The 55,110-nt window shown below is 70.3% G+C and carries 58 protein-coding genes and 3 pseudogenes (1 of these 61 running past the window's edge); 37 read left to right on the top strand and 24 right to left on the bottom strand.

Features of this window, described 5'->3' with window-relative positions; genetic code table 11:
* From ACFYX3_RS11485 to ACFYX3_RS11475, 3 genes are all read left to right on the top strand, one after another.
* Positions 1-372: the 3' end of an MFS transporter gene (locus tag ACFYX3_RS11485; RefSeq protein ID WP_389011190.1), read on the top strand. Its footprint begins 906 nt before the window's first position; only the last 372 of its 1,278 coding nucleotides appear in the window; its start codon lies beyond the left edge, outside the window; its stop codon occupies positions 370-372.
* Positions 373-740: 368 nt separating this feature from the next.
* Positions 741-1,529 carry an SGNH/GDSL hydrolase family protein gene (locus ACFYX3_RS11480; protein ID WP_389011187.1) on the top strand — a complete coding sequence of 263 codons (789 nt, stop codon included), beginning with the start codon at positions 741-743 and terminating at the stop codon, positions 1,527-1,529.
* 177 nt (positions 1,530-1,706) lie between these two features.
* The gene (locus ACFYX3_RS11475) at positions 1,707-2,747 is read left to right on the top strand and encodes an NlpC/P60 family protein (protein ID WP_389011184.1); all 1,041 of its coding nucleotides are present in this window, start codon (positions 1,707-1,709) and stop codon (positions 2,745-2,747) included.
* Positions 2,748-2,786: 39 nt separating this feature from the next.
* On the opposite strand, the gene ACFYX3_RS11470 is transcribed toward ACFYX3_RS11475, so the two are convergent.
* Complete coding sequence (locus tag ACFYX3_RS11470; RefSeq protein ID WP_389011181.1) at positions 2,787-3,200, bottom strand: hypothetical protein; 414 nt, start codon at positions 3,198-3,200, stop codon at positions 2,787-2,789.
* 178 nt (positions 3,201-3,378) lie between these two features.
* On the opposite strand from ACFYX3_RS11470, the gene ACFYX3_RS11465 reads away from it, so the two are divergent.
* The 3 genes from ACFYX3_RS11465 to ACFYX3_RS11455 all read left to right on the top strand — a co-directional run bounded on the left by ACFYX3_RS11465 (position 3,379) and on the right by ACFYX3_RS11455 (position 5,120).
* Positions 3,379-3,747, top strand: a complete 369-nt coding sequence (locus ACFYX3_RS11465; RefSeq protein ID WP_376583828.1) for a BlaI/MecI/CopY family transcriptional regulator — start codon at positions 3,379-3,381, stop codon at positions 3,745-3,747.
* Positions 3,744-4,652, top strand: coding sequence for a M56 family metallopeptidase (locus ACFYX3_RS11460; protein ID WP_389011177.1), 909 nt, complete (start codon positions 3,744-3,746; stop codon positions 4,650-4,652). The genes ACFYX3_RS11465 and ACFYX3_RS11460 overlap by 4 nt, the downstream gene beginning before the upstream one ends.
* Before the next feature lie 111 nt (positions 4,653-4,763).
* On the top strand, positions 4,764-5,120 hold the full coding sequence (locus ACFYX3_RS11455; protein WP_382661488.1) for an NADH-quinone oxidoreductase subunit A: 357 nt from the start codon (positions 4,764-4,766) through the stop codon (positions 5,118-5,120).
* 359 nt (positions 5,121-5,479) lie between these two features.
* Here ACFYX3_RS11455 and ACFYX3_RS11450 read toward each other — a convergent pair whose 3' ends face one another.
* Positions 5,480-5,611 carry a hypothetical protein gene (locus ACFYX3_RS11450; protein WP_389011174.1) on the bottom strand — a complete coding sequence of 44 codons (132 nt, stop codon included), beginning with the start codon at positions 5,609-5,611 and terminating at the stop codon, positions 5,480-5,482.
* A gap of 45 nt (positions 5,612-5,656) precedes the next feature.
* Between ACFYX3_RS11450 and ACFYX3_RS11445 the strand changes: the two genes are divergently transcribed.
* Genes ACFYX3_RS11445 through ACFYX3_RS11415 form a run of 7 tightly spaced genes read left to right on the top strand, consistent with a single transcriptional unit; the run spans position 5,657 to position 13,009 of the window.
* A complete protein-coding gene (locus ACFYX3_RS11445) occupies positions 5,657-6,463 on the top strand; it encodes a hypothetical protein (protein WP_389011171.1) in 807 nt (268 codons plus the stop codon).
* Positions 6,456-7,343, top strand: a complete 888-nt coding sequence (locus ACFYX3_RS11440) for an NADH-quinone oxidoreductase subunit H (RefSeq protein WP_389011168.1) — start codon at positions 6,456-6,458, stop codon at positions 7,341-7,343. Before ACFYX3_RS11445 ends, ACFYX3_RS11440 begins: the two co-directional genes overlap by 8 nt.
* Positions 7,340-7,900, top strand: a complete 561-nt coding sequence (locus tag ACFYX3_RS11435; RefSeq protein ID WP_389011165.1) for an NADH-quinone oxidoreductase subunit J — start codon at positions 7,340-7,342, stop codon at positions 7,898-7,900. The genes ACFYX3_RS11440 and ACFYX3_RS11435 overlap by 4 nt, the downstream gene beginning before the upstream one ends.
* A complete protein-coding gene (gene nuoK, locus ACFYX3_RS11430; protein ID WP_116163653.1) occupies positions 7,897-8,202 on the top strand; it encodes an NADH-quinone oxidoreductase subunit NuoK in 306 nt (101 codons plus the stop codon). The genes ACFYX3_RS11435 and nuoK overlap by 4 nt, the downstream gene beginning before the upstream one ends.
* Positions 8,199-10,085 carry an NADH-quinone oxidoreductase subunit L gene (locus ACFYX3_RS11425; protein ID WP_389011161.1) on the top strand — a complete coding sequence of 629 codons (1,887 nt, stop codon included), beginning with the start codon at positions 8,199-8,201 and terminating at the stop codon, positions 10,083-10,085. Before nuoK ends, ACFYX3_RS11425 begins: the two co-directional genes overlap by 4 nt.
* Positions 10,086-10,088: 3 nt before the next feature.
* Positions 10,089-11,594: a NuoM family protein gene (locus ACFYX3_RS11420; RefSeq protein WP_389011158.1), complete on the top strand. Its 1,506-nt coding sequence runs from the start codon at positions 10,089-10,091 to the stop codon at positions 11,592-11,594.
* Positions 11,591-13,009 carry an NADH-quinone oxidoreductase subunit N gene (locus ACFYX3_RS11415; protein ID WP_389011155.1) on the top strand — a complete coding sequence of 473 codons (1,419 nt, stop codon included), beginning with the start codon at positions 11,591-11,593 and terminating at the stop codon, positions 13,007-13,009. Before ACFYX3_RS11420 ends, ACFYX3_RS11415 begins: the two co-directional genes overlap by 4 nt.
* A 697-nt stretch (positions 13,010-13,706) precedes the next feature.
* Here the strand turns inward: ACFYX3_RS11415 and ACFYX3_RS11410 are convergent.
* From ACFYX3_RS11410 to ACFYX3_RS11395, 4 genes and pseudogenes are all read right to left on the bottom strand, one after another.
* Complete coding sequence (locus ACFYX3_RS11410; RefSeq protein WP_389011152.1) at positions 13,707-14,963, bottom strand: MFS transporter; 1,257 nt, start codon at positions 14,961-14,963, stop codon at positions 13,707-13,709.
* A gap of 162 nt (positions 14,964-15,125) precedes the next feature.
* A pseudogene (locus ACFYX3_RS11405) lies at positions 15,126-15,264 on the bottom strand (dehydrogenase); the annotation flags it as partial.
* Positions 15,265-15,292: 28 nt separating this feature from the next.
* Positions 15,293-15,703 (bottom strand): cupin domain-containing protein, encoded by a 411-nt coding sequence (locus ACFYX3_RS11400; RefSeq protein WP_389011149.1) that lies wholly within the window; start codon positions 15,701-15,703, stop codon positions 15,293-15,295.
* A gap of 25 nt (positions 15,704-15,728) precedes the next feature.
* Positions 15,729-16,745, bottom strand: a complete 1,017-nt coding sequence (locus ACFYX3_RS11395; protein ID WP_389011146.1) for a zinc-dependent alcohol dehydrogenase family protein — start codon at positions 16,743-16,745, stop codon at positions 15,729-15,731.
* A 196-nt stretch (positions 16,746-16,941) separates the two neighbouring features.
* On the opposite strand from ACFYX3_RS11395, the gene ACFYX3_RS11390 reads away from it, so the two are divergent.
* Positions 16,942-17,835 (top strand): helix-turn-helix transcriptional regulator, encoded by an 894-nt coding sequence (locus ACFYX3_RS11390; RefSeq protein WP_389011143.1) that lies wholly within the window; start codon positions 16,942-16,944, stop codon positions 17,833-17,835.
* 82 nt (positions 17,836-17,917) lie between these two features.
* Here the strand turns inward: ACFYX3_RS11390 and ACFYX3_RS11385 are convergent, their stop codons facing one another.
* From ACFYX3_RS11385 to ACFYX3_RS11375, 3 genes are all read right to left on the bottom strand, one after another.
* Positions 17,918-19,000, bottom strand: a complete 1,083-nt coding sequence (locus tag ACFYX3_RS11385; RefSeq protein ID WP_389011140.1) for a zinc-binding dehydrogenase — start codon at positions 18,998-19,000, stop codon at positions 17,918-17,920.
* 67 nt (positions 19,001-19,067) lie between these two features.
* Positions 19,068-19,634, bottom strand: a complete 567-nt coding sequence (locus ACFYX3_RS11380) for an antibiotic biosynthesis monooxygenase (protein WP_389011138.1) — start codon at positions 19,632-19,634, stop codon at positions 19,068-19,070.
* A 239-nt stretch (positions 19,635-19,873) separates the two neighbouring features.
* Positions 19,874-20,767, bottom strand: coding sequence for an AraC family transcriptional regulator (locus ACFYX3_RS11375; RefSeq protein WP_389011545.1), 894 nt, complete (start codon positions 20,765-20,767; stop codon positions 19,874-19,876).
* 143 nt (positions 20,768-20,910) lie between these two features.
* Between ACFYX3_RS11375 and ACFYX3_RS11370 the strand changes: the two genes are divergently transcribed.
* The gene (locus ACFYX3_RS11370; RefSeq protein ID WP_389011135.1) at positions 20,911-21,495 is read left to right on the top strand and encodes a TetR/AcrR family transcriptional regulator; all 585 of its coding nucleotides are present in this window, start codon (positions 20,911-20,913) and stop codon (positions 21,493-21,495) included.
* Positions 21,496-21,543: 48 nt separating this feature from the next.
* On the opposite strand, the gene ACFYX3_RS11365 is transcribed toward ACFYX3_RS11370, so the two are convergent.
* A complete protein-coding gene (locus tag ACFYX3_RS11365; RefSeq protein ID WP_389011132.1) occupies positions 21,544-22,020 on the bottom strand; it encodes a tautomerase enzyme in 477 nt (158 codons plus the stop codon).
* Positions 22,021-22,320: 300 nt separating this feature from the next.
* On the opposite strand from ACFYX3_RS11365, the gene ACFYX3_RS11360 reads away from it, so the two are divergent.
* Entirely contained in the window at positions 22,321-23,244 is a 924-nt protein-coding gene (locus ACFYX3_RS11360; RefSeq protein WP_389011129.1) for a serine hydrolase, read from the top strand.
* A 313-nt stretch (positions 23,245-23,557) separates the two neighbouring features.
* Here ACFYX3_RS11360 and ACFYX3_RS11355 read toward each other — a convergent pair whose 3' ends face one another.
* Entirely contained in the window at positions 23,558-24,136 is a 579-nt protein-coding gene (locus ACFYX3_RS11355) for a winged helix-turn-helix domain-containing protein (RefSeq protein ID WP_389011126.1), read from the bottom strand.
* A gap of 108 nt (positions 24,137-24,244) precedes the next feature.
* Between ACFYX3_RS11355 and def the strand changes: the two genes are divergently transcribed.
* Complete coding sequence (gene def / locus ACFYX3_RS11350) at positions 24,245-24,907, top strand: peptide deformylase (RefSeq protein WP_389011542.1); 663 nt, start codon at positions 24,245-24,247, stop codon at positions 24,905-24,907.
* 190 nt (positions 24,908-25,097) lie between these two features.
* Positions 25,098-26,549 carry a hypothetical protein gene (locus tag ACFYX3_RS11345; RefSeq protein WP_389011123.1) on the top strand — a complete coding sequence of 484 codons (1,452 nt, stop codon included), beginning with the start codon at positions 25,098-25,100 and terminating at the stop codon, positions 26,547-26,549.
* A 286-nt stretch (positions 26,550-26,835) separates the two neighbouring features.
* Here ACFYX3_RS11345 and ACFYX3_RS11340 read toward each other — a convergent pair whose 3' ends face one another.
* The gene (locus ACFYX3_RS11340) at positions 26,836-28,062 is read right to left on the bottom strand and encodes an MFS transporter (RefSeq protein WP_389011120.1); all 1,227 of its coding nucleotides are present in this window, start codon (positions 28,060-28,062) and stop codon (positions 26,836-26,838) included.
* Positions 28,059-29,009: a MerR family transcriptional regulator gene (locus tag ACFYX3_RS11335; protein ID WP_389011117.1), complete on the bottom strand. Its 951-nt coding sequence runs from the start codon at positions 29,007-29,009 to the stop codon at positions 28,059-28,061. The genes ACFYX3_RS11340 and ACFYX3_RS11335 overlap by 4 nt, the downstream gene beginning before the upstream one ends.
* A 744-nt stretch (positions 29,010-29,753) precedes the next feature.
* Between ACFYX3_RS11335 and ACFYX3_RS11330 the strand changes: the two genes are divergently transcribed.
* A complete protein-coding gene (locus tag ACFYX3_RS11330) occupies positions 29,754-30,407 on the top strand; it encodes a class I SAM-dependent methyltransferase (RefSeq protein WP_389011114.1) in 654 nt (217 codons plus the stop codon).
* 282 nt (positions 30,408-30,689) lie between these two features.
* Here the strand turns inward: ACFYX3_RS11330 and ACFYX3_RS11325 are convergent, their stop codons facing one another.
* On the bottom strand, positions 30,690-31,151 hold the full coding sequence (locus ACFYX3_RS11325; RefSeq protein WP_389011111.1) for an Lrp/AsnC family transcriptional regulator: 462 nt from the start codon (positions 31,149-31,151) through the stop codon (positions 30,690-30,692).
* A 62-nt stretch (positions 31,152-31,213) separates the two neighbouring features.
* Between ACFYX3_RS11325 and ACFYX3_RS11320 the strand changes: the two genes are divergently transcribed.
* The 6 genes and pseudogenes from ACFYX3_RS11320 to ACFYX3_RS11295 all read left to right on the top strand — a co-directional run bounded on the left by ACFYX3_RS11320 (position 31,214) and on the right by ACFYX3_RS11295 (position 35,194).
* Positions 31,214-31,963 carry an AzlC family ABC transporter permease gene (locus tag ACFYX3_RS11320; protein ID WP_389011108.1) on the top strand — a complete coding sequence of 250 codons (750 nt, stop codon included), beginning with the start codon at positions 31,214-31,216 and terminating at the stop codon, positions 31,961-31,963.
* Entirely contained in the window at positions 31,956-32,285 is a 330-nt protein-coding gene (locus tag ACFYX3_RS11315) for a branched-chain amino acid transporter permease (protein ID WP_389011105.1), read from the top strand. The genes ACFYX3_RS11320 and ACFYX3_RS11315 overlap by 8 nt, the downstream gene beginning before the upstream one ends.
* Before the next feature lie 119 nt (positions 32,286-32,404).
* Positions 32,405-32,578 (top strand): annotated as a pseudogene (locus ACFYX3_RS11310) (acyl-CoA thioesterase domain-containing protein); the annotation flags it as partial.
* A 224-nt stretch (positions 32,579-32,802) separates the two neighbouring features.
* The gene (locus tag ACFYX3_RS11305) at positions 32,803-33,105 is read left to right on the top strand and encodes a hypothetical protein (protein ID WP_389011102.1); all 303 of its coding nucleotides are present in this window, start codon (positions 32,803-32,805) and stop codon (positions 33,103-33,105) included.
* A gap of 112 nt (positions 33,106-33,217) precedes the next feature.
* A complete protein-coding gene (locus tag ACFYX3_RS11300) occupies positions 33,218-33,430 on the top strand; it encodes a hypothetical protein (RefSeq protein WP_376583877.1) in 213 nt (70 codons plus the stop codon).
* 1,137 nt (positions 33,431-34,567) lie between these two features.
* A complete protein-coding gene (locus tag ACFYX3_RS11295; RefSeq protein ID WP_389011098.1) occupies positions 34,568-35,194 on the top strand; it encodes a hypothetical protein in 627 nt (208 codons plus the stop codon).
* Between the two features lie 51 nt (positions 35,195-35,245).
* Here the strand turns inward: ACFYX3_RS11295 and ACFYX3_RS11290 are convergent, their stop codons facing one another.
* The 7 genes from ACFYX3_RS11290 to ACFYX3_RS11260 all read right to left on the bottom strand — a co-directional run bounded on the left by ACFYX3_RS11290 (position 35,246) and on the right by ACFYX3_RS11260 (position 40,936).
* Positions 35,246-36,241, bottom strand: coding sequence for a GNAT family N-acetyltransferase (locus tag ACFYX3_RS11290; RefSeq protein ID WP_389011539.1), 996 nt, complete (start codon positions 36,239-36,241; stop codon positions 35,246-35,248).
* Positions 36,242-36,753: 512 nt separating this feature from the next.
* Entirely contained in the window at positions 36,754-37,452 is a 699-nt protein-coding gene (locus ACFYX3_RS11285) for a restriction endonuclease (protein WP_389011095.1), read from the bottom strand.
* Between the two features lie 22 nt (positions 37,453-37,474).
* On the bottom strand, positions 37,475-37,720 hold the full coding sequence (locus ACFYX3_RS11280; RefSeq protein ID WP_389011092.1) for a hypothetical protein: 246 nt from the start codon (positions 37,718-37,720) through the stop codon (positions 37,475-37,477).
* Positions 37,721-38,175: 455 nt separating this feature from the next.
* The gene (locus tag ACFYX3_RS11275; protein ID WP_389011089.1) at positions 38,176-38,397 is read right to left on the bottom strand and encodes a hypothetical protein; all 222 of its coding nucleotides are present in this window, start codon (positions 38,395-38,397) and stop codon (positions 38,176-38,178) included.
* Complete coding sequence (locus ACFYX3_RS11270; RefSeq protein ID WP_389011085.1) at positions 38,394-39,272, bottom strand: hypothetical protein; 879 nt, start codon at positions 39,270-39,272, stop codon at positions 38,394-38,396. The genes ACFYX3_RS11275 and ACFYX3_RS11270 overlap by 4 nt, the downstream gene beginning before the upstream one ends.
* 289 nt (positions 39,273-39,561) lie before the next feature.
* Positions 39,562-40,473, bottom strand: coding sequence for an FAD-dependent oxidoreductase (locus ACFYX3_RS11265; protein ID WP_389011082.1), 912 nt, complete (start codon positions 40,471-40,473; stop codon positions 39,562-39,564).
* 331 nt (positions 40,474-40,804) lie between these two features.
* Positions 40,805-40,936, bottom strand: a complete 132-nt coding sequence (locus tag ACFYX3_RS11260) for a hypothetical protein (RefSeq protein ID WP_389011079.1) — start codon at positions 40,934-40,936, stop codon at positions 40,805-40,807.
* A gap of 386 nt (positions 40,937-41,322) precedes the next feature.
* Here ACFYX3_RS11260 and ACFYX3_RS11255 point away from each other — a divergent pair, with 386 nt between their 5' ends.
* From ACFYX3_RS11255 to ACFYX3_RS11225, 7 genes are all read left to right on the top strand, one after another.
* Entirely contained in the window at positions 41,323-41,715 is a 393-nt protein-coding gene (locus ACFYX3_RS11255; RefSeq protein ID WP_389011076.1) for a hypothetical protein, read from the top strand.
* A gap of 679 nt (positions 41,716-42,394) precedes the next feature.
* A complete protein-coding gene (locus ACFYX3_RS11250; protein ID WP_389011536.1) occupies positions 42,395-44,164 on the top strand; it encodes an ATP-binding cassette domain-containing protein in 1,770 nt (589 codons plus the stop codon).
* Between the two features lie 33 nt (positions 44,165-44,197).
* Positions 44,198-45,250, top strand: coding sequence for a phosphotransferase (locus ACFYX3_RS11245; protein ID WP_389011073.1), 1,053 nt, complete (start codon positions 44,198-44,200; stop codon positions 45,248-45,250).
* 296 nt (positions 45,251-45,546) lie between these two features.
* Positions 45,547-46,335 carry a class I SAM-dependent methyltransferase gene (locus ACFYX3_RS11240; protein WP_389011070.1) on the top strand — a complete coding sequence of 263 codons (789 nt, stop codon included), beginning with the start codon at positions 45,547-45,549 and terminating at the stop codon, positions 46,333-46,335.
* 174 nt (positions 46,336-46,509) lie between these two features.
* On the top strand, positions 46,510-47,724 hold the full coding sequence (locus ACFYX3_RS11235; protein ID WP_389011067.1) for a methyltransferase: 1,215 nt from the start codon (positions 46,510-46,512) through the stop codon (positions 47,722-47,724).
* A gap of 127 nt (positions 47,725-47,851) precedes the next feature.
* Positions 47,852-48,358 (top strand): NUDIX domain-containing protein, encoded by a 507-nt coding sequence (locus ACFYX3_RS11230; RefSeq protein ID WP_389011064.1) that lies wholly within the window; start codon positions 47,852-47,854, stop codon positions 48,356-48,358.
* Positions 48,359-49,046: 688 nt separating this feature from the next.
* Entirely contained in the window at positions 49,047-49,415 is a 369-nt protein-coding gene (locus ACFYX3_RS11225; RefSeq protein ID WP_389011061.1) for a hypothetical protein, read from the top strand.
* A 158-nt stretch (positions 49,416-49,573) separates the two neighbouring features.
* On the opposite strand, the gene ACFYX3_RS11220 is transcribed toward ACFYX3_RS11225, so the two are convergent.
* Positions 49,574-50,083, bottom strand: a complete 510-nt coding sequence (locus ACFYX3_RS11220; protein ID WP_389011058.1) for a hypothetical protein — start codon at positions 50,081-50,083, stop codon at positions 49,574-49,576.
* A gap of 250 nt (positions 50,084-50,333) precedes the next feature.
* On the opposite strand from ACFYX3_RS11220, the gene ACFYX3_RS11215 reads away from it, so the two are divergent.
* The 4 genes and pseudogenes from ACFYX3_RS11215 to ACFYX3_RS11200 all read left to right on the top strand — a co-directional run bounded on the left by ACFYX3_RS11215 (position 50,334) and on the right by ACFYX3_RS11200 (position 52,959).
* Positions 50,334-50,717, top strand: coding sequence for a hypothetical protein (locus tag ACFYX3_RS11215; protein ID WP_389011055.1), 384 nt, complete (start codon positions 50,334-50,336; stop codon positions 50,715-50,717).
* Between the two features lie 133 nt (positions 50,718-50,850).
* Entirely contained in the window at positions 50,851-51,240 is a 390-nt protein-coding gene (locus ACFYX3_RS11210; protein ID WP_389011052.1) for a hypothetical protein, read from the top strand.
* Positions 51,241-51,927: 687 nt separating this feature from the next.
* Positions 51,928-52,522 (top strand): annotated as a pseudogene (locus ACFYX3_RS11205) (IS5 family transposase); the annotation flags it as partial.
* 53 nt (positions 52,523-52,575) lie between these two features.
* Positions 52,576-52,959 (top strand): ribosomal protein L7/L12, encoded by a 384-nt coding sequence (locus tag ACFYX3_RS11200; RefSeq protein WP_389011049.1) that lies wholly within the window; start codon positions 52,576-52,578, stop codon positions 52,957-52,959.
* Between the two features lie 54 nt (positions 52,960-53,013).
* Here the strand turns inward: ACFYX3_RS11200 and ACFYX3_RS11195 are convergent, their stop codons facing one another.
* Positions 53,014-53,985: an NADP-dependent oxidoreductase gene (locus ACFYX3_RS11195; protein ID WP_389011046.1), complete on the bottom strand. Its 972-nt coding sequence runs from the start codon at positions 53,983-53,985 to the stop codon at positions 53,014-53,016.
* A 107-nt stretch (positions 53,986-54,092) separates the two neighbouring features.
* Between ACFYX3_RS11195 and ACFYX3_RS11190 the strand changes: the two genes are divergently transcribed.
* Positions 54,093-54,689: a TetR/AcrR family transcriptional regulator gene (locus tag ACFYX3_RS11190; protein ID WP_389011043.1), complete on the top strand. Its 597-nt coding sequence runs from the start codon at positions 54,093-54,095 to the stop codon at positions 54,687-54,689.
* Between the two features lie 47 nt (positions 54,690-54,736).
* Here the strand turns inward: ACFYX3_RS11190 and ACFYX3_RS11185 are convergent, their stop codons facing one another.
* Positions 54,737-55,066 carry a hypothetical protein gene (locus ACFYX3_RS11185; protein WP_389011041.1) on the bottom strand — a complete coding sequence of 110 codons (330 nt, stop codon included), beginning with the start codon at positions 55,064-55,066 and terminating at the stop codon, positions 54,737-54,739.
* Between the last annotated feature and the right edge of the window lie 44 nt (positions 55,067-55,110).

The raw sequence follows: 55,110 nt of genomic DNA, 5'->3' as shown, positions 1-55,110 counted from the left end.
CTCATCACGTGGGCCGGTACGGCGATCGTCTGGGCGGTGATCGGCGTCGGCATGGCCCTGGTCATCACGCCGACCGGCAAGGTCATCCGCGCCTCCGTCGGGCGGAACGAGATCCCCGAGGCGTTCGCGGCCCAGTTCTCCCTGTCGCACCTGGCCTGGCTGGTCACCTATCCGGTGGCGGGGTGGCTCGGCACGAACGCCGGCTTCACCCTCACCTGGTCCGTCCTCACGGCCCTCGCCGGGACGGGAGCGACCGGCGCCCTCCTCCTCTGGCCGCGCCACGAGGGGCAAGGTGCCACGACCGGACTCGCCACACCTACCCGGCACGCACCCGGCATCACGGACCGCTCCATCCTGACCAAGGCGGCTTGAGGCACCGCGTACAACACGACCTCTACGAGCCCCCGGACGCCGGCAAGAACTTCACCGAGCGCCCGGGCATGGTGAGTGGCGACCACCACTGACGTACGACCCGGCCCTCCGCGGGACTTGGGGGCGTGGCGTCATCGCGCCATCGCGTGTAGACGCAACCCGATTCGCTTGGCCGGTAGTCCCTGCCCGGGCCAGGATTCTTCTCGGCTCGGCGTCCGGCGGCACGGGAATCGAGCTCCAACGGCTAGGACCGGGCAGGCCTGACGCAGGCACGAACGGGCGGGTAATCCCCCGGCCCCCCGACGGTGCCACAGCGCCTGCCCGGTCCTATCGGATCCTCGAGACACTCGGCGGAACGGGAGGCGGGCATGGTGGTCGACGATCGGACCGAGCTCGGCCGAGCCGCGATCGGCTCATACGTCGCTCTCGGGGACAGCTTCACCGAGGGCCTGGGCGACGAGACCCCGGACGGCGCGCTCGTAGGATGGGCCGATCGCCTGGCCGACGCGATGGCCCGCCGCTCGCCCGTACCGTTCCGCTACGCCAATCTCGCCGTCCGGGGCCGCCTCATCGACGAGATCGTCACGGAGCAGGTACCGCGGGTGGCCGACCTGAAGCCGGACCTGGTGAGCTTCTGCGCCGGCGGCAACGACATCCTGCGGTTCGGGAGCTCCGTGGACCGCATCACCGAACGGTTCGAGGAGGCCGTCGCCGAGCTCGGCGCCCACGCGGACACGGTGCTGGTCTTCACCGGCTTCGACCCTCGGAACACTCCCGTCCTGCGCCGGTTACGCGGAAAGATCGCCACCTACACGGCGCACGTCCACGCCATCGCCCACCGGCACGGATGCCCGATCGTCGACCTGTGGTCGATGAAGGCCCTCCAGCAACCTTCCGCCTGGAGCGAGGACCGGCTGCACCTGTCGTCCGAGGGCCACCAACGCGTGGCGCGGCGGGCCGCCGAGGTCCTCGGTCTCGCTCCGGTACATGGCTCAGCCACGCCGACCGCCCAGCAGTTCCCCGTGCAGCAGCCGGAGCGTCTCCAGGACCTGCGATGGGCCAAGGAGCACTTCCTGCCCTGGCTCGGGCACCACCTGCTCGGCAAGAACTCGACCGAAGCGCTGGAACCGAAGCGTCCTGAGCTTCTGCCGCTCTGAAACTCCCTGTCCGAGGCTCGAGAAGCGGACAGGACGCTCGTTGCTTCTAATCATCTAAGAAGCTTAGTATTCGTGGAGCCTTCGCACGGCCGACCGCCCATCCGGGGCGGCGGCGGAGGCGCCGCCGTGCCCGCTGCGCGCAGCCCTTTCGGCGGTCGAGCAAGAAGGAGCTCCCCCGTGGCTTCCCACCGCCGCCCGAAGCAGACCAGTCCTCGCTATACCGGGGTCCTCACGGCGACTGCCGCGGCGGCTGTGGCGCTCTCCACCCAGACGGCCTCCGCCGACCCCCTTCCCGATCCGAACAAGAAGGGTGTGAAGGCCCAGGTCGATCGCCTCTACGAGCAGGCGACACAGGCGACCGAGAAGTACAACGGGGCCAAGGAGAAGGCGGACGCGCTCACTCAGCAGGTGGAGGCCCTCCAGGACGCCGCCGCCCGCAGGCAGGGCGAGCTCAATGAACTCCGCGACCGGATCGGCACGGTGGCCACCGGGCAGTACCGCTCGGGCGGCCTGGATCCCGCCCTCCAGCTCTTCCTCTCCGAGGACCCCGACACCTACCTGGAGAGGGCGTCCGCTCTCGACCGGGCCGGCGAGCGGCAGTCCGCCGTCCTGCAGCAGTTCCTCTCGGAGCAGCGCAGGCTCCAGCAGCAGCGCGGGGAAGCGTCGGAGAAACTGCGCGACCTCGATGGAGCACAGAAGGAGTTGGGCAGGCGGAAGGGCGAGATCCAGGGCAAGCTTCGCGAGGCCCAGAGGCTCCTCAACACCCTCACGGCGAAGGAGCGGGCACGGATCGCCGAGGAGGAGGACCGGGCCGACCGGGCGAGCGCCCGGGTGGAGCTGGGCAACGAGGCGAGCGCCTCCGGACGTGCGGCCGCCGCCTTCGCCGCCGCCAAGAGCCGGGTCGGCATGCCGTACGTCTGGGGGGCGAGCGGGCCGACGTCCTTCGACTGCTCCGGGCTCACGTCGTGGGCGTTCCGCCAGGCCGGAATGGCGATACCCCGTACGTCGCAGGCGCAGGCGAACGTCGGCACACGCATCGACTCCCTGAGCGACCTCAAGCCCGGCGACCTGATCATCATGCGCACCGACCTGAGCCATGTCGGCTTCTACGCCGGCAACGGGCAGATCCTCCACTCCCCCAAGCCCGGCGCGCAGGTGCGCTACGAGTCCATCGCCCGCAGCGGCATGCCCTTCATGTGGGGCGTCCGCATCGGCTGACGCCGGCGCGCCCCGGACCACCGCCCGTGAGGCTGGGGGTCAGGCTCCGTCCGGGACGGTGCCGATGGCTCCGGCCGAGCGAAGCGAAAGCCCGAGGTCTCCAGTGAGGATGCGGGGGTGTCGCCGCCACCACCACAGGTCGGGGCCGGGGAGCTTATGGAACTGGTCGAGTGCCATGCCGTCGTCGACGACGGTCGCGGCCTTGTACCGGTCGTCCAGGGCTTTGATCCGCGGGGTCCAGAGCTGGACGATGTGGTCGTCCAGCAGGAGCCACGCCTCGTGCAGCCAGTTCCGGCAGTAGAGGTCGTTGGTGTACTCGTCGATGTCGTCGCCGTAGCCGCGCTCGATGGCGCTTACCAGGTCGGCCCACTTGTTCACCCTTTCAGCGACCGTGAACGCCGTCCGCCAGCCGCGCCGGTGCAACAGCTCTCCGACCTCTGATTCCGTAGCCACGGGTGTGAGGTTCTCATGCCGAATCCGTCCGGCGGACCGAATCCTCGACCACCTCGGGTCGCCGAGGCTCCGGCATGCCCCCGCCGCCAGCGGGCCTCGGCCAGGAGGCCGGAGAGCGCCGTGAGCTGCGCGTCTAGGATGAACCGGATACGGAAGCAGCGCGGAGAGGACACGGCCCATGCGGCGGCTGGGGGAGCTTGAGGCGGAGATCATGGACCGCTTCTGGACGTGGGGCCGCCCGGCGACCGTCCGCGAGGTCGTCGACGACATCAATCAGCACCGGGACCTCGCCTACACCACGGTGACCACGGTCACGAGCATCCTCTTCCAGAAGGGCCACCTCACCCGCGTCCGGCACGGGCGGGTCTGGCACTACGAGGCCGCGGCCTCGCGAGAGGCGTACGCGGCGGCGCTGATGGAGGACGGTCTGGGAGCCAGCACCGATCGTCCGGCGGCGCTGGCCCAGTTCGTGGAGAACCTCGACGACGACGAGCTCGCGGCCCTTCGCGAGGCCCTCCGCAACGTCGGACGACGGGCGTCGCGGTGAACGCCGCCCCGGCACTGCTGGGATATGCGGCCCTCGTGGGCGCGGCCGTACCCCGCTTGATGACGCGCAGCGCCTGGCCGCACCGGGCGCCGGGGCTGGGCGCCGCGGTGTGGCTCGCCCTGTCCCTGTCGTTCACGGTCGCGGTCGCGCTCGCCGCCTCCCAGCTGGCGGCGCCGACCGAGCACCTGCACCTCGGTCTCCTCGGCCTCCTCCACGCCTGCGGATTGGGTACGGCGGCGCCGGAGCCCGACCCGACCACGGTGGATCTGCTCGCCCTGGCCATGCCCCTCGCCGTCGTCACCGCCTTCGTAGCCGCGTCTCTCTTCCACCTCGCTCGCACGGGCCTCATCCGCGCACGTCATCGTGACCGGCTGGACAAGGTGGGGGCGCGCTGCGACCGCCTCCGCGCCACGGTGCTCCCGCACTCCACACCGGCGGCATACTGCCTGCCGGGCTTCCGCTCCCGCATCGTCGTCAGCGACGCCGCCGTCCGCCTGCTCACGGAGGAGCAGCTGAGCGCCGTCCTCGAACACGAGCGCGCGCACGTCGCCGGCCGCCACCATCTCCTGCTGGCCGCCACGCACGGGTTCGCCACCGTCTTCCCCTGGCTGCCACTGGCGCGCCACGCCCGCGAGCAGATGGCCGTCCTGCTGGAAATGATCGCGGACGACCGCGCGCTGCGGCGCCACGACCGCGAGGTCCTCGCGACGGCGATGTACGAGATGGCCGCCGGCCGCGCGCCCAAGGGCGCCTTCGCAGCGGGCGGATCGACGGCGCTGCTCCGCATGAAGCGCATCCTGGGCCCGCGCCGGACTCCGCACCCCGCCTTCCGGGGGTCGGTGGCCTCGGCGGTCGTCGCCGTCCCGCTCCTCCCCCTTCTGGTGGCCTGCCCTCCCGGCCTCTGAGGACGGCGCGACGCGACATTCCCCGCGTTGCTCCTTTTGTCCCGACTTCTCCGCTGACATGCTGCCTGCCGAGGGCGGTCTGCGACGGGCTGGGCGCCGGGAAGGGGCCACGTGCGATCCACCGCCTGGGAGCCGGTCGCCGTACTGCTCGCGGTCGTCGTCGGCGGCGTACTTCTGCTGCACGGCGCCGGCGTCGCCGTGCGCGCGGTCCGTGAGCCGCTGACCACCGGGCCCTTCAGCGGAGGGTTCGAGCCCCGGGAGCACCCGGTCTCGCGCTTCCACGTGCGCTGGTATCCCGTGACGATGATCTTCCTGGCCTTCGACATGGAGATGCTCTTCATGTACCCGTGGACAAAAGTCGTCCCGGCGGTCGGCACCTCGGCCGTCGTCGAGATGTTCCTCTTCCTCGGAATCCTGCTCGCCGGCGTCGGTTACGCCTGGCGCGAGGGAGCGTTCCGGTGGACCTGAGGGATCGCCTCGGCAGAGTGGCCCTGGATCGCCCCGCCGTTCTGCTCGTGACCGCCACCGGCGCGACGCGCGAGCGCCTCGCTGTCGAGGCCGAACTCGCGCGCCGGCGCTGGCCGCGGGCATCCGGCCCGGCAGCGGCCGATCTGGTGGCCTTCGCGGGCGACCCGGCACCGGCCGGGGATGACGACTGGGCGGAGCTCTTGTGGAACGGCGTACCGGCACCGAAGGCGCGTGTGCGTGTGACGGATCCCGAACACGCGGCACATGCCCTGGAGCACGGACGCATGGCGCTCCTTGTCGGGGCGGGTACACAGAGCCGCCAGGGGCAGCGCGAGCCCGCGGGGCACGAGCGGCACGATTCAGACGGGGAGCACCGTCCACACCACGGCCACACCGCCTCCGGACCCGGCGAGCACGACGGCCACGGTCGCGACGCGCACCCGGACCACGGCGCCTCCCACGCCGGTACGGATCACGATCACCACGGCCACGACAGCTCCCGCTCCAGTACGGATCACGATCACCACGGCCACCACATGGGCGGCGTGATCCTCGGTCTTCCGATGGCCGAACGGGCCGACGACCGGGACGGGTTGCGCCTCGACCGGCTGCACGTGCCCCTGGGGCCGGTGTTGCCGGACTGGCCCGCCGGGCTCGTCGTGCACACCGAGCTCCAGGGGGATGTCGTGCAGCGCGCCTCCGTCGAACCCCTGGTCCCTCCGAGCTCGTCCCGGCCGGCCTTCTGGAGTGAGCCGTGGCTCAGGTCTGCGGCCGGCGCACCGGTGACGGTCGGCGAAGCCGCCCGCCGCCGGTGCGCGGCGCACCTGGACAGTGTCGGCAGGTTCCTCGCCGTGGCGGGCTGGCGCGATCCGGCGGCCGCGGCCCACCGGGTGCGCGACCAGGTGCTCGGCGATGCGCCGGTCGCCGACATCCGGTCCCGGCTACGCCCGTTGACCCGTCGGGTGCGCACGTCGTGGACGCTGCGCCGGCTCACCTCGGGGGTGGGCACGCTGTCCTCCGAGCAGGCGCAGCGGTACGGAGTGACCGGGCCCGCGCTGCTCGCCGACGGTGACGCGTACGGCCGACTGCTCGTCTGGCTGGAGGAGATCGACCGCGCCGCCGACGCCTGCGACGACACCTCCCCTCTCGACGCCCACGCGCTGAACGGCCCCCGAGGGCGCATCGCCCCGGAGGCTCCGGCCTCGCGGGCGCTCCTCGACGTGCTGCCCGCGCTCCTGGAAGGCACCGAATTCGCCTGCGCGCGGCTCGTCGTGGCGAGCTTGGATCCCGATCTCGACGAGCTGGCACCGCAGCACGCGTACAGCGGGCACGCGCATGGCTGAGGCGGCACCGCTCTGGGCGGCCGCCGCTTTGCCCGTCGCCCTGGTCCTCGTGGCGTGGGCCGTGGCGAGCGTCGATGCCCGGTCCGCGGGCCTGGGCCGCGTGGTGCTGCGGTTGCTGGTGCAGCAGCGCCGGGTGACGCGGGCGACCGACGTCCTGCTCGTACGGGTGGGGACGACGCTCCTTCCGGTCGCGGCCGTACTCGCCGCGGTCGTCCTTCCCCTCGGCTTCCGCTCCGTGTCCGATCTCCCCGACGGCATCGTCTGGTTCAACGCCATGGAGGCCCTGGCCTGGGCGGCGGTGTGGCTGACGGGCTGGGGGCCGAACTCCACGCTGTCGCTGATCGGCGGCTATCGCTTCCTCGCTCAGGGCCTCGCGTACGAGCTGCCGCACATGCTGGCCATCACCACGGCGGCGCTCGGCGCGGAGTCGCTGCGCGTGGGCTCGGTCGTCGAGGCGCAGGCGGGGCTGTGGTTCGCGGTCTGGATGCCGGTCGCCTTCGGGGTCTACCTCCTGAGCGCGCTGGCCATGGCGTTCTGGGGGCCGTTCGACCAGCCCGTCGGGACCGACGTGGCCGGCGGGGCGGCGAGCGAGCTGGCCGGTGTGGACCGGTTGCTGTTCCTCGGCGGGCGCCTGCTGCTGCTCGTGGTGGCCGCGGCCTTCTCCGTACCCCTGTTCCTCGGCGGCGGGCAGGGACCCTTCCTTCCGTCCTGGGCATGGACGGTGCTCAAGACCGTCGCGGTTCTGGGGCTGCTGATGTGGGCCCGGCGGAGGGTTCCGACCATTCGGATGGAGCGTTACGTGGAGCTGGCGTGGGTGGTGCTGACGCCGCTCGCGGTGGCGCAGGCCCTGGTGGTGGCCGTGGTGGTGCTCGGGCGATGACGGCCGCGGCGTTCTGGATCCTGGCCGTGCTCGCGGTGGCGGGCGGCGTGATGGTGTTCCGCTTCGACTCCATGGCGCGTGCGACGTTCTCGCTGCTCACCGCGCTGCTGTGTGTGGGCGGGGAGCTGATCGTGCTGGGCCTGGAGTACCTGGGGATCGTGACGGTCCTCATGATGACGATCGAGATGGCCATCATGGCCGTCTTCATGATCATGTTCATGATGAACCCGGCCGGCCTGATGCCCATGACGATGGTGCACAACAAGCGAGGAGCCGCCGCCATCTGCGCCACGGCGTTCGCCCTCCTCGTCGTCGGCATTCTGCTGGCGCCGTGGCCGCGGCGTCGTGGCCGGCCTCCGGCAGATCCCACCACGGACCTCGGGATGGCCCTGATGGGGCCTCAGATGCTCACCATGACGACGCTGGGCATGGCCCTGTTCGCGACGATCGTCGCCACCGTCGTCCTCGCGACCCGCCGCGGCCGGTACGAGCGCTACGGCGACGACCTCCGGGCCACGCGGCCCGACGACCCGGTACGGGGCGGGGTGGGCCGGTGAACCTGGAGGTGTTCCTGATCGTCGCCGCCGCCCTGTTCTGCGTCGGCCTGTTCGGCGCGCTGACGCAGCAGTCGATCGTGATGCTGATGATGGGCCTGGAGCTGATGCTGGGCGGGGTGATCCTCGCCGCCGGCGCGGCCTGGCACTACATCGCCCCGGCGACGGCCGACGGACAGGTCCTGGTCGTCGTCGCCATCACGGCCATGGCGGTGGAGATGGCGATCGGATTCGCCGTGGTCACCGCGCTCTTCCGGTCCCGCGAGGTGGACATGACCGACATGGCGGCGGAGCTGAGGGAATGAGCCCGGTGCTGTGGGCGCTGGTCGCTCTGCCCGTGACATGCGGGGCGCTGCTGCTCACGGCCGGGCGGACGCTGGACCGGTGGGCGCCCGCGGCAGCCGTCACGGTGGCGATCGCGTCTATCGGCCTCGCCGTCACGGCCGCCGTGCAGCACCCGGCCGTCGAAGCGCCGCTCCTCGACGGGCTTCCCGTCCGGCTCGGCGTGGACGGTCTCTCCGGGGTGCTCGTCGTGACCGTCACGGCCGTCACGCTCGCCGTCCTGCTGTTCAGCACGGCGGAGTTCGCCGCCGACGAGGCGCGGGCCCGGTTCTTCGGGCTGATGCTGCTGTTCGCCGGCAGCATGCTCGTCACCGTGACCGCGACGACCCTGCCCACCCTCCTCATGGGCTGGGAGGTCATGGGCGCCACCTCGTGGGCCCTGATCGGCTACTGGTGGCGCGAGCCAGTCCGTACGGCTGCGGCCCGGACCGCCTTCCTCGTCACCCGTACCGCGGACCTCGGCCTCTACCTCGCCGCCGGCGCCGCTCTCGCCGCCGCACCCGGCCCCCTGTCCCTCGACACGCTCGACGACACGGGCGAGCCGTGGCTGTCGTTCGTCACGGCGGGGATCCTCCTGGCGGCGTTCGGCAAGTCCGCGCAACTCCCCTTCAGCTTCTGGCTGTCGCGGGCGATGCAGGGTCCGAGCCCGGTGTCCGCGCTGCTGCACTCGGCGGCCATGGTCGTCGCCGGCGCGTACCTGCTGCTCCGTACCGGCACGCTGCTCGACGCCTCGGGCTGGGGCGCGGACACGGCCGCGTGGGTGGGAGCGGTGACCGCGGTGGCCCTCGGGCTCGTCGCCGTGGCGCAGACCGATCTCAAGCAGCTGCTCGCCGCGTCGACCTGCGCGCAGATCGGCTTCATGGTGCTCGCCGCCGGTGTGGGCGCGAGCACCGGCGGGGGACTGCAGCTGATGGCCCATGCCGCAGCGAAGAGCCTGCTGTTCATGGTCGCGGGTGCGTGGCTGACGTCCTGGGGGACACAGCAGCTGACGGAGCTGCGCGGGGTGGCTCGCTCCCAGCGGTCGGTCGGTGTGATCTGCACGGTGGGCGCCCTGTCACTCGCCGGACTTCCGCCGCTCTCCCTGTGGGCGGCGAAGGACGTCCTTCTGGCCGGGGCGTTGGAGGACGGTGGCGGGCTGTACGCGGTGGGGCTCGGCGCGGCCGTGCTGTCGGCCGTCTACAGCGTCAAGATCCTCTGGTACGTGTGGCGCCCGATGCCCGCGGCGGGGGTGGAACGGCGGCCCCCGGTGCCCAAGTCGACCGTCGAGGAGCGGCGCCCCATCCCCTCCGGCGCCGTTCCGCCGCTCGCACTGCTCGCCCTCGCCTGCGCCGCGCTCACGCCTCTGGCGTTTCCGCCGGTACGAGACGCGCTCACCGACTACCTCGGCCTGGGACCACAACCCGATCCTCATGCCTGGGAGTTCGCCGTCTCGGGGCTGATCGCGCTCATCGCGGCCACCCTGGCCTGGGCCTGGCCCTGGGACGGACGGACTCTCGCGCCGCCTTGGACGCGGCGACTGTGCCGTGAGTGGCTGCGGCTGGAACGAGCCGCCCACGTCCTCCTCGTCTCCCCCACGCTCGGTCTGGCCCGCGCCGCCGCGGCTTTCGACGACCGGGTCCTGGACCGCGCCGTGAACGCTTCGGGCTCCGGCGCCCTGGTGCTGGCCCGGTGGACGAACCGGTTCGTCGAAGGGGCGGTCGACGGGGCGGTCGACGGTCTCGCCGCGGCGACGCGACGCCTGGGCCGGTGGGCCCGCCGACCACAGACCGGGCAGCTGCACCAGTACCTCGCCCAGGCCGTAGCCACCTTCTCCCTCATCGCCGTCGTGCTCGTCCTCGTGAGGTAACCGTTGCTCACCGCCCTCGTCTTCGCCCCGACCGCGGTCGCCGTCCTGCTCCTGGCCCTGCCCCGCCGTACCCCGGTCCGGGCCATGCGCGCGCTGTGGGTCGCCACGGCGGGCGCCGAGCTCGGGCTCGTCATCGCCGTGTGGGCCGGCTACGAGACGGACGGCGGCATCCAGTACGAGGTGCGGGCCCGCTGGATCCCCAACGCGGGGGTCGGCTACCACGTCGGCGTGGACGGCCTGTCCTTGCCGCTGCTCGCCCTCACCTGCGTCCTGTTCCTGGCCTGCGCCGTGTACGCGCTGCGTGACCGACACCGGTTCCGTGAGTTCGCCGCGCTCTTCCTCTTCCTCCAGACGACCTGCCTGGGACTGTTCGTCTCCCTCGACCTGATCCTGTTCTTCGTCTTCTTCGACCTGTCGATCGTGGCGATGTACTTCGTCATCACGGGCTGGGGACACGGTGACGCCAAGCGGGCCGCGCTGAAGTTCTTCCTCTACACCTTCATCGGCTCGCTCGCGCTGCTGCTCGGCTTCATCGGCCTGTACCTCGCCGCCGCGCCGCACACCTTCGACATCGTGGACCTGACCAGGCAGAACCCCCTGGCGGGCCGGGGCACCTACGCCGGTCTCGTACTGCTCGCGATCGGCGTCGGACTCGCCGTCAAGACGCCCACCGTCCCGTTCCACACCTGGCTGCCCCCGGCCCACACCGAAGCCCCGGCGGCCGGATCGGCCATCCTCGCCGGCGTGCTCCTGAAGATGGGGACGTATGGATTCCTGCGCATCGCCATGCCCCTGCTGCCGGACGCCTGGCGGCGCTACGCCCTCGTCCTCGTCGTCATCGGTGTCGTCTCCGTCCTCCACGGCGCCCTGGTGGCGCTCGCCCAGACGGACTTCAAGCGCATGGTCGCGTACACCTCGGTCAACCACATGGGCTACATCGTCCTGGCCGTCGGCGCCGCCGCCGCGACCACCGGCACCTCGGCGCAGGCACGCTCGCTCGCCGTCACCGGCTCGGTCACCCAGATGGTCAGTCACGGCCTCATCACGGGCGCGCTGTTCCTCCTCGCCGGAGTCCTCCACGACCGCGCGCGGAGCTACGACATGGGCGCGTACGGCGGCCTGGCCGCGCCCGCGCCGGTGTTCGCGGCGCTGACGGGTGTGGCCGCCTTCGCTTCCCTCGGTCTCCCCGGCTTCTCCGGGTTCATCGCGGAGTTCCAGATCTTCACCGGTGCTCTCGGGCCGAGGCCGCTGGCCACCGCGCTGTCCGTGCTCGGCATCCTCCTCACGGCCGGCCTGTTCCTTCGCGCCCTGCGGCAGCTCCTCATGGGCCCGCCACGCCTCCCCGACGCACCCGGCACCCCTCGTGCGTTCGCCGACCTGCGGGCCCACGAGAGCGCCGCCGTCGTCCCGCTCCTCGCGCTCGCCGTCGTCCTGGGCATCGCCCCGCGCTTCCTCCTCGACGTCATCGAGCCGGCCTCGCGCACGGTCCTGGAGCTCCTCGCCCGATGACCGACATGAACGAGAACCCGCTCGACATCCTCCCCGAGCTGCTCCTCGCCGCCTCGGCCGTCCTCGGACTGCTGCTCGGCGCGTGGTTGCCGCGCCGCCGGCAGTGGCTCGTGGGGATCCTCGCCTGCGGTGCGGCGCTCGCGGGCATCGTGGCGGCGTCCGTCGCCGCGGCGGGACCGGATCTCACCGCGTTCGGCGAGGCGTTCGCCGTCGACCCGGTCACGAGCACCTCCCGCGTCGTCGTGCTCGGATCCGTCCTGCTCGTACTCGCCCTGTGCGCCCGGCCGTTCCACGCTCACCCCCGCGAGAGCGAGCTCTACGTACTGCTGCAACTCTCCGCCCTCGGCGCCCTCGTCATGGCCGGAGCCCAGGACCTGCTGCTGCTCGCCGCCGGCTACCTGCTCGCGAGCATCCCCGCGTACACCCTCGCCGGCTTCCGCAAGGACGGTCCGGGCACGGAGGCGGCCCTCAAGTACTACGTGATCGGCGCTCTGCTCGGTGTCGTCATGCTGGCCGGCATCACGGTGCTGTACGCGGCCGGGCGAGCCACGGGATACCCGCTGCTCGGCCCCGCCCTGCCCCAGGCACCCGCGGCACTGGTCGCCGCCGGGACCGTGGGCCTGCTCGCGGGCGTGCTGTTCAAGGCGGGCGCCGTCCCCGCCCACTTCTGGGTGCCGGACGCGATCCAGGGCAGCACCGCGCCGGTCGCCGCCTTCCTGACCACCGTCCCGAAGATCGGCGCCCTCGCCGCTCTCCTGCGCCTGGGCGAGAGCGCCCTCGCCGACAGCGGCATGCCGTGGGCGGCGCTCGTCTCCGTCATCGCCGCCGCCTCCATGACCCTGGGCAATCTCGCCGCCTTCTTCCAGACGGACGTGAAGCGGCTCCTCGCGTACTCGACCATCAGCCAGGTCGGCTACCTGCTCCTGCCCGTCGCCGTGGCCGGCCGCTCCGCCCTGGCCCAACCGGCCCTTCTCTACTATCTGGCCGCCTACGCCGTCACGAACCTGGGCGCCTTCGCCGTGGTCTGCGCCCTCCCCCACGCCACCCGGATCGACGACTACCGCGGGCTCGCGCGGCAGCGCCCGCTGCTCGCCGCAAGCCTGGTGATCTGCCTGCTCGGCCTCGTCGGCACACCGCCCACGGCGGTCTTCGTCGGCAAGCTGGAGGCCTTCACCGCCGCGTTCGACGGCGGCTACGCCTGGCTCGCCGTCCTGGCCGCCGTGAACACCGTGGCCTCGCTGTTCTACTACCTGCGCCTGATCCTGCCCGCCGTATCAGGACGCCCCGCCGACGACCTCACCGACGGCGACCTCCCGGCCCGCGTCGCCGCCTACACCGCCGCCGCCGTCTCGGTGGGCCTGGGGCTGGCGGCGGGACCGGTGCTTCCGCTCCTGAGCGGCTCCCTCAGCACATGACGGCCATCGCGGACGACGACGAAGGTGCGTACAGCACGTTCTTCGGTCACAGCGGTCCGGCCGCCGAGGTGGGGCAAGCACTTCCCTTGCAACTGACGACCTGACACATGAGCGCCGAGGGGGCGTGAGGGCGGTCCGGCCACACCAAGCAAGGCACCAGGTTGCACGCGGAGTCGATCGCGCAGCTCTACGAGCGGGGCAAGCCCTCCGACCGGACGAGCACGTCGAGCCGGAGGGGCAGCTTGTCACGTGGATCCCGGTCATGGATCGCCCGACCGGATGGACGCGCTCGTGCACGCCCCGGCCGACCCGGCCCCGGTCTCCACGGGCAGCGGTCCGTACGCCGGCCAGCGGCGTGTGGGGCACCCCTGAACTCCCGCATATGCCGGTGGCCGGTTCGTGCACACCTCTGGCGCACCCCCGTAGCCCGGTGGCAGGGTGAAGGGCACGCGGCTCCCCGCCCCACCCCAAGCGGGCTACGCCGTCGGCCCTGCCTTCCCACGCCCGTGAGGACAGGACCGCGCCCGCCTCCCGGCTCCCCACGGGAGGCTGCAGGCGCGCCCGAACGAGCTCGGAGACAGACAGACCAGGGCGAGGTCCTGGTGACCGGCGCCGTTGAGTTCCTTCGCTGCCCGGTTCACGGCCGTCTCGTTGATGACGGCGAGGGCGACGGCTGCACCTGATGTACGGAGGTGTGTCAGCGCCCGGATGGCACAGATGCTGTCCCGTGGTCCCGTATGCGGGCCGGGGCTGTGCGCCGGGCCGCGATCCGGGCCTGCCGTCGGGTGCCGCCGAGGACGAGGGCGATGAGCGGCAGGAGGGTGAGGGCGGCGGAGGCGGCGCCGACCAGGGCCGGTCCGGTCAGGCCGAGGGAGGTGTTCAGGGCTTGGCCGGCGAGGGCGGAGCCGGCGGCGATGCCGGTGTTGTAGGCGGAGGTGGACAGGGCCGAGGTGAGGGTGGGGGCGTCGCCGGCGAAGCGGACGGCGAGTGAGGTGACGACGGGGTTGACGGTGAACCCGGCCAGGGCCATGAGGAAGACCAGGACGACGGCGGTGGCGGGCCCGGTCGACAGCGGGATCAGCAGGAACAGTGCCAGGGCGGTGACCGCGGCGGCCGTGATGGTGGTGGCCATCGGGCGGCGGTCGCCGAGCCGGCCGCCGATGGCGGTGCCGCCCAGGGCGCCGAGCCCGAAGACGATCAGGACCGGCGGGACGGCCCCTGACGGGATGCCGGCGCGGTCGGTCAGCAGCGGCGTGATGTAGGTGTACGTGGCCAGGACACCGCCCATGATCAGGACGGCGGCGGCCAAGGCCAGCCACAGCCGGCCCTGGCGCAGGGCACGGACCTCGGCCCGTACGGAGAGCTCGGCCCGCTGTTCCGTCGCGGGGATGAAGCGGGCGACGAACACGGCGGCAAGGGCGGCGAGGACGGCCAGGGCCCAGAAGGGGCCGCGCCAGCCGGTGTACCGGCCGACGAACGAGCCGATCGGCACGCCGACGACGTTGGCCAGGGTCAGGCCGCCCATCATGACGCCGACGGCCCGGGTGGCCCGCGCCGGGCCCGCGGCGGCGGTGGCGATGACGAATCCGACGGCCCAGAACGCACCGGTGGCCAGCGCGGTGACCACCCTGGCGGCGAGGACGACCGTGAAGGAGGTGCTGAGCGCGGCGACGACGTGTCCGAGGGCGAAGAGGGACAGGGCCAGGACGAGGGTCAGACGCCGGGGCAGGCGCAGGGTGACCAGGGCCGCGGTCGGCCCGCCGACGATCATGCCGACGGCGAAGGCGGTGATCAGCAGACCGGCGCGGGAGAGGCCGACGCCGAGGTCACCGGCGATCTCCGGCAGAAGTCCGGCGATGACGAACTCGGTGGTGCCCATCAGGAACGTGCCGGCGGCGAGCACCCAGACGACGAAGGGCAGCTTGCCCGTGGGGGTGCCGGCTGCGGAAGGCATACAGGTGGTTCTCTTCCTCTTGGGGGGGGCCAGGGGATGGCCAGGGTCAGGAGACGGCTTCGACGGTGATGCGCTCGGCCCGGCCGAGCCGGTCTGCGCTGACGTCGAGGTGGCCGAGGATGATCAACTCGGCGGCGTGGACGTTCCGGTCGGCCAGGGCGTCGTGGAGCTCGGCCACCAGGTCGTCCTGGTGCTGGAGGCTGCGTGAGACGAGGGCGACGCGGTGGCCGGCGGTGCCGAAGCGGCGGGCGGCCGCCAGTCCCAGGCCCGGTCCCGCGCCGACGAGAGCGAAGGCGGTCACAGGGTTCTCCTCGAGGACGACGGGGGGCTCAGCCGGTGGCCGGGGCTGTGGCGTACTCGGCGTCGGTGACCGGAGTCAGCCAGTGCACGACGTCGTGGGCGTGGTCGCCCTCGTTGAGGGCGAGGTGGACCATCAGCCGGTTCGGTGCGGCGCCGTGCCAGTGCTCCTCGTCGGCTTCGAACAGGACGCGGTCGCCGGGCCGGATGACTTCCACCGGTCCGCCGCGGCGCCGGCACAGGCCGACTCCTTCGGTGACGAAGACGGTCTGGCCCAAGGGGTGGCGGTGCCAGTGGGTGCGGGCGCCGGGCATGAAGTGCACCAGGGAAGCGGTGACCCGGGACGGGGCCGGGGCCGCGGCGACGGCGTCGATGTAGACGTCGCCGGTGAACCAGTCGGCCGGGCCTTTGACGGTGTCGATGGAGCTGCGGGTGATCTGCATGGTCGTTCCTCGGGCGGTAGGCGGGTCAGGGAGTGAGGAGGGTCTTGATGGCGCGGCGCTCGTCCATCGCCTGGTAGCCCTCGGCGACCTGTTCCAGGGGCAGGGTGAGGTCGAAGACCTTGCCGGGGTCGATGCGGCCGGCAAGGACGCGGTCGATCAGGTCGGGCAGGTAGCGGCGCACGGGTGCGGGACCGCCGCGCAGGCCGACGTGGGAGAAGAACAGCTCCTGCCCGTCGACCGCGACGTCGTGGGGGACGCCGACGAAGCCGACGCTGCCACCGGGCCGGGCCGCGTGCAGGGCCTGCCGCATGGCCTCGGCGGTGCCGACGCACTCGAGGACGCTGTCGGCGCCGATCCCGCCCGTCAGCTCCTTGATCCGGGCCACGCCCTCCTCACCGCGCTCGGTGACGATGTCGGTGGCGCCGAAGGCCAGGGCGAGGTTCTGCCGGGACTCGTGGCGGGACATGGCGATGATCCGCTCCGCGCCCCTCTCCTTCGCGGCGATCACCCCGCACAGGCCGACCGCGCCGTCGCCGACGACCACGGCGGTCGAGCCGGGCCTGACCTCGGCGGCGTCCGCGGCCCACCAGCCGGTGCCCAGCACGTCCGAGACCGCCAGCAGTCCCGGCCAGAACTTGTCGTCCGGCACCTCGTCGGTGGCGACCAGGGTGCCCTGGGCGTCGGGGATGCGGACGTACTCGGCCTGGCAGGTGGACATGAACTCGCGGTTCAGGCAGTTCGACGGGAATCCGTTCCTGCAGTTCGCGCAGGTGTTGTCCGAGGTGGCGAACGAGCCGACGACGAACTGCCCGGGCCGGACGGAGGTGACCTCGCTGCCGACCTCCTCCACGAAGCCGACGTACTCGTGCCCCATCGGGTGCGGGTCGCCGATCGGCTCCGCGCCCCGATAGGGCCACAGGTCCGAGCCGCAGACACAGGTGACGGCCGTACGGATGATCGCGTCGGTGGGGTGAAGGATCTTCGGGTCGTCCAGGGTCTCGAAACGGACGTCGCCAGGGGCATGGATCACTGCGCCGCGCATGAGGGTTTCCTTGGGTACGAGAGGGCCGGACCGCCGTGGGCGGCCCGCGTGCCGGCGTTCCCGCTCTGCCGGAGGGGCAGCAGGGGGAACGCCACGTCGTCCAGGTAACCCGTGCTTCGCGGGCGCAGCGAGTCACTGACGAGGGGTGTACCAGCAGTACATCCCTCCGTCGCCCGCCAGGCCGTACCGTCGAGGTGTGGACAACCGAGCAGAGGTCCGTGAGTTCCTCACCTCGCGGCGATCCAGGATCACCCCCGAGCAGGCCGGGCTGCCCTCCGGCCCCCGGCGCCGCGTCCCGGGGCTGCGCAGGAGTGAGGTCGCGGCGCTGGCCGACGTCAGCGTCGAGTACTACGCCAAGCTGGAGCGCGGCAACCTCGCCGGCGTCTCACCGGCCGTCCTCGAAGCCGTCGCCCGCGCCCTCCGGCTCGACGACGCCGAACGCGCCCATCTGCTGAACCTGGCTCATGCCGCTGACGGCTCCGACGCCCTCACCCGGCCCCGCCGACGCCGTACCAAGGACCAGTGGAAGCCGCACCGCAGCCTGCAGTGGACCCTCGACGCCATCACCGCGGGGCCCGCGTTCGTACGCAACGGCCGCATGGACCTTCTCGCCGCCAACCGGCTCGCCCGTGCCTTCTATGCCGACGTCTACGCCGATCCGCACAACCAGGCGAACCTGGCCCGCTTCCAGTTCCTCGACCCCGCCTCCCGCCGCTTCTACCCCGACTGGGACGTCGCCGCCGACATCTCCGTGGCCATCCTGCGCACCGAGGCCGGCCGCAACCCCCACGACAAGGACCTGCACGACCTCGTCGGCGAACTGTCCACCCGCAGCGACGCCTTCCGCACCCGCTGGGGCGCCCACGACGTCCGCCATCACGGCACCGGCACCAAACGCTTCCACCACAAGGCCGTCGGCGACCTCACCCTGGCCTACGAAGGGCTGGAGATGGCCGCCGAACCAGGCCTCACCCTCACCGTCTACACCGCCGAACCCGGCTCGCCCTCCGAAGAGAGCCTGCGGCTCCTGGCCTCCTGGGCAGCCACGGAAGAAGCCGCCTCGCCGGCGAGACCATCGGCAACCGGCTGACCACAGCTCACACGAATCCAGCTGGTTCGGCTTCGGGGGCGGGCTGCCGGAGCCGGTTACGGGGCTGTCCATGCGGACGCCGTCAGATGGCTCGAGCGGCGGCACGCTGCTCGGCACCGCCGTTCGCGTGGCGCTTCCCGCGTCTCACTTCTCCAGGGTGAAGATCGGCTTGTGGCCGGGCCGGTCGGAGGTCAGCACGTCGGGGATCTCCTCCCAGGCGTGGATGGAGCTGGTGACCAGTTCGGGGTGGAGCTTGCCCGCGGCCACCGCTTCGAGGGTCGGCGTCATGTTCGGCCGCGCGTGCCCCCTTGCCGTTGTGGAAGTGGACTCCGCGCTGGTAGAGCGCGAGCAGAGGGATCTGGACGTCGTCGAAGTAGATGCCGACGCTGTTGACGTGCCCCTCTGGCATGACCGACAGCAACGCCTTGCGCAGTCGTTCGGGGTTGCAGCCGGCGTCCACGGCGAGGTGGAAGTCCTTCTCGCGCTTGCCGTTGACGTCGTGGACCTCGGCGCCGAGCTGCTCGGCGACCTTCATCCGGACCGGGTCGTCGTCGTAGTACACCGTGTGGGCACCGGCGCAGTGGACCGCGACGTCGACGCAGTAGAGGCCGATGGAACCGGTTCCGCCGAAGACCGCGATCTTCGGGTCGGTGATCCCGGCCACGGTCGGCATCACCGTCTCCCAGCCGAGCGCGAGGTTGTCGCCGATCGACGCCAGGTGGACGGGGTCGATCCCGTCGGGCAGCTTGGCGAGGTTGAAGTCCGCGTAGGGAACGCGGATGAGCTCGTCGAAGGTCCCGCCCCAGGCCCCGTTCACGGGGAGCCCGTACTGGGCGTCGCCGTGACGGAGGCAGCGGGCGGTGTGGCCGAGCCCGCACTGTGCGCAGGTGCCGCAGGCGACGTGCCAGGCGACGCCGACGATGTCACCGACCGCGATGTCCGTGCAGTCGGGGCCGACCTCGACAACCGTGCCCACGCACTCGTGGCCGAGCGGGAACGGGCCGAATCCGGAGAACGGGGTCTTGTCGGCGATGACGTGGTGGTCGAGGTCGCAGGTCGTGGCCGCGAGCGGACGTACGAGCGCGTCCGTGCCCTCGACGATGGTGGGGGCGTCGACTTCGTCGAAGCGCAGGTGCCCAGGGGCGACGAACATCAGGCTCTTCATGGGGTTCCTCGGTGTCGGGGGTGGGCGTCGGGCCGTAAGACGTGCCCGAGCCGGTGTCTGTGGTGGGTCAGAGAGCGCCGATGTGCGACTCGCCGGCTTGGATCGCGTCCAGGAACAGCGCGGTCGGCCGACCCGCCGAGGCCTGGGCGAGAACGACGCCGACCTCCCGCATCGCGGCGCCCTTCATGTGTGCGGCCAGCGCCTCCTCGGAGGCCCACTTCTCGATCACGACGAACTCGCCCGTGGTGCCCGCCTTTCGGTGCAGCGCGTACCGCAGGCATCCGTCTTCGGCGTGCACTGCGGGCGCGGCCGCCCGCAGCGTCTTCTCGACCAGCTCTTCCTGGCCGGGCTTGGCGACCATCGTCGCCATCAGAACGACCGGATCGGCCATGGTGACCCCTCTCGCGTTATGACACTCGTTATAGTTATGACGGTCGCTATAGCAGGTGCTCACGACCTCCGGGTAGCCCGCAGTTCTTTGCGCAGGATCTTCCCGACCGTGGATCCGGGGATCCCCGGAGACGACGAAGGCCTTCGGGATCTCCTCACCCGAGGCGTCGGCCACACCGATCACGGCAACGTCGCCGACGTCCGGATGGGTCAGCAGCAGCGCCTCCAGCTCCGCGGGCGCCACCTGACAGCCCTTCCAGCCGTCCTGGGGTACGGCGATCTCGGCGCCGGTCTCGGGATCGACGAGTCTGTTGGCGGTGCTGAGCAGCGGCCGGCCGCTCGCCCCGACCGGCGCGCGGCGGCCCGCGACGGCCGTCCCGCCGTCGACGACCGCACGATGTGGCCGACCGGGCCGAGTTCGGTCGTGCCGTGCCCCTGGACGACCGGGACCGACAGGCAAGGGGACAGCGCTGCACCCGGTTCCTAGTCCAGAGGGGCAGCGCCGCTGACGATCGCCCGCAGCCAAGTCAGGTCGGACCGGGGCACGGTGACGATGCGTACGGGGACGGCGCCGAACGCGCGGCCGACCGAGGAGCACACCGAGGCCGCGACACCCTCGCGCGGGTCCACACAGCGCGATTCCAGGCACTCCACGACCATGTGCCGCAGTTCGGGGTTGACGGGTGCGGACATCGGCCGGGCGAAGAGCTTCGCCGGCACCCGCAGCAGGGCCTGGTCCGTGTTGAACCGCACCGGGGCGCCGAAGAACGCGGTGTACACCGACTCGTCCGTCAGCGGCGGGTGGGGCAGGTGGACCCCGAGCAGCTCGTATCCGCCGCTCATCGTGATGAGGTTGCGGTGCAGCAGCCCCAGGCCTGCATCCATCGACTGCGGCTCGAAGGGAACGTCCGGATGGACCAGCCGGTACTCGACCGCGCCCACTCCCGCGTAGCGCTCGGGGTCGGGACCACGAGACAGCCGCAGGCCCTGGTTGTGCACGAACAGGAAGCGTGACGCGCAGTCCAGGCCGTCTCCGACCGTGTCGCAGTTGCCGACGGCCACGGCCAGCGGGCCGAGCATCGACACGTCCTGGGATGCAGCGAGGCGCAGACCGGGATCAGGACAGTCCAGCCACGTGGTGGCACTGCGCAGGATCCGCCCGGCCGTGACCGCCGGCAGCAACCCGTGATCGGAATCCAGATCACCGGGGCACACACCGAATTCGGCCAGCAGCGCCGCCCCGTCGCCCCCGAGATCGTCGACCGGACGGTCGATGCCCCTGATCGCGGCAGCCCGGATCTGGACTCGCGTACGCTCAACGCCATCGACCACCTGGCACGAGCGTGGCCCGGTCTCCGGCGACGCAGGACGCCTCATCGACGAGTACCCCGGGGAATTTTCCCGCCACCTGCCCACTCCCGCCTTGCATGACGCTGCCGCTGATACGCGGATTCGGGACGGCCCGCAATCATTGCCCGCGCTAGGCTATGACAGTCGTTATATCCAGAGGGAGTGCACAGGTGGTCAAGAGCAGTACGCCGTCACGCGAGCGGATCGTGGCCGGAGCGGCCGACATGATCAGCCGGCGCGGGCTGAGCGCCACGAGCATCCGGGAGATGGCCAAGCACGCCAAAGCGCCGCTCGGCTCGACGTACCACTACTTCCCCGAGGGCAAGCAGCAGTTGGCCACGGAGGCCGTCCGGTACACGGGCGAGTGGATCGCCCGCAGCCTGCGGAAAGAGCTGGAAGCGGGGCCGGCGGCGGGCCTCGGGGCCTTCCTCGGCCTGTGGCGCAAGATCGTCGTCGACAGCGACTTCCACGCCGGCTGCCCCGTGCTCGCCGTGGCCATCGAGGAACCCCAGGACGACGAGATCCCGCCCGCACTGACGGCCGCGGCCGAGGTCTTCGAGCAGTGGGAGGCCCTGCTGGCCGACTCGCTTCGGGCGCACGGCGCCGAGGCCGAACAGGCCGCGCAGCTCGCGACGCTCATCGTCGCGGCCGTCGAGGGCACGGTCGCCATGTGCCGCGCCCAGCACAGCACGGCGCCCCTCGACCGCACCGCCGAACAGCTCCAGGCCCTCATCGCCGGCGCGACCGCGAAGTGACCCGGGCGCGGGCCCGCCGGGGCGCGGACGCCCGGACCCGGGGCGGGGTCACGCACCCAGTGCGGCACGGATGGCCTTCACCTTCCCCTCCGTGAACACTCCGGTGTCGAGGAGCGAGAGAACGGACAGCACGCCACCGCTGGAACCCCAACCGCCCTCGTCGATCACACGGAAGTTGACCCACCAGGTCGGCGACGGCTGCGCGAGGTCGCAGGCGTCGGCCATCGCGGCCAGGACGCGCTCGATGACGGCGGTCCTGACCTCCTGCCGCCAGTCCCCGTCCATCACGGCCACGTCGATCACCATGACGTCGGCCTCCGGCCCGATGTCCGCGAGCAGCCGCCCACCGATCGCCATCATGTCCGGCTGACGCCCCACGAAGTGCACCTGGAACCCGACCCGCGCGGGCGGGGCGAACTGCCCCACCTCGGGCACGAGGACCGCGTCCGTCAGGGTCTCGGCCCGCGCGCGGCGCTGCTCCAGGCTCAGCCGTCCCGTCGGGGAGCTCACGGTGATGATCGTCACGACATCCTCCTATGACAGTCGTCATAGACGGCTCGCAGCGTACACCCGCCTATAACGAGTGTCATAGAAAGGGGTGGAGCACTGCGCCGATTCGATGTCTGACGGTCGACCTGACGCAGGCCGCTGGAACCGTTCCCGAGGGGCCGCCCGAGGCAGACCCGGCCCTTTCGCGGCGGCGTCACGCGCACGGGGGGCCGGTCCAAGAATTCCACTGGATTCGTACAACCATCCGCACGCTCGTGAGTCATGTAAGGCGAGCACGCCGAAGGCGTGTTCGTTTCGCTTCCAGGGGGGACCCACATGACTCACCGCATATCCCTGCGCGCCCGCGTGCTTCCGGCCGTGGCTGCCGCCGGGATGCTCGTGCCCGTCGTCGCGGGCGCGGCACCCGCTTCCGCCGCCACCGCGCCGCAGGTCAGCTGCACGTCCGGCAAGGCCGGGCTCGCCACCAAGCTTCAGAGGGACATCACCGCCGCCCTCGCCACGCGCACCGGTACCGTCGCCGTCGGCCTGCGCGACCGCACCACGAACACCACCTGCACCCTGCGCGCCACGGTCTCGTACGACTCGGCCAGCGTCGTGAAGGTGACCGTCCTCGCCACGCTCCTCTGGGACGCCAAGAAGACCAACCGGTACCTGACCACACGCGAGTCCACCCTCGCCACCGCCATGATCACCAAGTCCGACAACGCGGCCACCACCTCCCTGTGGAACCAGCTCGGCGTCACCAAGGTGAAGGGCTTCCTGGCCGCTGCCGGCATGACACGGACGGTGCCGGGGTCCGGCGGCTACTGGGGGCTCACCCAGATCAACGTCACCGACGAGCAGCGGCTGCTCTCGCTGATCACCGCCAGGAACACCGTCCTGAGCGACAACTCTCGCGCCTACATCAGCAAGCTCATGGGGCAGGTCATCAGCTCGCAGAGGTGGGGAACGCCGGCCGGCGCGCCCTCCTCCGTGTCCGTGCACGTCAAGAACGGCTGGCTTCAGCGCGCCACGCGCGGCTGGCGCGTGCACAGCGTCGGCACGTTCCAGGGCGGCGGCCACGACTACACCATCTCCGTGCTCACCGACGGCAACAGCACGATGACCTACGGCGTGAACACGATCCAGGCCGTGGCCAAGGTGATCCACCGGGATCTGATCCCGACCACGACCACTGCGACCCGTTACACGCCGACCACCACGCCGAGCGAGGCGTACGTCGCGGTGCCCCAGGGCTGACGCCTTGATCGCACGCGCAGAGGGCAACCGGAAACAGCGGGCCGGACTCTCCGCGGCATCTTCCGCCACCTCCTGCCACACCCCCGCCTCGCGATAGCCCTGGCATCGGCCCAGCCGGCGGGTTGGTCTTCAGGCAGGCCATGGAGCAGCACCAGGAACATGGAGCGGCACCAGGAACTTCGGCGGGTCGGGCGACGGCGGCCGGCGACCGACCCGCCGGCCGCCCCACGCCTCACGGAAACGCGAAGGGCCGGCCGCCCGCTGCCCGTCCCCCGAAGGCGGGTGGCCGGCCGACCTCGGCGCCGACGGCGCCTCAGCCCTGGCCCGCGTCGTCTGCCGGGTGGGGAAGCAGGGGGAACAGTCGGGTGATGAGGGCCACCGGCCGAGCGCCGTCGGGCCGGGCGAGGGGGCGTTGTTCGCGGTCCTGGTAGGGCTCGAGCGCCCGCCGGATCACGTTCGCGACCCGGCTCATCTCTTCAGGTGTCAGATAGGCGACAGCGCTGAAGGCTTCGTCATGGCGCCACTCGGACGGCACTTCGTCTCGCCGGCCCAGCCATCGCTGCCAGCTCTCGTCCTCCAGCCCGCGGGCCAAGTCGCCGAACTGCTCCTCCATAGGAGCGTCGGCGGCGGGGGTGTGCTGCTTCAGACGCCAAGGACGTGCACGACCCCCGCGGTGGGGGGCTTCTTCGATGAATCCGTGACGTGCGAGCTGCCGCAGATGGAACGAGCAGAGACCAGAGCTGTAGCCCAGCCGGGAAGCGGCTTCGGTCGCCGTGACGGTGCCGACTTCGGCGAGGAGGTCCAGCAGGGCTGTGCGGACTTCGTGCTCACGCAGTTCTTCGCTGGTGCCGGCCGCCTGGCCGTCCGGGGTGTCGACGTCATCTTCAGTCACTTTGCAAAGTCTGCTACTTTGCAAAGGAGTTGGCAAGCAGCAGCCCTGTCGAAGGCATCAGCTGCGGTGGCCTCCGCTGCATCTGCGGCGCGCGCAAAGGAGACAGCCATGTCCGTTCGTCACGAGCGGTCCCGTCCCGTCGACCGCCGAGTCCGTGTGCAAGGGCGCCCGGTAGACGCCTATCCGGCCCTGTCACCAGAGGTGGAGCGGGGTTCGGTTCGCAGGGTCACGGTGGTGGGTGAGGAGGTGCTGAGCCGCCCCTGCCGGGAGGTGACCGAGTTCGGGACTCCGGAGTTGTCGGCGTTGATCGACGACATGTTCGTGACCATGCATGTGGCCGACGGTGCCGGCCTGGCCGCCAATCAGGTTGGCGTCGACCTCCGCCTGTTCGTGTACGACTGCCCGGACGACGACGGGATCCGGCACGTCGGTCACATCGTCAACCCGGTTCTGGACCTGCCCGATCCGGGGAGTCGGCGGCTCGTCGACGAACTCGAGGGCTGTCTGTCCGTGCCCGGTGCCGCCATGGCGGTTCCCCGCACCGATCGTGCCGTCGTCCGGGGGTTCGACAAGGACGGCAGCCCTCTCGTCATCGAGGGGTTGGGCTACTTCGCCCGGTGCCTGCAGCACGAGACCGACCACCTCGTCGGCCACACGTATCTCGACCGACTCTCCAAGCGGGACCGCAAGGCCGCGTTGCGGCAGATGGAAGACCGCAGGGAGGACGTCATGGAGCAACGCGCGATCAAGGCCGCCCGCCTGGGCCGATGAGACGCTTGTCAGCACCTGGGTCCTCGGCGGAGGCATCGCTCACCCCGGGAACGCCGCCTCGTCCCCGCCCGTACGGGCGGTCTCGTCGCGGCGTTCCCGGGCCTTGACGACGGACCTCCGGCCCTCCCATAGCACGGCGACTCGACTCGCGCAGTTCGACAGGTCGTGGCCATAATGGAACGAGGAATGGATGCGGTCGCGGAAGGGCGACATGATGTCGGATCGCATTCTTTTCTACGGCGCAGGGGGGCGAGGAGTCGTCGAGTCGATCGGTGTCGACAACATCCTCAGGGACGAAAGAGTCATCCCCGCAGGTGGTTTCGCACCGGACTGGACGCAAATCACCGCACTGAGCGGCAATCGCATTCTCTTCTACGGAAAGTCCACAGGGCGCGGAGTCGTCTGCTCTGTCGACAGCAACAACATCATCAGGGACGTCACGGTCTTCCCCTCGGGCCGATTCACCACCGACTGGACGCAGGTCGCCGCACTCCAAGGTGGTCGCATCCTCTTCTACGCTCCCTCCGGGCGCATCGTCATCTGTTCCATCGACGCGGACAACGCCATCAAGGACGTCACCGTCTTCCCCGCCGGCACCTACGCATCGGACTGGACGGAGATCGCCTTCCTGCAGCCGCCGGCAAAGCCGTCTTCCTGGGCTGTCGTGCTGATCAAGTTCAGTGACGCGACAACGGCACCGTCCTATCCCCGCGAACGCTTCACGGAGGTGTTCGGTGGCGCAGGCGTCGGCAGGTTCAACATGGTCGACCACTTCTGGGAGATGTCCCACGGAGCACTCGACCTCAGCGTGTCCAGGGTGTTCGGCTGGTACACGATCCCCCAGAAGAAGAGCGACTACACCGGGTCGGGAGCGAACCCGGCAGGCCGCGCGGACCTCATCACATGGGCACGCAAAGCCGCTGCGAACGCGGGCGAGAATCTCTCCCCCTACGCGGATCGCGTCTTCGTCATCACGCATCCCCCCACGGACCTCTTCGGCGGGGCGGGGCTCGGCGGCGTCTCCGGCGACGACAGAGACGGCGCCGGCATGTCCTCGCTCTCCCCGGCCCTGGTCGGGCAGGAGATGGGCCACGTGTATTCCCTCGACCACTCCCGGGCGGGGGGCGTCGAGTACAGGGACAGCTGGGACGTCATGAGCAACCGTGGCCTCTACATGGCGCCGCACCCGGTCTACAAGGAGCTGGACGGCAGCGGGCGGCCGATCTGGCGGATCGGCCCCGGGCTCAACGCCGCCAACATGGCGGGCCGAGGATGGCTCGACGCCTCGCGCGTCTGGCAGGCCGCTGCCACCGAGTCGAACAGGGTCGTCGACCTGAGACCACTCCACAGCCGCGGTCTCGCCGGCCACCTCTGCGCCCGCGTGGGCCCGTACTTCTTCGAGTTCCGCGTGAAGGAACTCTGGGACGCGGCCATCCCCCAGCCGTGCGTGCTGGTGCACGAGTTCAACGGCAACCAGTCGGACCTTCTCCCCGCGACGAACGGCCACCAGGACCTGCGTACGGGCGACGAGTTCCTCAGAGGAAACCCCGCCAGTCCCACAGGAACGCTCGTCCAGGTCAAGGTGCTGAACATCGACGCCGCTACGCGCACGGCAAGGCTCAGCGTGACGCGGCGACCATGACCTCGTCACCGCGTGAACGCCGGGCTGAAGCGCACACCGCACGACTCCCGGCGGATCCACGTCGCCGTCTGCGACAACGTGCCGGGTGGGTGAGGTCGAGGGCATCGACCTCACCCACCCGTCCTCCGCGCCAAGCACGACGTGAGCATCCGCTGGCCGTACGCCGTACCGCATCGGCCACCGGCGTCGGCTCATCCGCCGGCCGGCCACCGGCACCAACGGCACGCCTCCATCTGGTCATCCGCAAGCCGACCGCTTCCTCGCCTTCACCGCCTCGCCTGCGCTCTCATCTGCTATCGCAGACCCTCCAGCCGGCCACAGCAGCCGTCACGACCAGCACAGGAACGAGCACGAAAGCCGCCGTGCTTCCTTTCGCTTCGGCGAGGTGCGCGAACACCGCCGCTCCTGCCGCACCACCGGCCATGTCGAGGGTGCTGAGCCAGGACATGGTCTCGGTGACCTGCCCGGCCGGAGCCAGATCACCGCCAGTGGTCCGCAGCAGGGCAAAGACGGATCCGATGACAAGGCCGGCGACTGGGCACACCATAAGGACCACCGTCGGGGAAAGTCGTGCGGCCACGGCCAGAGTCGCGCATCCGAGGGCGAACAAGCCGAGCAGGACCGGAAGTGCGAGCCCACGCGGCAGCCGCTTCGTGGCCGTACCCAGAGCAAAGCTCCCCACAACGCTGCCGATCGCAAGACTGCCCAGGTACAAGCCGGTCAGCGTGGCCGCATGCTCCTGGCGCGCGTAGATCGGCAGCACCACGTCCACGGCCGTCACCCCCGTGACGAACAGGGCGTCGGCCACCAACAGGAGGCGCAACGGGGACGAGGCCAAAGGCCCCAGCCAGTGCCCGACGGCGGCCGAAGGCACGACGGCTGCAGAGGAATTGCCCACCAGCGCGACACTGGCGACCGTCATCGTCGTGATGGCCGCGAACGGCAGGAGAGGCGAGAGCGACAGGCTGAGCCAGCCGGCGAGCACCGGTCCGACGATCAGCGCGGCGCCCATCAGGGAAGCGTCGAGCGCCATCGCCGTCTTCAAGGTCGTGCTGGTGGTGACGCTGTGCCAGACGGATCGCATCATCACCGCGACGGGTGGAGCGCTCGCGCCGACGGCCGCGGACAATGTGCAGATCAGCGTGACGGCGGCGCCGCTCCGCACCGCCGTGATCACGGCGGTGGTGGCGGTGAGATTGGCGGCAAGGCAGCTGAACAGGACCGGACGGACCGGTAAGCGGTCGATGAGACGTCCTCGCAACGGTGCGGTCAGACCTTGGCCGAGAGTGGAGCAACTCACCGCCAGTCCGGCGGTCCCGTACGAATGGGAGCCGCTGACCAGGAGCAGCAGGCTCAGGCTGGACATGCTCGCGGCCAGCTTCGACGTCATGCTGATGACGGCCATGCGCCAGAAGCCGGGCACGCGGAGCAAGTTCTGGTAGTCGGCAAGGATCCGATCCTGCGCCGGGTGGTCCGGTCCTGTGGTGTCGAGCGTGGTGCGTGATCGGCTCATCGCTGCAGCATTCGGGTACGGAGTGCCGCAGCGGACCAGGTGAGTGCGGGCGCCAGGCTCTCGGGGGCCTGCCAGCCGTTGACGACGGCCAACAACGACAGGTACTGGTCCCGGCGCGCGTCGTTCATCCGCTCCAGCCGGGCGGCGAGTCTCCGGTAAAGGGCGCGGGGATCGTGTGAGGCCGGGTGGCCGAGGATGTGCGCGTAGTGGGCCGCGAGTGCGGTCACGATCGGCTCCGCAGCGGGCGAGTCCGGCTCGACGCCGGCCTCGAGTGCCGGTGTCACCTGGGCGCGGACGGCTTCGGCGAGGATTCGGGGCAGGCCCGTGGCGTCGTCCGGGGCCCGGTCGGCCGCCAGGTCCTGGGCCATGCCGTGCAGTGTGGTGCGGAAATCCCGGTCCTGGGACAGCTCGGCCAGACGTACCCACGCCTCGATCTGCTCGGGCTCGGGGTCGTCGGGCAGTTCGGGTGTCAATGAGCGGGTGACCGCCGCGAACGCGGGGTGATCGTGCAGGCCGTCGAACACGGCACCGAGGAAGTCATCGATCAGATACCGCCGTTCGTCTGCCGACAGACGTGCCAGTTTGTGCATGAGATCCATCTCCTGGGGAGTCGAGCCGCGCCTGGCCACCGCCGTCAGCACAGCGCGGCGCTGCCGCAGGACGCGGATCTGCACGTCCAGTGCCTCGGCATGCGTCGCCGCGACGTCCGTCAGCGAGACCTCCCGGTCCACGACCCTGCGGATCGTGGCCAGGTCGATTCCCAGCTCGCGCAGGGTGCGTACGAGCTCGAGGCGTGCGAGGGAACCGGCACCGTACCGGCGGTATCCCGCCGGAGTGCGGGTGGTGGGTGGCACGATCCCGGTGTCGGCGTAGAACCGGATGGCCTTCACCGTCAGACCCGTCCTCCGAGCCAGATCACCGATCGAGTAGAGCGTCTCGCCGTTCATGCCCCCACCTTCACGTCTCCCCCTACCGGAGACTCAAGCCTCAAAGCCACCAGACTGCCCTGCTCGGCAGAGCACACGGACAAGTTCAGTTACGAGATGCACAGATGTCCGGTACCGCCGATCCGTTCCTGCACTGCACCATCGAACGCACTACGGCCCCACTCGCCGGCTGCCGCCGCCTCCACCGACGCTACAAACGGTCGTCCTGGATGCTGCACCAGGGACGCGGAGCGGGCTGATCCCGGCGTGGTGATGATCGACACGGGAACCGCGGGGTGGGCGTCCACCTGGCTCAAGGCTGATCCTGCTCACGGCGGTGCCGGATGCTTTGACGACGGGGCTGGGCAGTACCCGGGCGGGTCGGGTCGGCGCGCGGCCCGACCCCGTCGTCAGCCGGTCAGGACAGGGCGATTCCGACGACGGGTCAGCTTCCGTCGTCCAGGCGGTGGCGCGGGCTCGGCGCAGGCGTTGCAGTTGTCGTCGTCGGCAAGGCGGGCGGTGCGGGGCCACCGGCTGATAGCCCCGCCCAACCGAGAGGGGAGAACCATCGCGACCGTCCTCAAGAGCCTCCTCGCCCGCCGCGGCGACCGGTCGATGAGTGAGCGGGCCCGGGGCAGCCAGTCCTCTGATCGGAAACGATCACCGGAGTGGTGTGATGGCCGAGTGTCAACGGCGGTGGATGTCGCGCAGGTCGACTCGAGGTCGTGCCACGCCCTGTCAGTTCTCGGGTCTAGGGTCGCCCGCATGGCTGAGCCCTCCTTTCTGACCGCCGTACGCGAGTCGTACGACACGGTCGCCGCCGACTACGTCGAACGCGTCCCGCCGCCCGCCGCGATGGACCCGCTGTCACGCGCGATGCTGGCGGGATTCGCCGAACTCGTGCGGACGACCGGTCCGGGGCCGGTCGCGGACCTGGGATGCGGCCCCGGCCGTGTGACGGCGCACCTGGCCGGGCTGGGGGTGTCCGCCTTCGGCGTCGATCTGTCACCGAAGATGATCGGGCTGGCCCGACAGGCCTATCCGAACCTGCGGTTCACCGAGGGCTCGATGACCGCACTGGAGATGAGGGACGACGAGCTCGGCGGCATCCTGGCCTGGTACTCCACCCACCACACGCCCCCGCATTGGCTGCCGGCGGTGTTCGCCGAGTTCCACCGCACGCTCGCACCCGGCGGCCACATCCTCTGGGGAGACTACGTCGGCGACGAACGCCTGCAGCCGACCCAGGGTTATGGCCGACCGGTGTCCTACGAGTCGTACCTCCTGCCCCTGGACCGCACGGTCGGCCTGCTGGAGCAGGCCGGACTCGTCGTCACCGCGAGGCTGGAGCAGGAGCCCGGCGGACGGGCGAACAGACCGCACGCCTGCCTGCTGGCCCGCAAACCCGCAAAAGCATGACGGGGCTTGTTCCTGCGGCAAGGGCGTTTCCTCGCCGTTCGCCATGGCGAGGCTGCCGGCGAAGCGTACGAGGTTCGGCGCCGGGACGAAGGAGTCGCGCAACCAGACATCGAAGACGTCGGCTTCGTCCGCGGTCACGTCGACGAGGGTGACGCAGGGGCAGTCGGGCTCAGTGATGACCCTGGTGCCGTCCATCCCGTGTCTGCTTCGCCTCGACGAGCTGTCCGTCGAGGGAGCGGATGACGTCCACCATCAGTCCGCGCCTGCCGGGACTCCGGCCGTTCATGCGCCGACGGACTTGATGGTCTTCATCGTGAGGTGGGAGGTGAAGCGCTGGACTCCGGGCAGTCCGCTCAGCTTGCCGGTCAGGAAGGCTTCGCAGGCGGCGTGGTCGGCGACGGCGGCGCGGATGAAGTAGTCGGGGCGGCCGTACATGCGCCGGAACTCGATGACCTCCTCGTACGAGGCGACGGTCTTCTCGAAATCCTCGAAGCTCTTGCGGTCGTTGGCGTAGATCTCGACGTCGATGAGGACTTCGAGGCCGCGGCCGACAGCGGCCGGGTCGATCACGGCCCGATACCCGGTGATGACGCCGGCTTCCTCCAGCCGTCTGACCCGGCGCAGGCATGGCGGTGGGGTGAGGCCGACCCGCTTGGCGAGCTCTACGTTGGTCAGTCGCCCGCCCTCACGCAGATGAAACAGAATTTCACGATCGATCGCATCGAGTGGCACTTCATTACTCACAACCCGACGATACAGCCATGATGCGCAACCATATAAGGGGACATCTTTTCTAAAATGTCTCCATGCCTATACGTTCTGCTGCTGCCGCGGCTTCCCTGCTGCCTGCCGCCGATCCGGCGGGCCGGCCGCCGTCCGACGCGCGGACGGCGTTCCGGGACTCGCTCTCGGTGGGGATGGGATTCGTGCCGCTGGGCCTCGCCTTCGGGGCGCTCGTCGTCCAGTCGGGTCTCGACTGGTGGTGGGCGTCGCTGTCGGCCGCGGTCGCCTTCGGCGGCTCGTTCGAGTTCCTGCTGATCGGCCTCGTCGTCGCCGTGGCTCCCCTCGCGTCGGTCGCGGTCGCCGCGTTCCTGGTGAACGTCCGCCACGTCTTCTACGCGTTGTCCTTCCCCCTGCACCGCGTCACCGGCAGGCTCGGCAAGGCGTACGGCACGTTCGCACTGTGCGACGAGGCGTACGCGCTGGCCTCGGCCGAGCAGGCCCGCTCGTGGACCGGCCCGCGCATCCTGTGGACCCAGTTCTTCCTGCACGCGTACTGGGCCGGGAGCGCGACCGCCGGAGCACTCCTGGGCTCCCTCATCCCCGAGGGCGTCACCGGTCTGGACTTCGCCCTGACCGCCCTGTTCACCGTGCTGGCCCTGGAGGCGCTGCGGGACCTGCGCGGCGACCTGCCCACCCCGCTCCTGGCCCTGTTGAGCGCGCTCGCGGCTCGGGTCGTCTTCCCGGACCAGATGCTGCTGGTCGCCTTCGCCCTGTTCACCGCCGGGCTGCTGGCCCGGCACTCGATGACCGCCAGGAGGCCGAGCCATGCCTGACACCACGTACGCCGTCGCAGCTGTTCTCGTCGCCGCCGCCGTCACCTGGGCGCTGCGTGCCCTGCCGTTCGCCGCCCTCGCCCCGCTGCGCACGAGCAGCACGGTGCAGTACCTGAGCACGCGCATGCCGGCCGGCATCATGATCATCCTGGTCGTCTACTGCCTGCACGACCTGCCGGTGACCGAGGTCCGTGCCGTGGCGCCGCTCGTGGCACTGGCCGTCACCGTCGGCCTGCACCTCTGGCGCCGCAACGCCTTGCTCAGCATCCTCGGCGGCACCGCCGTCCACGTCCTGCTGACCAGCATCGTCTTCGCCGCCTGAGCCCCCGCCCCCCCCTGGAAGGAACACGTCCGTTGAGCACCGACAGCTACTTCGAACGCATCGACGAGCACCGCTACAAGCCCACTCCGCACGCGAGCGGAGCCTGGGACCCCGATGAGATGCACGTCAGCCCGCTCGCAGGCCTGATCGTCCATGCCCTCGACGGCCGCCTCGCCGGCCGCCCGGGCAGTGATCTCGCCGTGTCCAGGATCAGCTTCGACATCCTGGGCCGTCTGGCCCTCGACGAGTGCGAGATCCGTATCGAGACCATACGGCCCGGCCGCACCATCGAACTGATCGAAGCCGTCGTCCTCATCTCCGACCGGCCCGTCGTACGGGCCAGGGCCTGGCTGCTTTCCTGCGGTGACACCACGGCCGTCGCCGGAGGCACGGCCGACCGGCTCACGCCGCCCGAGGTGCTCGATTCCTGGCCGATGGCCTCGGTATGGCCGGGCGGTTACATCGCCTCTCTCGACGTGCGCCCGGTCGCACCACCGCAGCCAGGCCGTGCGACCGCGTGGATCACACCGGCCTGGACCTGGTCGCCGGCGAGGAGGTCAGCCCGCTCGCCTCGTACGTCGCACTGGTCGACACCGCCAACGGCATCGCCGTACGCCAGTCGCCCACCGCCTGGATGTTCCCCAACGTCGACCTGACCATCCACCTCCACCGCCGGCCCCGAGGCCGCTGGACCGGCCTCGACACCACCGTCGTCTTCGGCCCCACAGCCCAGGGCGTCACCACCACGGTCCTCCACGACACGGCCGGCCCCGTCGGCCACGCCCAGCAGATCCTCACCATCCGCCCCCAGCCCTCCTGAACCGGCGCGAAGCCTGGCTCGGGCAGAAGGAGTCGCCCCCGGCCTCCTGCGAAATCCGCCGGCCTCACACGGCCCTCCGTGTCCCGTGACCGACCCGATGCATCCTGGACGTATGGACAGCGCCCCGATAGTCGTCCACCAGCCCTCCCCCACCGGCGGCCGACGCGTCACCGCGCACGGGAACATCCTGGGCCTGGCCCACAGCGACAACGACGTCGTCGAGTTCCTCCGCCGCGCCGGCCTGCCCGACGCGGAGAACCTCCTCGACGACCCGGCCTGGGTCAAATGGAAGGACGGCCACGCGCACCACTACGAGGCTGCCTGACCCGCCCGGACGCCCACGTGGGTTCCCTGCCGACGGGGCTCCTCGCAGGTCGGAGCAGCCGGCCGGCAGCCGGCACACGTAAAACCGACTTCCTCTGCACCGTGGACGCCGGGTCGGACATCGCCGTCGTCGGACCCTGCATTCATCGCCCACGCTTCGGCGCCCCGCTCCGTGGACAGTTCGCGCCAGTGGTGGAGGTCGTCGAGGCGGTGGAGGTGCTCGGTGCCGGTCTTGCCGACGGGCTGGGCAAAGGCCGGGCCGTTGCGTCGGGCCCGGCGCACGCCCGCCGGCGTCGTACCGGCGAGCCCCTGCTGTGCGGACCGAAACCCGACCAGGGCTCCTTCGCCGGGTCTTCAACGGGCTCCGCGGCACCCTGCGTCTCTCGAGAATGACGCGGTGCAGCCGACGCCACTCTCCGGATGCGGTCCCGACGGAGAACCTCCGGTGCGCCATCGCCGACGACACTCCGAAGGTCGGTGGCAGATACCGCCACGCGTACCCACTGGTCAGCACGTTGGTCGATCGGCGCGGTGCCGCCGCCCTGCGGGCGCGAGCGGAAGGGCACCAGTACCGGCTCGACCACTGCCCATAGGTCATCCGGAACGAAACGCTGCGACAGATCCCCACCCATGAACGATCATGATGCCGCTGCCGGGCGGTCCCGGCCGACGGTCGGTGCAGGCGTTGAGTCGGCCGCCCCTGCCACCCCGGAACGGACGCATGGCTCCTCGTCCATCGATCCGCGCCCGCTGAACGCCGACGAGCGCGCAGTACTTGAACGCATCCTGTCGGCGGAGTTCGTCGGCGCGTCGCGACTCCGGAGTCAACCGGACCGCACCGAGGTGATCTCCATCCGGGGACCCGGCTCCGTGAGCATCGACCTACAGGTCCGGGAACCTTGCGAGCGCGCAGCACTGCCGCAAGCGGTCGCGCCCGTAGACGCGCACGTCCATGACCCGTCCGGCGACCACGTCGGCGAGATCTCGGGCGTGGCCGGGATCGGACAAGCGGGAATCGCCGACGTTACGGGCCCGGGCCGACCGCAGGCCCCGCCAGGTTCCCGGAACTCTCAGTGACGAGCGGTTACGGTGAGACGTCAGCAGATCGTCTTGGATCACTGTCGTCCGGAGGTCGTCCTTGCTTCGTCTCGGCGCGCTCGCCGTCACCGCGGTCCTCTCCCTCGGCGGAACTCCCGCACAAGCGGTGGACGGGCCGGAGAAACTGACCGTCATGTCGAACGAGCAGTACGAGGAGCTCCTCAGCGGTCAGGGGCGGCCCGCCGCACCACATGGGCCGGCGCCCCGTACCGACAGCGACACCGACGACACCGACACCGACACCGACACCGACACCGACACCGACAGCCTGGCCATCGCCGCGGCAGCCCCGGGCTGGGCCGCGCCCAAGTTCAACAGCAAGGACCGTCGAGACAAGGTGAAGCCGACCCGCGTCGGCGCCAGCGAACTGGGCTGGAAACACTCCTCCGGGCCGCACGACATCCCCTGGACCCACCTGATCGCAGCTCTTCGACAGGTCCTCGTCCATCGCCCCGTCCCCGGCAGCACCGACCCCTGGGCATCCCCCTCGCCGACGCCCGCCGACACATCCTCGACGCCCTCGGACTCGACGTCTCCCTCCACGGCAAGAACGGCCGCGTGCACGAGGGAAACACCGCCCTCATGGCCGCACTGCCCTCACTCGTCCCGGACGAACTCGACAGCAACCGCTCCCCCGGCCGGTGTCTACGACTTCACCCATGGGTGAGACACCCTCGCAAACGGCGGAGTGTCCCAGAAACGCCCGAAGCTGTCGAAATCAGACGGCGATCGGCTTGCGGTAGCGGACGTGCACGTTCTGGCGCCGGAACCCCACGCTCTCGTAGAGGTCGTAGGACCGGTGCGGATTCGCGGTCCCGGTGTACAACCGGGCGGTCTCCGCACCGTGCTCCCGAAGGCATCGCAACCCGTTCAGCAGCAGGGCCCTTCCAAGTCCCAGACGCCTCGACTCCTTCCGGACGCTCAATTCCTCGACCTCGCCCACAGTCGGGTCCTGCCGACGGATGGAGCACAGGGCGACACCGGCCATTTGTTTCTCATCCCAAGCAGCCCGCCAGCAGGCCGAGTCGGCCGTGGCGAGAAAGCTCTCGAACGTCCACCTCTGGGTGAAGGCGGCACCCGCATATGAATCGACGACCGTCTTCCAGGCTGCGCGGTAGTCGCTTGGATCGATGGGACCGACTCGGATACCGACTGGCAACGGCTTGTCGTCGGGGAGCTGTCGGAGATCGGCCAGCTCCAGCTCCACCAGGCCGAAGACACGTCGGTATCCCCTTTCGAGCAGTAGCTTCGTCGCATCTTGTTCGGAGGTCATGGCGTTCGCGCCGAGAACGGCCGTCTGTGCGGTTCCATGCTGTCGCACGAGCTGACGGATACGGCTTTCTGCCCAGTCGAGCATGGCTGAGCCGATGCCCTGGCCGCGGTGCTCAGGCAGCAGGTAGCCGCGGTGCAGGTACAGCCACGTCCCGTCCCGCTCCTCCCACCACCTGATCGTCGAGTAGCCGACGACGCCACCGATGTGCTCCACCAAGACCTGGTTCCGGGATGGGTCGTCCAGCTCGGCGGAGGCTTCGGCGATCTCGGCTGCCGTCGGGAGGCCTTCCACAACCGAGCGGGCGTCGATCCTGCCCCGCTCTGCACAGCCCAGCCGCACAGCGGCCATGGCGCCGTGGTCTTCCTGGCCGTGATACGGCCGGAAGACGTAACCAGGCATCCGTTCCAGCACTGCAAGGCCGTCGCCGCTGTTCACGCCCACACCGAGACCCCCGTCGTGTTGGATATGCGGTGTCATCGATCTCCGAAGCGTAGGCCGTGCGGATCGGACGGCAGAACTGTTTTCCGTTGCATGACCGTTCGCGGGGACTCGACTGACGAGGAGTGGGAACCGCTACGGCAGCCGGTACGCACGGCGGGAAGGGAGCTCCGTCGCTTCCGGTATGCGAGGGATCGCCTTGAGGAACGCCGGCGGTGATGAGGTTGGAGGCGGACTCGGCGCTTACCATCCGCCCGGTCAGCGGATCACCACGAGCGCGATGGACCTCCCCGTCCTATGGTCGTACTGGACGCCCACAGGACGGGTCATCCGCCTCAAGCCGGTCCTCGTGTCCCCGCACGTGCACGGGGACCGGTTCCAGTCCCCGCAGGGCGAATCCCCGTCACGCACCTGCTTCGACACAGCTGTGCACCCGCGGCAGGCGGCGCTCGAGTCGGCCGTGCAGAGGATCCGGACGGGCGGCGCGTCACATCCCGCGGCCGCCCACGGCGATCTCAGGAGCGCGAAGTCGGGCTGCGGGGTGGAGGGATGGCTCGGAGCAGTTCCCACAACGGGCGCGAACCGGAGGCCCACTCGGCCAGGGTGTGACGATCGACCACGTGAAGCCGCTGTTGTCGGGCGAAAGCCACGGCCGGCGCGGTGACCCGGCCGTTCGTGATGATCACGGCGATGTCGGCTTGGTGGACCTGACGCGCGGTGCCGTTGAGGACCTGGAAATCGGGGGTTCCCACAGCCGCCCCGGCAAGACCTTTGCGCCGGTGCTTGCACTGGACGACCCAGCGACGGCCGAAGGGATCGGTGGCCTTCACGTCCGCTCCGAGGTCGCCGCCGCCTCCGACCCGCACCGCGTCCCGGCATCCGTCGCGGTACATCAGGTCGCGCACCGCCTCCTCGAACCGCGTGTGGTGAAGGCCGTCGAGGTGGGTCAGCGCATAGCGCAGCCCCTGGACCCGCACCGCCTCCCACCGGGCTCTCTGCTGCCGGCGGTGCAGCCAGAGGGCTCCCGCCAGGGCCGCAAGCACAGCGACGACGACGAGAATCCACGCGTGCGCCGACAGCCACCTGAGCAGTGCCAACGCGATGCCTATGGTCGCAACCGCAGCAAGGGCGAGAACGGTCAGCTGCTGTTCCTGGTGGCGGCGCCGGCGAACGTTCCCTCTGCGGCGGCGACGTGCTGGTCGACGACTGCTCATCGGTGCTCTCCTCGGCCGGAACTCAACGGCTGGCCTGGGTGACGCCGCTCGTCAGCCGGCCCAGAAGGGTCACGATCCCCTGGCCCACCGGTGTAGGAGCGAGGAGAACGCCCAGAGCGAGAACGATGGCCACGGTCGTCTTCTCGTCGAAACGGCTGCGGGCCTCGGTACGCCGACGCAATCGCAGGACGACGATGACTATGAGGAGCACCGCCACGTTGATGGTCACCACCTGCTCCAGCCTCCCCGCCTCGAACGACCCACGCATCTGGGGGCCATGACCTCTGCGTCAGCCTTCTTGTGTAGTTGTGCCACGGCGCCGGGGAGGGCAGGTTCCCCACAGATGGCATGAAGTCGTCGGGCCTGGCCGGATGGCGGATCAGGTTTTCGGCCACGGACGGCGAACGGCTGTCGCATGCAAGGCGACGATGCTGCGTTACTCGAATAGACGTCCTGGGCACTGACGTAGTGAACGGAAACCCACCGGAAGGCCGGCATCAGAACACTTCCGTGGCCCCGTTTCCTACGGCTTCGCGGCTTCCTCGTGGATCGCAAGAAACCGATGGACCAGCCTGCCATTGGTTCGGGACGCAGGTGCTCGGCCCGATGGAGGTACGGCCTGTGGCTCAGACTCTGTGGGCGGCGCCATCGGCCCCGATTCGCGTCCTGCAGTTCTCCGAACCGTCAGTCGATACGGCCTCCCTGCGGCTCCAGAGCAGATCTTCAGAACGGGGGTTCTTCGCTCCGAGCGGCGTTGGTCGAGGGCTGTGACGGATGAGGCTTGTCCCGGTGCGGGACCACGGCCATGGCCTCTTCGACGCGGCCGAGGTCGATGAGGTACTCGGCCAGGCCGTCCTCGGGGCGGCCCTGGGCAAGGCACAGGTCGGCCAGGGTACGGAGGATCCAGTCGTCCCCGTTGCGGGTGTCGGCCTGAAGGCGCATCACCTCGATCGCCTCGCTCCCCCGGCCGTGCCGGGCCAGGAGCTGCGCGAGCTCGAAAGCCGCGTGGGCCCCGTACCGGTCGGCCTGCCGGTATGCCGCGACCGCCCCTCCACGCCGCCGCACTCCTCCAGCAACATCGCGAGCCGTCGGACGGCATACCCCGAGTCATCGGCCGCCGCGGCTGCCCGAAGCTCGTCGAGCCGGCCGTGCCGTGCCAACAGCGCGGCGAGTCGCTCACGGTTGAGCAGCGTGGTGCCGCCTGGGCGCAGCAGGGCGATCGCCTCGTCGACGCGGCCCTGACGCTCGCGGATCGTGGCGAGCAGCACGATCGCCGTGTCGCGGTCGAGGCCACGACAGCACCACGGGAAGTCGGAACACTGATGGTCGGTCCGGACGGCGAGCAGCGCGGCGGCTTCCTCGTCGCGGCCGGCGACGGCCGCGACGTCGACCAGCGCCACGGCGAGGGAGGGGTCGGCGATGTACGGGCGCAGCAGGATGAACGCCTCCTCGGCACGGCCGTGCCGGGCGAGGAGGCGCGTGTAGGACTCCAGCGCCCTCGGGTGTCCGGCCTCCATGCGGACCCGGGTGATCTCGACTGCCTCGTCGATGCGACCCCAGCACTCCAGCAGCTCGGCCGCGGCTTCGACGGCCGTCCACCAGCCTGTTGCCAGGTACGGGGCGAGCACCTCCAACGCGTCCGCCTGGCGGTCCTGCTCACCCAGCAACCGCGCCCAGGCCAGCGCGCAGAACCACTCCCCGCGCCCGGCCTGCAGCTCCACCACGTCGACGTGGCCGCGTTCGAGCAGCCGCGAGACCAGCTCCGGCGGGATGCAGCCGGACCGCGTCCGGGCCCGGTGGTCAAGATCAGAAGCGTCCACGGCCACGCACCATGGTGCTCGCCCCTGACACCTTGATGGTCCTGCACCGGATCGAACAGCTCATACGTCGCGTACTGCGCGATGTCGCTGTGCGCGGCCCAGGCCAGACCGGCCACTTCGTCGTCACTCGCGCTGACCGCCTCGAGAGTGCGCCTTTCGCCGCGCGTCGTCGCACGTTCAGGACGCGCCCGTCCTGAACGGCGACGGCATCGGCGACCGCCACCGCGGCCTCGCCCGTCACGCGGATGCCCTTCGAGCGCCATCGGCGCCCCATCAGATCGACGTGGTGTCAGCCCTTGGTGAGTTCCCTGGCCGCGTAGTAAGCGTGCAGCGCGGCCTCGCTGCCGGAGCCCAGGGCGGTCATGATTCGTTGGAAGCGGGCGGAGCGGAGGTCGCCGGCCACGATGACGCGGGGGTGCTGGTCGGTGGGCGGGCAGTATCCGTCCACGCCGCGGACGAGGTCGCCGGACGGGGCGGTCGGCGCGTTCCCGATGCTGAGGTAGGCGGCATCGGCCGTGATCGTCTGCCGCGCACCGTCCTGGCTCACCGCTTCCGCTGAGACCGCAGTGCCTTCTGTCGCGCTCAGCGACAGGTGTTCGGCGGGGAGGAGTGTGATTCGCGGATCCTCGCGGATCTCCTCGATCTTGTACTCGTCCGCCGCCGGGTACGCGACGAGCAGGCGGGTGCCGGTGGTCGGGTGGGCGCGCAGGAAGGTGCCGATCGGGCGGTCGCCGCCGAGGACCAGGAGAGAGCGGCCTTCGGCGTCGTCCGCCTCGGCCTGCCAGAGCGGGGGAAGAGTCAGGCCGCTGGGGGCGCTGATCCAGGCGACGTCGTGGGGCTGGAGCGGACCGACTCCGGTGGCGACGACGGTGTACGGAGCGGTGAGACGGGCGCCGGTGTCGACCGTGATGGTCACGCGGACCTCGTCGACGCGGAGGTCGGTGACGCGTCGGCCGAGTTCGAGACGGCAAAGTCCCGTGCTCTTCAGCTCCGCGAGGATGGAGTCGGCCAGCTCGGGGCCGCTGGTGTAGCCGCCGAGGACGTTGTTCAGGGCCGGGATCCGGTAGAGGTTGCGGCACAGCCGGTCCGGCTCGACGAGGATCGAGCGCATGCCGACGCTGGCGGCCATGCGGGCGGCGGCGCAGCCGGCCGGGCCGCCGCCGATGACGATCAGATCGGTGTCGTACAGCGTGTCGGCCATGGGGCTATTCCAGCACCGGGGCCCAACGCGCGCAGTGTCTTGGGGCATCACATGGTCGATGGTGACGAGTTGGCCCGTTCCGATAGGCCGACGGGCGACGAACAGGCCGGCCGGCGTCGTGGACGTCCAGGCCCGCATCACTGGTGCAGGTGTCCGTGACGATCCCATGGGTCCAGCCTGCCTGGCGGATCAGTTCAGCGGCCTCGGGAGTGAAGAGCGTGTATCCGGCCCTGTCGACGACCGCGCGTGCGTGGCCGCTGCTTCGGCAAGCTCGGGAACGATGTCGGTCCCGGGCGGTTCCTGGAGGCAGCACCACTGGAAGAAGCGCTCGTCAGGTCGAACGCTGCCCGGGCCCGACGGTGAGGGCGCGGTCTCCTTGCGCGAGCCGTGCGGTCGTAACGACCAGCGGGCGGCTGGCCAGCTGCCCTTCGAGGAGGTTGGCGAGGATGTCGCACAGTGTCACGGATCCTCGTCCAACGCCGACCAAGATGGCCGTTGTGCGTTCTGCGGCGGCGGCAGCGCGAAACGGTTGACCACTGTCACTCCGGCACGTCCGTCGGAGGTCCGTCGATTACTTAGCGCTATGAAACCTATCCAGCCAGGACAGAGAGCGAGGCTTCGTTGAACTGCCGAGGTGACCGTGTGGCGAAGGGTGGCGGCTCCAGCTGGAGGTATTGCCATGCGGATCAAGGGTGAGGGGCGCAACCTGATGGCATGAGCGGAAACAAGCCCATGGGCCCGCCGCCAGGACCGCAGCGGGGTCAGTCGCTTCCTTCGGCTGCGACTCCCTCACCTCGCAGGAAGGTCCTCAGCCATGCCGCAACGGCACTGGGTGGACTACTGGTCGGTGTGCTCATCGGCGTGGTGGGATCGAGAGGCGGCACCGCGGACGCCCCTTCCGTCGAACAGACCGTGACTGCCACGCCTCAGTCAGCACAGACGCCCGGGATCGCCGCGGAGTCGCAGGCTGCCACCGACACGCCGAAGAAGAACACCACGCCTTCCGTAGAGATCCCTGGTGACGGCGTCTTTCTCGTGGGCAAGGACATCCAGCCGGGCACATACCGCAGCGATGGCAAGGACAACGCCCTCTGCTACTGGGCACGGCTGAGCGACACCACCGGGGAGGTGGGCGACACCATCGCCAGCGGAAACACCAAAGGGCAGGCCATCGTCAAGATCGACGCGAGCGACAAAGCGTTTCAGACCTCCGACTGCAAGCCCTGGCAGAAGATCGGCTAGCCGGCGGACGCTCCGGTTCGGCACCGCGGCGGCAGGGATCCTGAGGACAGTCGCTGATCAGCGACACAGCAACTGTCGTCGGTCTCGATTCGGGTCTCCTTCACTGCCCGTCCAAAGCTGTTCGGACTGGACCGTCTCTGAACGCTCCACCACAGTTCAGACCGCACACAGCCCCCGTCGGCCCCCAGACTGACGAGTTCGCGCACGGTAGGCGGCGAGGTGCCGAGGACCCCGGTGGGGCTCGGCGCTCATATCTGCTGCACGGGGATCTGGCTCATGGTCTGCACCAAGGATGCGTCGTGTCTTGGAACGACTTCTCCGGTCCGCGCGACAGCCGCGGGGGGCGGCGGAGTCATACGCCCCGGCATCACCGGCGTTTCGGCCAACTCCCCTTCCCTCTCGTCCTCTTGCCGCAGGCGGGTCGATGCATCCTCCACGCTCCGCCACGCGCAGAATCTCGGGGTCCGGGGGAAGACTGAAACACATGTGTTCGATATCCCTGCGGTGTCGTTGAACCTCACGACCATGTCGGACAACCGTCAGGGGGACCACGTTGGCCTCGACCGCCTCCAACGAGCAGCAGAACTCCGCCACTCCCCCGCCTCCGCCCCCACCCGCAGAGATCACGTACAGCGGGCAGTACTCGGTCAATCCGCTCGCCGAGGTCTCCTTCCGGCGGATGTGCGGGCAGCTCCCGGCCGTCCTGGGCCGGATCGCCCGGCTGGCGTGGCGGATCGACCGGCGCGGTGTGCAGCTGCTGATCGTCTGCCAGGCGGTCACGGGCTTCTCGGCCGCCGTGCTGCTGACCGCCACCGCACGCGCCATGCGGCACGTCCTCGGCGACGGCTCCGCCGGTGACCGGCTGCAGGGAGCTCTCCCGGCGTTGCTGGTGGTCGCGCTCGCCGCCGCGCTGGCCCGCGGTACGGCGGCGGTGGCCGCGTACGCGGAGCGGCGGATCACCCCGAGGCTGACGACGGAGACGGACAGCGCCCTGGTGGAGGCGGTGTGCCGGGTCGAAGCGTCCGCGTACGCGGAGGAGGGGTTCTCGGACCGGCACGAGGCGGCCGAGATGGGGGTGATCCGTACGCACGTGATGGTCACCGACGCCCAGCGGTTCCTGTCCGCGCTGATCCGCATGGTCACCGCCGGCGGTGTGCTGTCGGTACTGAATCCGCTGATGCTGCCGCTGCTCCTGCTCGCCGTGCTGCCGGCCGGTATCGGCGCCGTCCTGAGCGCGCGGGTCGACTACGAGATCCACTACGCCAACGTGGCGGACCGCAACGTCAGGGGGATGATGCGCTGGTGGGCGACCACATCGAAGTACGGCGACGAGGTCCGCGCCAACTCGATGACCGACTACCTGGTCTTCTGGTACCGGGCCCTGTCCGACCGGTGCGACCGCCGCACGCTGGCCGCCGCCCCACGGACCCTGCGGATCGCTCTGCTGTCCGCGCTGGCCGGTGGTGTCTTCCTCGTCGCGACCTGGAGCGCCCTCGCGTGGCTGGCCGTGTCCGGACGCATCGCGCTCCCGGTCGCCGCGACGGCCGTCATCGCCGTCCAGACCACACTCGCCGCGCTGTCCCAGGTCGTCATCCACGGAGCCGCGCTCTTCCACACCAGCCTGTACTTGAGCGACATGCAGGCCTTCCTGGACGACGCCGCCGCCCGCAGGCCCCGGCGCGGGCCCCGCACGCACTCCGCGCCGACGGAGGAGATCCGGCTCGAAGAAGTCGTCTACCAGTACCCGGGGAAGGACAAGCCGGCGGTCGACGGTGTCTCCCTCGCTCTGAAACGGGGCCAGATCCTCGCGATCGTCGGCGCGAACGGCTCGGGGAAGTCCACCCTCACCCGGCTGCTGACCGGGATCTACCTGCCCGACAAGGGAAGGGTCACCTGGAACGGCACCGACCTCACCGAGGTGGACCCCGCCACCGTGTGGGCGGACACCGGTCTGGTGCCGCAGATCTTCGCGCAGTGGCCGCTGCGCGTCCGCGAGAACATCACCCTCGGTCAGCCCCGTACCCACGACGACGTCCCGGTGTGGGAAGCCGTCGACGCGGTCGGCCTTCGCGAAGCCGTCGAGGACCTCCCCGCCGGCCTCGACACCCTTCTGTCCCGCGATGTCTTCGGCGGTACAGAGCTCTCAGGCGGGCAGTGGCAGCGGATCGCGTGTTCCCGGGCTCTGTACCGGCGCCCGGGGTTGTTGATCCTCGACGAGCCCACCTCTCAGATGGATCCGCGCGGTGAACACCGGATCTTCGAGCAGATCAAGGCCATCGCCGCCGACCGCATCACGATCGTGGTCACCCACCGTCTGGAGAACACGCGGATCGCGGATCACATCGTCGTGATGGAGCACGGACGGATCACCGAGCAGGGCCGGTACGACGACCTCGTCCACGGCGGCGGAACCTTCGCCGAACTGCTCGAGCTCTCCCAGGACCGCTGACCGCTCTCGCCCCCACGCTGACAAGGAGGAGCCGTGCTCCCACCCCTCACCACTCCCGACGGCCGCATCCCCCTCGTGACACTGATGCTCACCTCCGAGTTCGGCATCGTTCCGGCATCAGTGACCCCGGGTCCGTCCGGGACCGCCACCCGTAACTACGTGGCCACCACGAAGGCCGGCACCGCCTGGTTCGTCAAGACCTACATGGCCGGCGCAGATCGAAGGACGGCCGAGAGCGCCGCCGCGCTGAGCGAGTACGCCCGACTGTGCCGCGTACCCGTCGCCCGCGCCCGCTACACGGTCGACCATCAGCAGCTGGTCGCCTCGGACGGGGAAGTGACCATGTCGGTCACCCGCTATCTGCACGACACGGTCACCGCCGACGGTCGCCTCACCGGACGTCGATGGGAGGCCGTCGGTGAGGCGATCGGCCGCTTGCACCATGGCCTGGCCCGGCACCGCTTCGGGCCGCCCCGGCTCGAGGCACGCGACAGGGCCGTCGACCCCGTGCGCAGCCGGTCCCGCCTCGAAGGCCTCGTCCACCGCTACAAAACAGACCCTCCTCGTACGGACTTCGAGCGGTGGGCGGTGGAGACGGCACGCGAGCGGCTGGCCCGGCTGCCGGAGGTGGAGCGGCTGCTGGAGGGGGCTCCTGAGCGGACGGTCTCGCAAGTGGTCCACGGGGACCTGTCGGGCCCCAACGTGCTGCTGCGCGGGGACGATGTCGCGGCGGTGATCGACTTCGCCGCGCCGGGGCGGCGCAGCCTCATGTGGGAGCTCGGCCGACTGGCACTCGACCCGCGTACCGTCCTCGCCCGACCGGACTGGCCCGAGGGGCTGGGTCGCCTCGCCGCCGTCTATCACCAGCGTCATCCGGCGGTGCCGGTGGAGGAGTTGGTGAGCGTGGTACGGCTGACGGCCGCGTATCTGGGGTGCACCGTGTATCCGCTCAACGCGGTCGTGGACGGCCTCGGGCCCGTCACCGAGTCGCTGGAGGCGTATGCCCGAGACCGCGTCGAGGCCGCCGTCGTTCTGCGTGAGCGGCTTGACGAGGCGGAGGAGGTACTGAGGGACCACCTCCGATAGCCCCGCCCCTGCCGACCCGTATCAACCGGCTCCGATCAGGCCGACACTGACGCACGACGCCTTCCTCGGCAGCCTTCTCTCGACCTCGTCCCTTCCCGCGACCGCCACGGTGAGGTGCTGACATGCCCTGCGCTCCCTCCCTTCCCTTCTCGTTCCGTACGTTCGCCGCGACCTTGGTGAGGTACTGACATGCGCCCGTCCCGTGACCACCTGCGATCCACGGCCGGTGGGTGCCTCATCCGGCACCCCGGCGAGCGCGGCGCGCTCGCCGACCTCCTTACGGCGGAGACGACGGGATGGCCCCGGTGACCGACTTCTCCGCCGTCGGCGCCGCCTACGCCGAGCATTCGGAAAGCCCCCGGGGCCGACTGCGCCACGACCTCGTCGAGCGCCGTCTGCGCGACGAACTGCCCGCTTCACCCGTACGGATCCTGGACGTGGGCTGCGGGACCGGCGAGATGGCGATCCGGCTCGCCGCCTCCGGGCACCATGTGACCGGCGCCGACCCGGACCCCCGCATGCTGGCCGTCACGGCCGGTCGGCTCGCGGCCCTGCCGGAACTCCGCGAACGCGTGGAACTGGTCGAGGCCGGCATCGACCGCCTCCCCCACGGTCGTGAGGCGTTCGACGTGGTCTGCTGCCACGGCGTGCTGATGTACCTGGACGACCCCGAAGAGGCGCTCGCCCGGCTGGCCGAACAAGTCGCACCCGGCGGCCTGCTGAGCATCCTCGCCAAGAACCGCCGGGCCATCGGCGTACGCGAGGCGCTGACGGGTGACTACGAGGGTGCGCGCCGGCTCATCGAGTCCGCAGCGGACAGAAGTACCGGCAACCTCGGTCTGGAGACCCGCGGTGACACCGCCGAGTCCCTCGACCGGCTGGCGGCGAGGCACGGGCTCACACCCCTGACCTGGCAGGGCGTACGGATCTTCCACGACCACCTCGACGACGGCTGGACCCCCGGAAGGGCAGCGTACGAGGCGGCTCTGGAGCTGGAATGGGCCGCCTCCTGGCGCAGCCCGTACCGGGACATCGGTCACCTCGTGCACACCCTGGCCCGTCGACCGGAGCTGAACCGGCCGTGACGGCCACCGGTCCGCGGCAGCCCGCCGCGCTCACTGCCGGCGCCCTCTCCGTGCACGCGGCGCCACTCGGCGGAGCCGTCCCGTGCCTCGTCCCGCCAGTACCGCAGGGGGCACCGGTCCGCCGCCTCACCACCATGCCCGCGACCGCCCGTCACCCGCGAAAGGACAACCCGCATGTCCCTTGATCTCCAGCCCGGCGCGACGAGCAGTCGCCGTGCCGCCATGGTCGACCGACTCACCTCGGCGGGAACCCTGACCGACCCCCTGCTGCGGGACGCCCTGCTCCGCGTACCCCGCGAAGTGCTTCTCCCCCACGCCTACCTCCGCCTCAGCGGCCCGGGCGCGGATCCGATCGACTGGCGCCTCCTCGACGGTTCCCACCCCGACGACCGTGAGGAGTGGCTCGACCTGATCCACGACGACGCGTCGATCCTGTTCCAGCGAGACGGCGAACCCCTCGACGCTCTCGCCCGCGGCCCGGTGACCGGCGGTCACATGACCTCCATGTCCACGTTCACCCCCGCTACCGTCGAGGCCCTCCAGGATCTCGGGCTCGCGCCGGGCCACCGCTATCTGGAGCTCGGGCCCGGGCCGGGGGTCTCCCTGGCGCTCGCCGCCTCCATCACCGGTGCCGGGATCGCCACCGGCGTGGAGCGCGACGGACACATGGCGGCCTTCGCACAGAGGAACCTCGACCGCCTCGGCATCCACGCGACGGTGGCCGAGGGTGACGCACTCGAAGGACACGAGAACCGGGCCCCGTACGACCGCATCCACTCCGGCATCGGGGTGCCGTGCCTCCCCCCGGCATGGGCGGAGCAGCTCGCACCCGGGGGACGACTGCTGACCACGCTCACCACCCGGACACCGAGCTGGCCCGGCCGGCTCCTCGTCACCCGCGCCGGCACCGGCCGGATCGAAGCCACCTTGCGGGGCCGGCCGAGCGGTTACCGGCCGATGTTCGGCTACACGTGGCTCAGCGCCCTGGACCACCGCGCGCGGATCAAGGCCGACCCCGGCTCGGCGCGGCCCACCCGGCTCGCGCCGCCGGCGGACGAGGCCTACGGGTTCTGGGTCGCGGCCGCCTACCTCGCCCCGGGCCTCGTAAGGGACTTCCAGGCGAAGACGATGACGATCGTCGCCCCCGAGGACGACTCCTGGGCCGTGGCAGGCCCCGGCGACGGCACCGTCCGCGTACACGGGCCGCGCGACGTGTGGGCCGAACTCGAGGAGGTACACGCCCGCTGGGTGCGGGCCGACCGCCCGGAGACGTACCGAGTCGGCCTCTCCGACAGCACCGGGATCCAGCCCGTCACTTCCGGCACGGGTCCGAAGGCGCTGGCCTGGTCACTGCCGCCACTCGCCACCATCCCCAGGCAGTTGCCGTGACCGCGCTTCTGCGGATCGCCGTGGCCGCCACGCGGCCGAAACGAACGGACCGGGCGCGCCTGCGCCGTACTCACTCTGCCGCGACGTGCCACCTCCAGGTGACATCTTCAGAGCCGGAGGTAATCGCGTGACCCACTCTCAGCCGTCGGGCGTTCTCGTCCGCGCGTGCGCCCTCGTCCTCAACGCAGACGAGGTCTGCCTCATCCACCGCCTCCGTGCGGAAGGTGATCAGTACTCCGTGCCTGGCGGACTGCGGCACCTCGGGGAGGGCACAGCAGCGGCCCTCGCCCGCGAGCTGCAGGAGGAACTCGGCCTCGACACGGACCAGCTCCCCGAGCCGCCCGTGTTGCGCTGGGTACAGGACCAGACCACCACCCGCCCCGGTACTACGGAGCCGTTCGAGCGGCTCCATCTCATCCACACCCTCAGCGTTCCCGACAGCATCCGCAGCCGGATCGCCACCACGGAGCAGGACGCGAACGACACCACCCAAGTCGTCTGGGTCCCTCTCGCCGAGGCGGCCGTCCTGCACCTCTACCCGGCCGTCGGAACCGTGCTCACCGCCCCCGCCGATACGTCGATCGGCCCCGTCGAGCTGCCACCGATGGTGGACGGGACCTACAGGTGGCGCTGACCCGGACAGACGACGGGCGCTTTCCCCCGGGCGGGCAGCACCCACTGTGCACCGCCCTGATCCCCCGGGCTCACCAGCGACTGATGCCTGCCCCGGGGGACGCGAACCCTGACGGGCCGTGGTGGAACCCACGCTGGATCCCCTTAGCTGCTGACGGCGACTGGATGTGCGGTTCCTCACCGGTGTGTTCCCGTCCCTGGCCGCGTTCATCGAGCACGCACTGACGGACCTCCGCGCCAGCACCACGTGGACCCTGCTCGACGGGAAGCTCACCTACGAGTGAGCCTTCACGGAGCCGAGCAAGCACGAATCCGTAGGAGGAGGGCTGTCTCGGCCAGGACGAGTCGGCCTGCCTCGGCAGTAGCCTGTCCCCCCTCAAGGCACCTCCGTCCTGAAGGCGTCGCGTTGCCACGAAAGGAAGCCGGGTGCGACCGCTCAGAAAGCTCTTCAAGACACTCAGGGAAACCCACAACGCCCCTGGCGACGAGACGTTCGCGAAGTCCGGTCCGTGTGAGTGCTCTCCCGAATGGCCGGCGCTGGAGACAACCGCAAACGGCCACATGATGCGCGCGCTGCCCTCGTCGCACTACAGCATCATGACGAACCCGGAGGTCGGGAGGTTCTCGCTCGATGCACGGGATGCCGTGCCAGGTACCGTGCGCCGTGGGTGGTGGACGGGAACGAGCCGATGCCCTACGACTTCGCACGGGAGGCTGCCGAGCCCGCTGGCCAGGAGCGTCCGCACGGCACTGTCGAGGCGGAGTACACGATCAGCACCGCCAGCGGGAACGACTGGCCCGCGCTGCCTGGGATCGACTTCGCAACGCTCTTCCAACCTCGCTCACTGGTCTGCGAGCCGGCGGAGGGGGAAGGAGACCACTCCTTCCGTACCGGCACAGCACTGGTCTCGGCCACTTGGGAGCTCGCGGGCACATGGGTGGTACGCGTCGAGGGCGCTGCTTCGCCAGAAGCCGCCGACCTGATCGTCGAAGAGATGGCACGGCAGCTCGGCGAAGCCGCCGGCGAGACAGCCCTCCATGTCAGAGTCACCGGCTAGCCGGCACTTACCGGCCACTCGTGCACTGCGTCATCCCCGACAGCCCGACCCGTCGCGCAACCGCAGAAAGCTCGGCTCTCGTGGGTGGTCGTCCGTCGCGCTTCGACCCGGCGGACTGCCACGGGCGTCATGCGGTCGAGCGGGGGATCAACACATCGCTACGACCCTGTCTCGCGCGTCATCACGTATGTGTTCCCGATGTCAGGATCGCCGTAGAAGAAGAACAGCTCCAGCTCGTCGTGCTGATCGCGGTCCACGTAGAACGACCACGCGTATGTCGATGGGGGTTCAGGAGTCGAGGTGTCGGTGGCCGTCGCGGGGGAACGTCGCTCCACCCGTGTCCGGGATGTGAGCGCCAGCCGGACGGCCTGTCCGCCGTCGTCGTCGCTCAGTTGCCAGGTTCCCGTACCGGAGAGGCGCCAGCCGTCCTCGAAGTCGAAGTCCTGCCCGTCGAGCTTTTCGAGAAGAGCCGTTCCGTCTTCGCGAAGCACCACGCGGGTCCCCTCGACGTTTTCCCAGCCCCCAGCGACTTCGGCCGCCGTGACGTCGTGGAGCCCAGTTCCCTCGTAGTACTGAAAGGGACCGGCGCACCCCGTGAGAACAGCCAGGACCACCATCAAGCCGCCGAGGGCAGCCCCCCACACACGCAGCCTGCTTCCGCCGGCCATAGGGACCTCCCACCCCCAGCCCGCATCAACCGACTGATAGGAGCGGGCCTCGGAGAGATACTCTGCCAGACCGGTTGAACGTGTTCAACTCTGCGCCATGGGTGATCTCGCACATCACCCGTGGCGCGTCAATCCAGCACCCCTCGGCCGCCGCTGAGCACAGCGCACAGCGTTTACGACGCACGCCCTGGCCGCGCGCTCCGCTCATGCCCCCCTTTCGTCCGGTCGCTCGCCATGACATCGTCCGCTCGTGACCGACATAGCTGATGAAGGCGTGGACTCAGGGCGCCCCGACGACCGCACCGCCTCCGCTCTACGGTTCGCCACGGAACTCATCGCCTGGGTGGCCACCCCCTGGGCCCTGGCCGACCGTTCATGGCTGCTTGCCGCCCTGTCCGTGGTGGTCCTGATCGGCCTTCCGACTCTCTTCTCCACCCCCGGGGACAAGGCCAATGTGATCGTCGCGGTACCGGGATGGGTCACGATCCTGCTGGTGGTGCTCCAGCTGGCCGCTGCCGTGATCTCCTCGTGGCTTGCCTGGCCCGTCTGGGCCGCCGTACCTGCGACCGCACTGGCCGTCGTCACCGTCGTCACTGAGCGCCGGCGCTGGATTTGGCTGCTCTCCGCGAACTGACGCACCGACTGAAGGCCCCATCCGCTCGGCTCAAGTGTTCATACGTCGGCGCGATGGGCGGGTCGGGCGATCCGAGCGTACGGGCCCGGCGTGCGACGCACGCCGGGCGGGAGCCGGCCGCTAGCTTCAGGCCATGGCGGAATCCCTTTTCTACGTCGACCGCTCCGAGATCCTGGAAGGCAGGGTGGAGGAGGCCCGGGACAGCATGCGTGACCTGGCCGCGTTCGTGGCGGAGCGCGAGCCGCAGCTCATCGCGTACCGCTTCTACCTCGACGAGGCGACGTCCATGATGAGCGTCATCGCCGTGCATCCCGACTCGGCATCCATGGAGCGGCACTTGGAGATCGGCGATCCGAAGTTCCGCGCGTTCGGCGCGCTGATCCGTATGCTCTCCATCGACGTGTACGGGCACCCGGGCTCCGCGGTCGTCGACCGGCTCCGCCGGAAGGCCGAGTACCTCGGCGGCGCGTCCCTCACCTTCCACACCCTCCAGGCAGGCTTCAGCCGACTGGATCGCCCGTAGACACCCCACGTTGCCACGCCGCCGAAGCCGGACGGGTCACGTCCTCGGAACGTCGAGGGCCGTGGAAGGGTGTCTCCGCGAGCGGATAGCCTGCCCCGACAGGGGAGGTCCCGTTGTTGTGAGTGCGTCGCCCGCGTCACCGACATCGGTGACGACGTGACCACCGTCGCTCCCAGCGACCTTGTCGTCATGACCTGGCCCCTCAGCTGCAGTACCTGCACCCGCGGCCTCTGTCACGGCGGGTTCGCTGCCCACTGCAGCTCGGTCCCTCACATGGCGATGGACGGTGCGTCGACGGCAGCACCCGGGACGGGCTCTTCTCCACCTGGTCCGCGTCCCGTACGCCGACGCCATGCTCGTCCCGCTATCCACCGGCCTCGGCATCGCCCCTGCGCTCGGTGCCTCCGACGTCCTGTACGTCGGCCCCGCCGCGGAGCACCGCAAGCTCGCCGAGGGCTTCGGCGCCCGCACCACCGAGACCGTCGAACCGATCCGGCACGGATTCGGCATCGCCGTCGAGACGACGGGCCGCGTCGACCAGCTCGCGCTCGCTGTCAGGTCCCTCGCGCCGCAGGGCATCTGCGAGTCAGCCGGCAACCACTTCCGCCCCGGCGACGGCCGCCCCCCGCCTCGGCCTGTGCACCACCTGGCAGACGTCGTCCGCGCCAAGTCGCCGACAAACCAATCGATGACGACATCGGCTGGACCGTATCGGTGGACTCCACCGTCTGCCGTGCCCACCAGCACTCGGCTGGTGCCCGGAAAAGGGGGCACCGGGCCGGGCCGCACCCGAGGACCATGCGCTCGGACGGTCGCGCGGCGGCCTGAGCGCGAAAGTTCACCTCGCCAGCGACAGCCGTGCCTGGCCTCTGGCCATCCGCGTGACCGGAGGCCAGGCAGGTGACGCGCCGGCCTTCGAGACCGTCATGGCAGGCATCCGAGTCCCGCGCGCTGGCCTCGGGAGACCGAGAACTCGACCGGAGGCCGTCCCTGCGGACCGCGCGTATTCATCCCGGGCGATCCGGAAGCATCTCCGCCGCCGAGGGATCCGTGCTGTCATTCCGCAGCCGGCCGACCAGTCGGCCACCGTCTTCGGCGAGGACGCGCGGGCGGGCGCCCGCCCGCTTTCGACGCCGAGATGCACAAACAGCGCAACGCGGTGGAGCGGTGCATCAACCGGTTCAAGCAGTGGCGTGGCCTGGCCATGCGAACGGACAAGCTTGCCATCGCCTACCAGGCTGCACTCCACCTCGCCGCCATCCTTATCTGGGCTCGGCGGTAGAAGCTGGGGGATGATTCACTCGCTGAACAGCTTGAGGCTGCCGGGGAGGGCGTGTGGAAGAGCCAGGATTTCGAGTCCTGCTAGCGGAGCCAGGGGACCGGAAGATGGAGGCGATCCGTGCGATCCGAACGGTCACCGGCCTCAGCCTTTGGAACAGCAAACTCTTGCTGGACAGTGCGCCCGTAGCGGTCACACAACCACACTGGCTCGAAACAGCCCAGGACGCCGCCGGTCTCCTTGAGGCTGCGGGTGCCCACGTGGCAGTGGTCTGCGACTGGTGCGACCGCACTGCCGCGCGGGGGGCTGATCCTCTCGACCCTGCCCCGTGCAGTGGGCCATGGCCTCCCGAGGCATGTCGTGCGAGTTGCCCGCCTTCAAGCGACTGGGCACGGCAACTGGTGACAGACACACAGCCCAATCTGAGAGACGTGCTCTAGTGATCTGAGTCAGGGATTCGTCGGCAGTAGGCGGCGAATCCCTGACTCGGAGCACTATCCCTCGACGTTCAGGACGATCTTGCCTTGGAGATGACCCTCCTCGGCGCGGGTGTGGGCCGCGGCCGCGTCGCGCAGGGGGAAGACGCTGTCGATGGCGGCCCGTACCCGGCCCCCGTCCATGAGGGTGGCCAGCTCGGCGAGGTCCGAGCCGCTCGAGCGCACCTGCCACATGGTCTCTACGGTGATCCCGAGCTCTGCTGCTCGCTCGCGGCGGTAGTCGCCCAGGAAGACGGGCGCGATCCGGCCGCCGGGGCGCACGGTGGGCAGCAGGCGGTGCGCGTGGGGGCCTCCGACCGTGTCGATCAGTAGGTCCACATCGCGGACGACCTCCTCGACCGGTGTCCGGGTGTAGTCGACGAACCGGTCCACGCCCAGGTCCTGCAGGAACTCCTCGTGGCGCCCGGAGGCGACTGCGATCACCTTCTCCGCGCCGGCCGCTCGAGCGAGTTGCACGGCGAAGTGGCCCACTCCGCCCGCCGCGCCGTTGACCATGACCGTGTCGCCGACGCGGTCGCTCAGGTGGGTGAAGAGGTACTGGTAGGCCGTGAGTCCGGCCATCGGGACAGCGGCGGCGTCCGTATGCCCGAGGACTGCCGGCTTGCGGGCAAGGTGGGTGACGGGTGAGACCACGTACTCGGCGTACCCGGACGCGCGACCGGGGAAGTTGACCAGGCCGAACACTTCATCACCCGGCTGCCACTCGGTGACCCCCGGGCCGAGGGAGGTGACCACGCCGGAGATGTCGCTGCCCAGGATGAGCGGCGGCGCCCAGTCGGGCCGCAGCTCGGCCGGGACGCTCTCGAAGCCTCGGCGTGCGTACCAGTCCGGCGGGTTGACGCCCGCCGCGTGGACTCGCACCAGCACTTCGCCCGGCCCCGGCTCGGGTCGGGCCACCTCTTCGTAGATCAGTTCCTCGGGCCCGCCGAAGGCATGCAGGCGGACAGCTCGCATCGTTGCCGTACCCATGGGTCCCTCCCCAAGTCCCAATACGCAGCGCCCGGATAGAATCCGGAGCACTGTTCCGGAACAGGTAACCGGAGCAGTGCTCCGGTTGTCAAAGGCAGGTGTCCGCCATGTCCATCGAGTCGCGCCCCGTCACACCCCGCGCACCACGCACCGACGCGCAGCGCAACCGTGACCGCGTCCTGGAGGCGGCCGCGCAGGCCGTCGCCGAACAGGGCACCTTGGCCTCCCTGCGGGAGATCGCACGGCGCGCCGGCGTCGGCCTCGGCACGCTCTACCGGCATTTCCCGAACCGGGACGCCCTCCTGGAGGCCCTGCTGCACCAGCGCTTCGCGCACCTCGCGCAACGGGCGGACGCACTCGCCGGCAACGCTCCACCCGAGCGCGCCCTGGCCGAATGGGTCTACGAGTTCACCCTCGGCGCGGGCGTCTACCAGGGGCTGCCGGCCACCCTGATGGCCACGCTCGACGATCCGGAATCGCCCCTGCACGCCGACTGCCTGACGATGCGCCAGGCCGGTGGCCGACTGCTGACGGCTGCTCAGGAATCAGGGGGTATCCGGCCCGACGTGGCGCCCATCGACCTGTTCGCACTGGCCAATGCCCTCAGCTGGATCACCGACCAGGCCCCGACGCTCACCGAACGCCGGGAACACCTCTTCCGGCTCGTGATGGACGGACTGAAGCCGCCGTCCGATCAGGGCTGACCCGCGTCCCCTGGCTCCGTATCGCCTGGGCCTCGAGCGCTGGTGGGTCAGTGGGACGAGTCGAAGCCCGCTGACTGGTCGAGGTGAAATGGCGAGCCGGGGCACTTGGGCGACCAGCCGTTGGCGAGTGCGGTGCGGATGCTGACAGCCACCTGGGAGGGCAGGATCGGGTTGCCTCGTGTTCCGAACCAGTTGCTCGGGTGCGGTCGGTCGGTGGCGACTACGAGTGTGGTGCCCGAAGTTTCCGCGTGTTCCACCGCGTAGGTGAGGGGAGACCGGACCAGGCCCTGGTCATAGGTCGGCCGTCCGCGGACTCGCCACCGGTAGGCAGTGCCGTCGACGGTGATGAGCCGCGAACCCTTTTTGACCAGCGCCATGTCCACATCCCTTCAGAGGTGACACTACTGAGGAAACGGCCTGC

The sequence above is a fragment of the Streptomyces sp. NPDC002463 genome (genome assembly GCF_042889835.1).
GTDB classification, from domain to species: Bacteria; Actinomycetota; Actinomycetes; order Streptomycetales; family Streptomycetaceae; genus Streptomyces; species Streptomyces nymphaeiformis.
Note: the sequence above shows the minus strand (reverse complement) of the source record. Positions and strands in the feature narration are given on the sequence as shown.

What these genes read in the sequence shown, in the direction of transcription:
- ACFYX3_RS11410 (WP_389011152.1), bottom strand. Translation starts at nt 14,963, where the DNA reads ATGCCTTCCGCAGCCGGCACCCCCACGGGCAAGCTGCCCTTCGTCGTC.
- ACFYX3_RS11265 (WP_389011082.1), bottom strand. Translation starts at nt 40,473, where the DNA reads ATGGCCGACACGCTGTACGACACCGATCTGATCGTCATCGGCGGCGGC.
- ACFYX3_RS11465 (WP_376583828.1), top strand. Translation starts at nt 3,379, where the DNA reads ATGCGGCGGCTGGGGGAGCTTGAGGCGGAGATCATGGACCGCTTCTGG.
- ACFYX3_RS11330 (WP_389011114.1), top strand. Translation starts at nt 29,754, where the DNA reads ATGGCTGAGCCCTCCTTTCTGACCGCCGTACGCGAGTCGTACGACACG.
- ACFYX3_RS11340 (WP_389011120.1), bottom strand. Translation starts at nt 28,062, where the DNA reads ATGAGCCGATCACGCACCACGCTCGACACCACAGGACCGGACCACCCG.
- ACFYX3_RS11185 (WP_389011041.1), bottom strand. Translation starts at nt 55,066, where the DNA reads ATGGCGCTGGTCAAAAAGGGTTCGCGGCTCATCACCGTCGACGGCACT.
- ACFYX3_RS11440 (WP_389011168.1), top strand. Translation starts at nt 6,456, where the DNA reads ATGGCTGAGGCGGCACCGCTCTGGGCGGCCGCCGCTTTGCCCGTCGCC.
- ACFYX3_RS11315 (WP_389011105.1), top strand. Translation starts at nt 31,956, where the DNA reads ATGCCTGACACCACGTACGCCGTCGCAGCTGTTCTCGTCGCCGCCGCC.
- ACFYX3_RS11320 (WP_389011108.1), top strand. Translation starts at nt 31,214, where the DNA reads ATGCCTATACGTTCTGCTGCTGCCGCGGCTTCCCTGCTGCCTGCCGCC.
- def (WP_389011542.1), top strand. Translation starts at nt 24,245, where the DNA reads ATGTCCGTTCGTCACGAGCGGTCCCGTCCCGTCGACCGCCGAGTCCGT.
- ACFYX3_RS11395 (WP_389011146.1), bottom strand. Translation starts at nt 16,745, where the DNA reads ATGCGCGGCGCAGTGATCCATGCCCCTGGCGACGTCCGTTTCGAGACC.
- ACFYX3_RS11220 (WP_389011058.1), bottom strand. Translation starts at nt 50,083, where the DNA reads ATGGCCGGCGGAAGCAGGCTGCGTGTGTGGGGGGCTGCCCTCGGCGGC.
- ACFYX3_RS11210 (WP_389011052.1), top strand. Translation starts at nt 50,851, where the DNA reads ATGGCGGAATCCCTTTTCTACGTCGACCGCTCCGAGATCCTGGAAGGC.
- ACFYX3_RS11415 (WP_389011155.1), top strand. Translation starts at nt 11,591, where the DNA reads ATGACCGACATGAACGAGAACCCGCTCGACATCCTCCCCGAGCTGCTC.
- ACFYX3_RS11285 (WP_389011095.1), bottom strand. Translation starts at nt 37,452, where the DNA reads ATGAGCAGTCGTCGACCAGCACGTCGCCGCCGCAGAGGGAACGTTCGC.
- ACFYX3_RS11360 (WP_389011129.1), top strand. Translation starts at nt 22,321, where the DNA reads ATGACTCACCGCATATCCCTGCGCGCCCGCGTGCTTCCGGCCGTGGCT.
- ACFYX3_RS11280 (WP_389011092.1), bottom strand. Translation starts at nt 37,720, where the DNA reads ATGCGTGGGTCGTTCGAGGCGGGGAGGCTGGAGCAGGTGGTGACCATC.
- ACFYX3_RS11250 (WP_389011536.1), top strand. Translation starts at nt 42,395, where the DNA reads ATGTGCGGGCAGCTCCCGGCCGTCCTGGGCCGGATCGCCCGGCTGGCG.
- ACFYX3_RS11400 (WP_389011149.1), bottom strand. Translation starts at nt 15,703, where the DNA reads ATGCAGATCACCCGCAGCTCCATCGACACCGTCAAAGGCCCGGCCGAC.
- ACFYX3_RS11190 (WP_389011043.1), top strand. Translation starts at nt 54,093, where the DNA reads ATGTCCATCGAGTCGCGCCCCGTCACACCCCGCGCACCACGCACCGAC.
- ACFYX3_RS11335 (WP_389011117.1), bottom strand. Translation starts at nt 29,009, where the DNA reads ATGAACGGCGAGACGCTCTACTCGATCGGTGATCTGGCTCGGAGGACG.
- ACFYX3_RS11345 (WP_389011123.1), top strand. Translation starts at nt 25,098, where the DNA reads ATGCGGTCGCGGAAGGGCGACATGATGTCGGATCGCATTCTTTTCTAC.
- ACFYX3_RS11435 (WP_389011165.1), top strand. Translation starts at nt 7,340, where the DNA reads ATGACGGCCGCGGCGTTCTGGATCCTGGCCGTGCTCGCGGTGGCGGGC.
- ACFYX3_RS11445 (WP_389011171.1), top strand. Translation starts at nt 5,657, where the DNA reads ATGGGCGGCGTGATCCTCGGTCTTCCGATGGCCGAACGGGCCGACGAC.
- ACFYX3_RS11195 (WP_389011046.1), bottom strand. Translation starts at nt 53,985, where the DNA reads ATGGGTACGGCAACGATGCGAGCTGTCCGCCTGCATGCCTTCGGCGGG.
- ACFYX3_RS11300 (WP_376583877.1), top strand. Translation starts at nt 33,218, where the DNA reads ATGGACAGCGCCCCGATAGTCGTCCACCAGCCCTCCCCCACCGGCGGC.
- ACFYX3_RS11225 (WP_389011061.1), top strand. Translation starts at nt 49,047, where the DNA reads ATGCCCTACGACTTCGCACGGGAGGCTGCCGAGCCCGCTGGCCAGGAG.
- ACFYX3_RS11235 (WP_389011067.1), top strand. Translation starts at nt 46,510, where the DNA reads ATGTCCCTTGATCTCCAGCCCGGCGCGACGAGCAGTCGCCGTGCCGCC.
- ACFYX3_RS11240 (WP_389011070.1), top strand. Translation starts at nt 45,547, where the DNA reads ATGGCCCCGGTGACCGACTTCTCCGCCGTCGGCGCCGCCTACGCCGAG.
- ACFYX3_RS11480 (WP_389011187.1), top strand. Translation starts at nt 741, where the DNA reads ATGGTGGTCGACGATCGGACCGAGCTCGGCCGAGCCGCGATCGGCTCA.
- ACFYX3_RS11385 (WP_389011140.1), bottom strand. Translation starts at nt 19,000, where the DNA reads ATGAAGAGCCTGATGTTCGTCGCCCCTGGGCACCTGCGCTTCGACGAA.
- ACFYX3_RS11425 (WP_389011161.1), top strand. Translation starts at nt 8,199, where the DNA reads ATGAGCCCGGTGCTGTGGGCGCTGGTCGCTCTGCCCGTGACATGCGGG.
- ACFYX3_RS11375 (WP_389011545.1), bottom strand. Translation starts at nt 20,767, where the DNA reads ATGAGGCGTCCTGCGTCGCCGGAGACCGGGCCACGCTCGTGCCAGGTG.